55 protein-coding genes and 1 tRNA gene (2 of these 56 cut by a window edge) are annotated in these 57,671 nt (G+C 39.7%); 35 read left to right on the top strand and 21 right to left on the bottom strand.

The window, feature by feature from the left end; genetic code table 11:
* A protein-coding gene (locus AC1HJP_RS11490) for a M28 family peptidase (protein ID WP_480361944.1) crosses the window boundary here: on the bottom strand, nucleotides 1-428 show its 5' end (the start). 1,198 nt of this gene lie to the left of the window's left edge; 428 of the gene's 1,626 nt are visible here — the first part of the coding sequence; the start codon lies at nucleotides 426-428; the stop codon falls past the left edge of the window.
* 141 nt (nucleotides 429-569) lie between these two features.
* Between AC1HJP_RS11490 and AC1HJP_RS11495 the strand changes: the two genes are divergently transcribed.
* The gene (locus AC1HJP_RS11495; RefSeq protein WP_480361945.1) at nucleotides 570-1,373 is read left to right on the top strand and encodes a DUF3025 domain-containing protein; all 804 of its coding nucleotides are present in this window, start codon (nucleotides 570-572) and stop codon (nucleotides 1,371-1,373) included.
* Nucleotides 1,374-1,428: 55 nt separating this feature from the next.
* Here the strand turns inward: AC1HJP_RS11495 and AC1HJP_RS11500 are convergent, their stop codons facing one another.
* Both AC1HJP_RS11500 and tsaA read right to left on the bottom strand, forming a co-directional pair.
* Nucleotides 1,429-3,153, bottom strand: coding sequence for a proline--tRNA ligase (locus tag AC1HJP_RS11500; protein WP_480361946.1), 1,725 nt, complete (start codon nucleotides 3,151-3,153; stop codon nucleotides 1,429-1,431).
* A gap of 83 nt (nucleotides 3,154-3,236) precedes the next feature.
* Nucleotides 3,237-3,941 (bottom strand): tRNA (N6-threonylcarbamoyladenosine(37)-N6)-methyltransferase TrmO, encoded by a 705-nt coding sequence (gene tsaA / locus AC1HJP_RS11505; RefSeq protein ID WP_480361947.1) that lies wholly within the window; start codon nucleotides 3,939-3,941, stop codon nucleotides 3,237-3,239.
* Between the two features lie 148 nt (nucleotides 3,942-4,089).
* Here tsaA and AC1HJP_RS11510 point away from each other — a divergent pair, with 148 nt between their 5' ends.
* Both AC1HJP_RS11510 and AC1HJP_RS11515 read left to right on the top strand, forming a co-directional pair.
* Nucleotides 4,090-4,278, top strand: a complete 189-nt coding sequence (locus AC1HJP_RS11510) for a hypothetical protein (protein WP_480361948.1) — start codon at nucleotides 4,090-4,092, stop codon at nucleotides 4,276-4,278.
* Complete coding sequence (locus tag AC1HJP_RS11515) at nucleotides 4,262-4,561, top strand: hypothetical protein (protein ID WP_480361949.1); 300 nt, start codon at nucleotides 4,262-4,264, stop codon at nucleotides 4,559-4,561. Before AC1HJP_RS11510 ends, AC1HJP_RS11515 begins: the two co-directional genes overlap by 17 nt.
* A gap of 5 nt (nucleotides 4,562-4,566) precedes the next feature.
* On the opposite strand, the gene AC1HJP_RS11520 is transcribed toward AC1HJP_RS11515, so the two are convergent.
* Together AC1HJP_RS11520 and AC1HJP_RS11525 are read right to left on the bottom strand one after the other, a co-directional pair.
* Nucleotides 4,567-5,043 carry an acyl-CoA thioesterase gene (locus AC1HJP_RS11520; RefSeq protein ID WP_138482338.1) on the bottom strand — a complete coding sequence of 159 codons (477 nt, stop codon included), beginning with the start codon at nucleotides 5,041-5,043 and terminating at the stop codon, nucleotides 4,567-4,569.
* A 105-nt stretch (nucleotides 5,044-5,148) separates the two neighbouring features.
* Nucleotides 5,149-6,795, bottom strand: a complete 1,647-nt coding sequence (locus AC1HJP_RS11525) for an electron transfer flavoprotein-ubiquinone oxidoreductase (protein WP_480361950.1) — start codon at nucleotides 6,793-6,795, stop codon at nucleotides 5,149-5,151.
* Nucleotides 6,796-7,079: 284 nt separating this feature from the next.
* Here AC1HJP_RS11525 and AC1HJP_RS11530 point away from each other — a divergent pair, with 284 nt between their 5' ends.
* Both AC1HJP_RS11530 and AC1HJP_RS11535 read left to right on the top strand, forming a co-directional pair.
* Nucleotides 7,080-7,832 carry an electron transfer flavoprotein subunit beta/FixA family protein gene (locus tag AC1HJP_RS11530; protein WP_138482334.1) on the top strand — a complete coding sequence of 251 codons (753 nt, stop codon included), beginning with the start codon at nucleotides 7,080-7,082 and terminating at the stop codon, nucleotides 7,830-7,832.
* A complete protein-coding gene (locus AC1HJP_RS11535) occupies nucleotides 7,829-8,755 on the top strand; it encodes an electron transfer flavoprotein subunit alpha/FixB family protein (RefSeq protein ID WP_480361951.1) in 927 nt (308 codons plus the stop codon). The genes AC1HJP_RS11530 and AC1HJP_RS11535 overlap by 4 nt, the downstream gene beginning before the upstream one ends.
* A gap of 66 nt (nucleotides 8,756-8,821) precedes the next feature.
* Here the strand turns inward: AC1HJP_RS11535 and AC1HJP_RS11540 are convergent, their stop codons facing one another.
* Together AC1HJP_RS11540 and AC1HJP_RS11545 are read right to left on the bottom strand one after the other, a co-directional pair.
* Entirely contained in the window at nucleotides 8,822-11,566 is a 2,745-nt protein-coding gene (locus AC1HJP_RS11540; protein ID WP_480361952.1) for a methyl-accepting chemotaxis protein, read from the bottom strand.
* Nucleotides 11,567-11,694: 128 nt separating this feature from the next.
* Complete coding sequence (locus AC1HJP_RS11545) at nucleotides 11,695-14,208, bottom strand: TonB-dependent receptor (RefSeq protein WP_480361953.1); 2,514 nt, start codon at nucleotides 14,206-14,208, stop codon at nucleotides 11,695-11,697.
* Nucleotides 14,209-14,347: 139 nt separating this feature from the next.
* Here AC1HJP_RS11545 and AC1HJP_RS11550 point away from each other — a divergent pair, with 139 nt between their 5' ends.
* Nucleotides 14,348-14,872 carry a YaeQ family protein gene (locus tag AC1HJP_RS11550; protein ID WP_480361954.1) on the top strand — a complete coding sequence of 175 codons (525 nt, stop codon included), beginning with the start codon at nucleotides 14,348-14,350 and terminating at the stop codon, nucleotides 14,870-14,872.
* 2 nt (nucleotides 14,873-14,874) lie between these two features.
* On the opposite strand, the gene yfaE is transcribed toward AC1HJP_RS11550, so the two are convergent.
* From yfaE to ubiG, 5 genes are all read right to left on the bottom strand, one after another.
* Complete coding sequence (gene yfaE / locus AC1HJP_RS11555) at nucleotides 14,875-15,147, bottom strand: class I ribonucleotide reductase maintenance protein YfaE (protein WP_138482325.1); 273 nt, start codon at nucleotides 15,145-15,147, stop codon at nucleotides 14,875-14,877.
* Nucleotides 15,147-16,277 carry a class Ia ribonucleoside-diphosphate reductase subunit beta gene (gene nrdB / locus AC1HJP_RS11560; RefSeq protein ID WP_138482323.1) on the bottom strand — a complete coding sequence of 377 codons (1,131 nt, stop codon included), beginning with the start codon at nucleotides 16,275-16,277 and terminating at the stop codon, nucleotides 15,147-15,149. The genes yfaE and nrdB overlap by 1 nt, the downstream gene beginning before the upstream one ends.
* A gap of 60 nt (nucleotides 16,278-16,337) precedes the next feature.
* A complete protein-coding gene (nrdA, locus tag AC1HJP_RS11565; protein WP_480361955.1) occupies nucleotides 16,338-18,623 on the bottom strand; it encodes a class 1a ribonucleoside-diphosphate reductase subunit alpha in 2,286 nt (761 codons plus the stop codon).
* A 356-nt stretch (nucleotides 18,624-18,979) separates the two neighbouring features.
* Nucleotides 18,980-19,624 carry an HAD family hydrolase gene (locus AC1HJP_RS11570; RefSeq protein WP_480361956.1) on the bottom strand — a complete coding sequence of 215 codons (645 nt, stop codon included), beginning with the start codon at nucleotides 19,622-19,624 and terminating at the stop codon, nucleotides 18,980-18,982.
* Complete coding sequence (gene ubiG / locus AC1HJP_RS11575; RefSeq protein WP_480361957.1) at nucleotides 19,624-20,334, bottom strand: bifunctional 2-polyprenyl-6-hydroxyphenol methylase/3-demethylubiquinol 3-O-methyltransferase UbiG; 711 nt, start codon at nucleotides 20,332-20,334, stop codon at nucleotides 19,624-19,626. Before ubiG ends, AC1HJP_RS11570 begins: the two co-directional genes overlap by 1 nt.
* A 178-nt stretch (nucleotides 20,335-20,512) precedes the next feature.
* Between ubiG and gyrA the strand changes: the two genes are divergently transcribed.
* The 9 genes from gyrA (at nucleotide 20,513) to pyrF (ending at nucleotide 30,793) form a co-directional block, all read left to right on the top strand.
* On the top strand, nucleotides 20,513-23,197 hold the full coding sequence (gene gyrA / locus AC1HJP_RS11580) for a DNA gyrase subunit A (RefSeq protein ID WP_480361958.1): 2,685 nt from the start codon (nucleotides 20,513-20,515) through the stop codon (nucleotides 23,195-23,197).
* A gap of 105 nt (nucleotides 23,198-23,302) precedes the next feature.
* Nucleotides 23,303-24,382: a 3-phosphoserine/phosphohydroxythreonine transaminase gene (serC, locus tag AC1HJP_RS11585; protein ID WP_480361959.1), complete on the top strand. Its 1,080-nt coding sequence runs from the start codon at nucleotides 23,303-23,305 to the stop codon at nucleotides 24,380-24,382.
* Complete coding sequence (aroA, locus tag AC1HJP_RS11590; RefSeq protein ID WP_480361960.1) at nucleotides 24,382-25,662, top strand: 3-phosphoshikimate 1-carboxyvinyltransferase; 1,281 nt, start codon at nucleotides 24,382-24,384, stop codon at nucleotides 25,660-25,662. The genes serC and aroA overlap by 1 nt, the downstream gene beginning before the upstream one ends.
* 154 nt (nucleotides 25,663-25,816) lie before the next feature.
* Nucleotides 25,817-26,530, top strand: a complete 714-nt coding sequence (gene cmk / locus AC1HJP_RS11595; protein WP_480361961.1) for a (d)CMP kinase — start codon at nucleotides 25,817-25,819, stop codon at nucleotides 26,528-26,530.
* 92 nt (nucleotides 26,531-26,622) lie between these two features.
* Complete coding sequence (rpsA, locus tag AC1HJP_RS11600; protein ID WP_480361962.1) at nucleotides 26,623-28,290, top strand: 30S ribosomal protein S1; 1,668 nt, start codon at nucleotides 26,623-26,625, stop codon at nucleotides 28,288-28,290.
* 58 nt (nucleotides 28,291-28,348) lie between these two features.
* Nucleotides 28,349-28,639 (top strand): integration host factor subunit beta, encoded by a 291-nt coding sequence (ihfB, locus tag AC1HJP_RS11605; protein ID WP_404389479.1) that lies wholly within the window; start codon nucleotides 28,349-28,351, stop codon nucleotides 28,637-28,639.
* 14 nt (nucleotides 28,640-28,653) lie between these two features.
* Nucleotides 28,654-28,920, top strand: a complete 267-nt coding sequence (locus AC1HJP_RS11610; protein ID WP_138568557.1) for a lipopolysaccharide assembly protein LapA domain-containing protein — start codon at nucleotides 28,654-28,656, stop codon at nucleotides 28,918-28,920.
* Nucleotides 28,920-30,056, top strand: coding sequence for a lipopolysaccharide assembly protein LapB (locus AC1HJP_RS11615; RefSeq protein WP_480361963.1), 1,137 nt, complete (start codon nucleotides 28,920-28,922; stop codon nucleotides 30,054-30,056). The genes AC1HJP_RS11610 and AC1HJP_RS11615 overlap by 1 nt, the downstream gene beginning before the upstream one ends.
* 32 nt (nucleotides 30,057-30,088) lie before the next feature.
* A complete protein-coding gene (gene pyrF / locus AC1HJP_RS11620; RefSeq protein ID WP_480361964.1) occupies nucleotides 30,089-30,793 on the top strand; it encodes an orotidine-5'-phosphate decarboxylase in 705 nt (234 codons plus the stop codon).
* A gap of 66 nt (nucleotides 30,794-30,859) precedes the next feature.
* Here the strand turns inward: pyrF and AC1HJP_RS11625 are convergent, their stop codons facing one another.
* Both AC1HJP_RS11625 and AC1HJP_RS11630 read right to left on the bottom strand, forming a co-directional pair.
* Complete coding sequence (locus AC1HJP_RS11625; protein WP_480362008.1) at nucleotides 30,860-31,696, bottom strand: CvfB family protein; 837 nt, start codon at nucleotides 31,694-31,696, stop codon at nucleotides 30,860-30,862.
* Nucleotides 31,693-33,027: a DEAD/DEAH box helicase gene (locus AC1HJP_RS11630; protein WP_480361965.1), complete on the bottom strand. Its 1,335-nt coding sequence runs from the start codon at nucleotides 33,025-33,027 to the stop codon at nucleotides 31,693-31,695. Before AC1HJP_RS11630 ends, AC1HJP_RS11625 begins: the two co-directional genes overlap by 4 nt.
* A 198-nt stretch (nucleotides 33,028-33,225) precedes the next feature.
* Here AC1HJP_RS11630 and trhO point away from each other — a divergent pair, with 198 nt between their 5' ends.
* The 5 genes from trhO (at nucleotide 33,226) to bamJ (ending at nucleotide 35,979) form a co-directional block, all read left to right on the top strand.
* Complete coding sequence (gene trhO / locus AC1HJP_RS11635; RefSeq protein WP_480361966.1) at nucleotides 33,226-34,215, top strand: oxygen-dependent tRNA uridine(34) hydroxylase TrhO; 990 nt, start codon at nucleotides 33,226-33,228, stop codon at nucleotides 34,213-34,215.
* A 113-nt stretch (nucleotides 34,216-34,328) separates the two neighbouring features.
* Nucleotides 34,329-34,700, top strand: a complete 372-nt coding sequence (locus AC1HJP_RS11640) for a hypothetical protein (RefSeq protein WP_480361967.1) — start codon at nucleotides 34,329-34,331, stop codon at nucleotides 34,698-34,700.
* 84 nt (nucleotides 34,701-34,784) lie between these two features.
* Nucleotides 34,785-34,875 (top strand) — tRNA-Ser (locus tag AC1HJP_RS11645).
* A gap of 49 nt (nucleotides 34,876-34,924) precedes the next feature.
* Nucleotides 34,925-35,296 carry a hypothetical protein gene (locus AC1HJP_RS11650; RefSeq protein WP_480361968.1) on the top strand — a complete coding sequence of 124 codons (372 nt, stop codon included), beginning with the start codon at nucleotides 34,925-34,927 and terminating at the stop codon, nucleotides 35,294-35,296.
* Between the two features lie 65 nt (nucleotides 35,297-35,361).
* Nucleotides 35,362-35,979, top strand: coding sequence for a BamJ family beta-barrel-assembly machinery protein (gene bamJ, locus AC1HJP_RS11655; protein ID WP_138482268.1), 618 nt, complete (start codon nucleotides 35,362-35,364; stop codon nucleotides 35,977-35,979).
* A 158-nt stretch (nucleotides 35,980-36,137) separates the two neighbouring features.
* Here bamJ and asnS read toward each other — a convergent pair whose 3' ends face one another.
* Nucleotides 36,138-37,535 (bottom strand): asparagine--tRNA ligase, encoded by a 1,398-nt coding sequence (gene asnS, locus AC1HJP_RS11660; protein ID WP_475160392.1) that lies wholly within the window; start codon nucleotides 37,533-37,535, stop codon nucleotides 36,138-36,140.
* A gap of 230 nt (nucleotides 37,536-37,765) precedes the next feature.
* On the opposite strand from asnS, the gene AC1HJP_RS11665 reads away from it, so the two are divergent.
* Nucleotides 37,766-38,200: an ATP-binding protein gene (locus tag AC1HJP_RS11665; RefSeq protein ID WP_480361969.1), complete on the top strand. Its 435-nt coding sequence runs from the start codon at nucleotides 37,766-37,768 to the stop codon at nucleotides 38,198-38,200.
* A gap of 84 nt (nucleotides 38,201-38,284) precedes the next feature.
* On the opposite strand, the gene ald is transcribed toward AC1HJP_RS11665, so the two are convergent.
* On the bottom strand, nucleotides 38,285-39,406 hold the full coding sequence (gene ald / locus AC1HJP_RS11670) for an alanine dehydrogenase (RefSeq protein ID WP_058029738.1): 1,122 nt from the start codon (nucleotides 39,404-39,406) through the stop codon (nucleotides 38,285-38,287).
* Nucleotides 39,407-39,550: 144 nt separating this feature from the next.
* On the opposite strand from ald, the gene lrp reads away from it, so the two are divergent.
* From lrp to rmf, 7 genes are all read left to right on the top strand, one after another.
* Nucleotides 39,551-40,030 carry a leucine-responsive transcriptional regulator Lrp gene (lrp, locus tag AC1HJP_RS11675; RefSeq protein WP_480361970.1) on the top strand — a complete coding sequence of 160 codons (480 nt, stop codon included), beginning with the start codon at nucleotides 39,551-39,553 and terminating at the stop codon, nucleotides 40,028-40,030.
* A 158-nt stretch (nucleotides 40,031-40,188) separates the two neighbouring features.
* The gene (locus AC1HJP_RS11680; RefSeq protein ID WP_480361971.1) at nucleotides 40,189-42,798 is read left to right on the top strand and encodes a DNA translocase FtsK; all 2,610 of its coding nucleotides are present in this window, start codon (nucleotides 40,189-40,191) and stop codon (nucleotides 42,796-42,798) included.
* On the top strand, nucleotides 42,799-43,431 hold the full coding sequence (gene lolA / locus AC1HJP_RS11685; protein WP_480361972.1) for an outer membrane lipoprotein periplasmic chaperone LolA: 633 nt from the start codon (nucleotides 42,799-42,801) through the stop codon (nucleotides 43,429-43,431).
* A 5-nt stretch (nucleotides 43,432-43,436) separates the two neighbouring features.
* A complete protein-coding gene (locus tag AC1HJP_RS11690) occupies nucleotides 43,437-44,774 on the top strand; it encodes a replication-associated recombination protein A (protein WP_480361973.1) in 1,338 nt (445 codons plus the stop codon).
* Nucleotides 44,767-45,147 (top strand): fluoride efflux transporter CrcB, encoded by a 381-nt coding sequence (crcB, locus tag AC1HJP_RS11695; RefSeq protein ID WP_058029743.1) that lies wholly within the window; start codon nucleotides 44,767-44,769, stop codon nucleotides 45,145-45,147. Before AC1HJP_RS11690 ends, crcB begins: the two co-directional genes overlap by 8 nt.
* A gap of 7 nt (nucleotides 45,148-45,154) precedes the next feature.
* Nucleotides 45,155-46,456 (top strand): serine--tRNA ligase, encoded by a 1,302-nt coding sequence (gene serS / locus AC1HJP_RS11700; protein WP_058029744.1) that lies wholly within the window; start codon nucleotides 45,155-45,157, stop codon nucleotides 46,454-46,456.
* 499 nt (nucleotides 46,457-46,955) lie between these two features.
* Nucleotides 46,956-47,126: a ribosome modulation factor gene (rmf, locus tag AC1HJP_RS11705; RefSeq protein WP_130254303.1), complete on the top strand. Its 171-nt coding sequence runs from the start codon at nucleotides 46,956-46,958 to the stop codon at nucleotides 47,124-47,126.
* 74 nt (nucleotides 47,127-47,200) lie between these two features.
* Here the strand turns inward: rmf and fabA are convergent, their stop codons facing one another.
* Complete coding sequence (gene fabA, locus AC1HJP_RS11710; RefSeq protein ID WP_138559954.1) at nucleotides 47,201-47,716, bottom strand: 3-hydroxyacyl-[acyl-carrier-protein] dehydratase FabA; 516 nt, start codon at nucleotides 47,714-47,716, stop codon at nucleotides 47,201-47,203.
* A gap of 201 nt (nucleotides 47,717-47,917) precedes the next feature.
* On the opposite strand from fabA, the gene AC1HJP_RS11715 reads away from it, so the two are divergent.
* From AC1HJP_RS11715 to AC1HJP_RS11725, 3 genes are read left to right on the top strand one after another with little or no spacing between them, the layout of a single operon-like run.
* Complete coding sequence (locus AC1HJP_RS11715; protein ID WP_480361974.1) at nucleotides 47,918-48,775, top strand: 6-carboxytetrahydropterin synthase; 858 nt, start codon at nucleotides 47,918-47,920, stop codon at nucleotides 48,773-48,775.
* Nucleotides 48,768-49,586, top strand: coding sequence for a M23 family metallopeptidase (locus AC1HJP_RS11720; RefSeq protein WP_480361975.1), 819 nt, complete (start codon nucleotides 48,768-48,770; stop codon nucleotides 49,584-49,586). Before AC1HJP_RS11715 ends, AC1HJP_RS11720 begins: the two co-directional genes overlap by 8 nt.
* A gap of 8 nt (nucleotides 49,587-49,594) precedes the next feature.
* The gene (locus AC1HJP_RS11725) at nucleotides 49,595-50,026 is read left to right on the top strand and encodes an acyl-CoA thioesterase (RefSeq protein ID WP_480361976.1); all 432 of its coding nucleotides are present in this window, start codon (nucleotides 49,595-49,597) and stop codon (nucleotides 50,024-50,026) included.
* 28 nt (nucleotides 50,027-50,054) lie between these two features.
* Here AC1HJP_RS11725 and AC1HJP_RS11730 read toward each other — a convergent pair whose 3' ends face one another.
* The 3 genes from AC1HJP_RS11730 to bioA all read right to left on the bottom strand — a co-directional run bounded on the left by AC1HJP_RS11730 (nucleotide 50,055) and on the right by bioA (nucleotide 53,772).
* A complete protein-coding gene (locus AC1HJP_RS11730) occupies nucleotides 50,055-50,894 on the bottom strand; it encodes an HDOD domain-containing protein (protein WP_480361977.1) in 840 nt (279 codons plus the stop codon).
* A gap of 125 nt (nucleotides 50,895-51,019) precedes the next feature.
* Nucleotides 51,020-52,357 (bottom strand): KamA family radical SAM protein, encoded by a 1,338-nt coding sequence (locus AC1HJP_RS11735; protein WP_480361978.1) that lies wholly within the window; start codon nucleotides 52,355-52,357, stop codon nucleotides 51,020-51,022.
* A gap of 119 nt (nucleotides 52,358-52,476) precedes the next feature.
* The gene (gene bioA / locus AC1HJP_RS11740; protein WP_480361979.1) at nucleotides 52,477-53,772 is read right to left on the bottom strand and encodes an adenosylmethionine--8-amino-7-oxononanoate transaminase; all 1,296 of its coding nucleotides are present in this window, start codon (nucleotides 53,770-53,772) and stop codon (nucleotides 52,477-52,479) included.
* 122 nt (nucleotides 53,773-53,894) lie between these two features.
* On the opposite strand from bioA, the gene bioB reads away from it, so the two are divergent.
* From bioB to bioD, 4 genes are read left to right on the top strand one after another with little or no spacing between them, the layout of a single operon-like run.
* The gene (bioB, locus tag AC1HJP_RS11745) at nucleotides 53,895-54,929 is read left to right on the top strand and encodes a biotin synthase BioB (RefSeq protein ID WP_138568576.1); all 1,035 of its coding nucleotides are present in this window, start codon (nucleotides 53,895-53,897) and stop codon (nucleotides 54,927-54,929) included.
* A 3-nt stretch (nucleotides 54,930-54,932) separates the two neighbouring features.
* Nucleotides 54,933-56,081 (top strand): aminotransferase class I/II-fold pyridoxal phosphate-dependent enzyme, encoded by a 1,149-nt coding sequence (locus AC1HJP_RS11750; RefSeq protein ID WP_480361980.1) that lies wholly within the window; start codon nucleotides 54,933-54,935, stop codon nucleotides 56,079-56,081.
* Complete coding sequence (locus tag AC1HJP_RS11755) at nucleotides 56,078-56,839, top strand: methyltransferase domain-containing protein (RefSeq protein ID WP_480361981.1); 762 nt, start codon at nucleotides 56,078-56,080, stop codon at nucleotides 56,837-56,839. The genes AC1HJP_RS11750 and AC1HJP_RS11755 overlap by 4 nt, the downstream gene beginning before the upstream one ends.
* Nucleotides 56,839-57,522, top strand: coding sequence for a dethiobiotin synthase (gene bioD, locus AC1HJP_RS11760; RefSeq protein WP_480361982.1), 684 nt, complete (start codon nucleotides 56,839-56,841; stop codon nucleotides 57,520-57,522). Before AC1HJP_RS11755 ends, bioD begins: the two co-directional genes overlap by 1 nt.
* A gap of 107 nt (nucleotides 57,523-57,629) precedes the next feature.
* Here the strand turns inward: bioD and AC1HJP_RS11765 are convergent, their stop codons facing one another.
* Nucleotides 57,630-57,671, bottom strand: partial view of a sensor histidine kinase gene (locus AC1HJP_RS11765; protein ID WP_480361983.1) — the 3' portion only. The gene runs 1,461 nt beyond the window's last position; 42 of the gene's 1,503 nt are visible here — the last part of the coding sequence; its start codon lies beyond the right edge, outside the window; it ends in the stop codon at nucleotides 57,630-57,632.

Consider the following 57,671-nt stretch of genomic DNA (forward strand, 5'->3'; position numbering starts at 1 on the left):
GCGTTCACACCATAGCCAACAAACACCATTTCAGAATCAGTGATCGACTCAAGTTCGCTAATACGGCCTGTGCCCATGACCATTTCTTTTTTGTATTGGTAAGCTTTGCCACCAATTAGCAACTCCATGTCAGAGTCTGCTTCAATTGAAACAAGCGGCACTTCTTGGAAGAAGCTATCACCATTACCCGGTTCATAACCCAGTGCTTTAAAGTGTTTTGTTAGGTAGGCTAGGGTAAGCTCTTCACCTTTTGAAGAAGGGGCGCGACCTTCAAACTCATCAGAAGCGAGTGTTTTAATATGCTCTGCAAGTTGTGTTTGGTTTATGCTGTTGTAAGCGGTTTGAATATCGTTAGATGTGTTACTTGTTGATACGCAACCTGCAAGCACGGCAGCTGCAATTGCGCTAAGTGTTATTCTCAGTTTCATAATCACTTTTTTCTTTTAATTAAAATCACTTAAGTATACACATTTCTATACTGCTTGTTCGAGTTAAAGCGATTAACGGCCTTGGTTGGCGTGAAGACAAGTTTACGATAAAATCTCGAAAATTTTTAAGTCTGTAGTCCTATGAAAAGATTTGTTGCCTCAGAGACATTCTCTCAATCTTGTCTTAATAATGGTGCTTTTGAGCATCTAAATACTTTGTTTAACCTCTGCTCACATACAGACTGGCCAAGTTTTGACTGGTTAAACGGGTTAAAAGACTTAAAGAACCCACAAGGATTAAAGATTCGCTTTACGCCTAACTCTGAATTAGAAAATGAAACGCGCTACTACGAAGCAATTATCTTCGAAACAGGGCAAGTGCCAACACGAGAGCAAAACTGGCATGACTTATTCGGCGCTTTCATCTGGTGTTTATTTCCAAAAACCAAAGCACTGCTGAATGAATTGCACATTGAAGAAATAGAAACGCATGGCACTAAACAAAGAAGCAAAAAAAGAAATGCAATCACATTATTTGACGAGTGTGGCGTTATATTAGTGGTTAATAATGATGAAATAATTTCTCAGCTTAAATCACATCAGTGGTCAGATGCTTTTGTGGAACAAAGAGTGCAGTGGGGTAAAAATTATTTACCTTTCACATTTGGTCACGCTAACTATGAAATGATGACCAACCCATTTATTGGGCTTACCGGTAAGCTAGTTTGTATAAAAGTTGAAGAAAGTTTTTACCAATTAAGTTTAGAACAGCAATATCACTATTTAGACGCGCAGCTCTATCAAATGATCCAAGATGGGTTATTAGAAGACAATAAAAAGATGTCACCCTTACCATTATTAGGTGTGCCTTCATGGTATGAAGAAAACAAAGAGGCAAGTTTTTATAATAATTCCGACTATTTCCGTCCAAAACGAAAAAAATAGCGTTTGAAGACAATAAAAAAGCGGCTACATAGCCGCTTTTTTTGATGCTGTAAGATTAAGCCTTGATAGCTTTCGTGATTTCAGCAACTGCTGAATCAATATCAAGCATTAGCTTTTCACCGGTTATACGGTTCTTAAGCTCAACCTTATTCTCGTCAAGGTTACGTTCACCGATTACAAGTGTGTATGGAATACCAACCAGTTCCATATCATTAAACATGACACCTGGGCGCTCTTTACGGTCATCGAATAACACATCAACACCAGCAGCTTGGAACTCACTGTATAAACGCTCAGCAATATCAGGAATACGATGCGACTTGTGCATGTTCATTGGCACAATAGCAAGCTCGAATGGTGCAAGTGTTTTTGGCCACTTAATACCAAACTTATCATTGTGTTGCTCAATCGCTGCAGCAACGATACGAGATACACCAATACCATAACAACCCATTGTCATGATTTGGTTTTTACCGTTTTCTCCAAGCACGCCAGCATTCATTGCTTCAGAATATTTACTGCCAAGTTGGAAAATATGGCCTACTTCAACACCGCGTTTGATATGTAAAGTGCCGTTACCACATGGGCTTGGGTCGCCTTCAACCACGTTGCGAATATCTTCAACAGTGTAGTCTGTAACATCACGGTCGAAGTTGATTCCACTGTAGTGAACACCATCTTTATTTGCGCCAGCGACAAAGTCAGCCATCACAGCAGCACTGCGGTCAACAATAATTGGCATATTTAGACCAACAGGACCTAATGAGCCTGGACGAGCGCCAATGGCTGCGACAATGTCTTCCTCTTTTGCCATTTCTAGCGGAGAGTCTACAAGTGGCAGCTTTTCAGCTTTTAATTCATTTAATTCATGGTCGCCACGAACGATAAGTGCAACTAAACCACGCTCTTCATTTTCATCTGGTGCGCCATAAACAATGAGAGTTTTTACACCACGATGTGGTTTAACACCATGTTTTGCTTTTAGCTCTTCAATGGTTTTTGCTTCTGGCGTATCGAATGTGTTTAATTCTTTAGATGGCGCAGGACGAGTTTCGCTAGGCGCAACGGCCTCGGCTTTTTCAATATTTGCTGCGTAATCACTTGCATCACTGAATGCAATAGCATCTTCACCTGATTCTGCTAACACGTGGAATTCATGAGAAACACTACCACCAATTGAACCTGTGTCTGCAATTACTGGACGGTAATCTAGGCCTAAACGCTCAAAAATATTGCAGTATGCTTGATGCATACGTTGGTAGGTATTATCCAGACACTCTTCTGTCAAATGGAAAGAGTAAGCATCTTTCATGGTGAATTCACGTGCGCGCATTACACCAAAACGAGGACGTACTTCGTCGCGTACTTTAGTTTGGATTTGGTAGAAATTAATTGGTAACTGTTTGTAGCTATTAATTTCTTTACGTACTAAATCTGTGATCACTTCTTCGTGTGTAGGGCCAAGCGCAAACGGACGGTTATGTCTGTCGTTGATACGCAATAGCTCAGGGCCAAACTGTTCCCAACGGCCAGACTCTTCCCAAAGATCAGCAGGTTGAATAACCGGCATAAGTAACTCGATTGCACCGGCTTTGTTCATTTCTTCACGAACTACTTGTTCAACTTTACGTAAAACTTTTAAGCCTGATGGCAACCAAGTGTACAAACCTGATGCAAGTTTACGGATCATGCCTGCACGAAGCATAAGTTGGTGGCTGATAATTTCAGCATCAGAAGGCGTCTCTTTTAGAGTCGCAAGAATATATTGACTGGTACGCATGGTGGTTCCGTTCGTATAGTATTTTGTTTTTCTAGAAAATGGCCGTTAGTTTAGCAGTGCTAACGAGCCATACAAAGTGTTTATTAACGTTCAATACTGATTTCTGTGACAAGATTGTGTTCACCGTCGACTTGCCAGCGAATATTGTAATGATACAAGTTCATTCCGTATGTCTGTGTGCCAGCTTTTTGTTTTTTATAAGCAGGTCGAGGGTCTTGTTTTAGTACATTGGCAATAAACTCTGGTAGTGATTTATCAGCTTGCTTTGCCAAAAACTCAGCCGCTTGTTCTGAAAACTCAACAGTCATTAAAGTTTCGGGACGAGTATCGGCAAAACCTGCTGAAGCTTGGGGCATGGCATCTGAGTAGGGTAAATATGGCTTTATATCGATAATTGGTGTGCCATCAAGTAAATCTATACCAGATAAAAGTAGCGCAAGTTGACCGTTCTTATATTCTACTCCCTCTAATTTCACTGCACTCATGCCAATGCCATTGGGTCGGAAAGTGGCTCGTGTGGCAAATACGCCTTTTTTCTCATTCCCACCTAAACGCGGTGGGCGGACTAGCGCAGAATAGCCTTTATCAGCGGTTTCGTGAAAACGAAACAACAACCATAAATGTGTAAACTCTTCGATACCTCGAACAAACTCTTCGCGGCTAAATTCTTTACTAAAAATCAGTTTGGCTTTTGCCTCAGGCACTAAACGGGGCTGTCTAGGTATAGCAAACTTTTGTTTATAAGGAGATTGAATAAAACCGATAGGCTCAATTTGGTAGTTTTCCACAAGCAACTAAATATAAAAACATAGATGTTCGGATTGTAACTTTTCTTAAGCAAATAAACCATGTAATGAAGGTGTAATGGCGTGTAATTGGATTATTTTACAAACCGACATAATCTTATGTCTGAATTATCATTTAAGTTACAGAAAAATGACCGATAAAAAAAACGCATCTAGGTTTATTGCCAGTAATCATCAACCTCCTGAACATGAGCTAGAATTATTGATGAGTGCAAGAGCATCAGCCTTAAAAGATCATTTTGCTTCTAGAACAGTATTTAACCTTAAAGGCACGTGTAACAACTCAAAAGGGAGTGATGAGAGTGAACATGGGATTTGAGCACAATATTGATGTCGTATGTAGAAAGGTAATCTTAAAATATAGTTGTGAAGAGTTACACAGTTCGATTAAAGATTCGCTTATATCGAGAAAAACAAAACTAAATGAGCTTGTTTCTCAGATCCAAGATGGCTTAGTGAGCCCGAAAAACTTTGAACTCTTAATTGAAGAGCAGAAGTCATTATTAATTCACGATTTAAAAACGAATAAACATAATCAGCAGCAAATAAATGACATTGCAAATATGGCCATTTATGAACTTGCTAAGCATGCTCTTAATTAAATTTTTTATTCTTCTACTGTGCGATGAAGCAAGGATTCAGTTTCAATCGCTATTTCTTTCATTTTAATTGCATATTGCTCTAACTTTTTCTGCTCTTTGGTTTTTGCTACAAACTGTGGCACTGGCACTGGGTAACCTGCTTTATCCATGGCAATAAAACTAATAATACAGTGATTACTTTCAGATAGAATATTGTTTTGTGGATCGCCGCATTTTACTCGGATGAAAATTTGCATGCTTGTTTTACCGGTATGTGCGATTTGCGCTGTGACTTCTACAACTTGGCCGACAAGAATAGGGCGTTTAAACCTGACACCTGCAACCGAAACGGTGACACAATAACTGCCACTCCAGCCCGCAGCACACGCATAGCCGGCTTGATCTATCCACTTCATAACAATGCCGCCATGCACTTTACCGCCAAAATTAACATCAGTGGGTTCTGCTAAAAATCGAAAAACAAGCTCAGATTGCTGATTCATATATTCAAACCTTTTACGATGTGTAATGTTAAGTATAGTCAACAGGCTGTAAAACGAAAAAAGGGCCATAAGGCCCTTGTGCAATTTAGGTATTGGAATATTGCTTTACATATTCGGGTAGTTTGGACCACCGGTTCCTTCAGGCGTCACCCAAGTGATGTTTTGACTGGGATCTTTGATGTCGCAGGTCTTACAATGTATGCAGTTTTGGGCGTTAATAACAAACTGCTTCTCACCTTCATTTTCAGAAATCTCATATACACCAGCAGGGCAATAGCGTTGTGCAGGCTCATCAAATTTTGCAAGATTCACGCTAATAGGAATAGCATTATCTTTTAACTGCAAGTGACAAGGTTGCACTTCTTCATGGTTAGTATTTGATAAAAATACAGAAGATAATTTATCAAAACTGAGTTTACCATCAGGTTTTGGATAGCTAATGGTGTCACATTCACTCGCAGGTTTCATGCATGCATGATCGAAGGTCGTGTCTTTAAATGTGAATGGCAAAGAGCCATTAAAAAAGTTTTGGTCTAGCGTGTTATACGCGCCACCTAAAACACTGCCAAACTTATGAATGACAGGGCCGAAGTTACGCGATTGGTATAGCTCATCATATAACCAGCTTGATTTGAATAACTCGGCAAATGAACTTAAATCAGCAGTTGGGTTTTCTTGCGCTAGCGCTTCAACAATTGCATCGGCAGCTAACATGCCTGATTTCATTGCGGTGTGATTACCTTTGATTTTGGCAAAGTTCAATGTACCCGCATCACATCCAATCAATAATCCACCAGGGAAATGCATTTTAGGTAGTGAATGGAAACCGCCTTTTGCAATGGCTCTTGCGCCATAGGCGATACGTTCACCACCTTCCAGTGTTTCTTTGAACACAGGGTGGTGCTTCATACGCTGGAATTCATCAAATGGACTCAAATGTGGATTTGAGTAATTCAAGTCAACGATAAGACCCACAACGACCTGATTATTCTCAGCATGGTACATAAATGAACCACCAGTTGTATCACCTGTTAGTGGCCAACCAGTGCCGTGTACAACCGTACCTTCTTTGTGCTTACTTGGATCAATTTGCCAGATCTCTTTAAAGCCTAAGCCATAATGTTGTGGTGTTGCATCTCTATCAAGTTCAAACTCTTTGATTAACTGTTTACCTAAATGGCCGCGGCAACCTTCAGCAAACACAGTATATTTTGCTCTAAGCTCCATACCAGGCATGTAGCTATCTTTCGGCTGACCTTCTCTGTCTAAGCCCATATCACCTGTGACAATGCCTTTTACTTGATTGTCTTCAATAATGAGAGAGTGCGCACTGAAACCTGGGAAAACTTCAATACCTAAGCTTTCAGCTTGTTCAGCTAGCCAGCGACATACATTACCCATAGACACAATATAGTTGCCATCATTCTTAAAGGTCTTTGGGATCGCAAAATGTGGAATGCTGGTGGCGTTTTCTTCATTTTTGAATAGATATATTTCGTCTTCGGTGACTTGCGTATTTAAAGGTGCACCTAAACTTTTCCATTCAGGTAATAATTCATCTAGTGCTTTGGTTTCAAATACAGCACCAGATAAAATATGTGCGCCGACTTCAGAGCCTTTCTCAACAACGCAGATCATTAGTTCTTGTTCTTTTTGTTGTGCTTGTTGAGCCAGACGAATTGCACATGAAAGGCCTGCAGGTCCTGCGCCAACAATTACAACGTCAAACTCCATCGTTTCGCGTTCGACCATATTATCCTCACTTATCTTGACGGTAGCGTAAACGTTTAAATGTTTTATTGTGACCAAGTTATATGACGCAATCTTGACCTCGACCGCTATTAAATGACTCTGAACACATTAAAATGGCTGACGGATTGCCAAATAAACGTTTATTTAAATATTAAGTTTTTTATAAGTTAATCTAAGGTTATTTTAGGTTGACGTTTACGTCAACAGGAAGTAGGCTGATTGCATAAAATAAATGTATTGACGTTAGCGTCATCTTCAAGAATTAACCAGATCATGGAGTAACTATGAAAGTACTTGTGCCAATCAAACGCGTGATTGACTACAACGTCAAGGCAAGAGTAAAGCCTGATAACAGTGATGTTGATTTAACCAACGTAAAAATGGCAATGAACCCATTCTGTGAGATTGCGGTAGAAGAAGCAATTCGATTAAAAGAAGCGGGTATTGCGACAGAAGTGATTGCTGTCTCTATTGGTGACAAAGCTTGCCAAGAGCAGCTTCGTACCGCACTAGCACTAGGCGCTGACAAAGCAATTCAAATTGATACAGATGCAAAGCTTGAGTCAATTCACGTTGCTAAGCTGTTAAGTAAACTTGTAGAGCAAGAGCAACCTGAATTAGTTATTTTAGGTAAGCAGTCTATTGATTCTGACAATAACCAAACGGGCCAAATGCTTGCTGCATTAACAGGTCGTAGCCAAGGTACATTTGCTTCAAAAGTGGTTGTTGAAGGTGGTAAAGCATTAGTTACTCGTGAAGTTGATGGTGGTTTACAAACTGTGTCTCTATCACTCCCAGCAGTTGTTACAACAGACTTACGATTAAATGAACCGCGTTATGCTTCTCTACCTAACATTATGAAAGCAAAGCGTAAGCCATTAGACGTAATTGCAGCTGACAGCTTAGGTGTTGATTTAGCACCTCGAACTGAGCTTTTAAAAGTTGAAGAGCCGGCTAAACGTGAAGCAGGTATCATTGTTGAAGACGTAGCAGAGCTTGTAAATAAACTAAAAACTGAAGCTAAGGTGATCTCATGAGTGTATTAGTAATTGCAGAGCACGAGCAGGGCGCTCTAAAACCTGAAACAGCTAAAGTTATCAATGCAGCAACAAAGATTTCAGACAATATTACAGTGTTAGTTGCAGGCCATTCAGTAGCAGCTGTCGCTGAATCGGCTTCTAAAATCGCAGGTGTTACGTCAGTAATTGTTGCTGATAAGCCTGTATTTGAACATCAGCTAGCAGAAAGTACTGCGGACTTAGTTGTAGAGCTTGCTGCTGATTATTCACATATTCTTGCAAGTGCTTCAACCACAGGTAAAAACACTTTACCTCGTGTAGCTGCTTTACTTGATAAGTCGCAGATTTCTGAAATCATTGATGTTATTGATGCAGACACTTTCAAGCGACCAATTTATGCGGGTAACGCAATCGCAACGGTTAAGTCAGCAGAAGATAAAAAGATTATTACAGTGCGAGCAAGTGCATTTGATGCACAAGGTGAACAGTCTGCAGTTGCAGTTTCATCTGTTGAAAGTGGTGCTGATAATACTCTGTCAGAGTTTGTTTCTGTTGAGCAAACTGAGTCAGAACGTCCTGAATTAAATGCTGCACCTGTCGTGATTTCAGGTGGTCGTGGTATGCAAAATGGTGAGAACTTTGCGCTACTAAATGGTATCGCAGATAAACTAGGCGCTGCGATTGGTGCTTCACGTGCTGCGGTAGATGCGGGTTTCGTACCAAATGACATGCAAGTAGGTCAAACAGGTAAGATTGTTGCACCAGACTTATACATTGCAGTGGGCATCAGCGGTGCAATTCAGCATTTAGCGGGTATGAAAGACTCTAAGGTGATTGTTGCTATCAATAAAGATCCAGATGCACCAATTTTCCAAGTTGCTGACTATGGTTTAGTAGCCGACTTATTTGATGTGTTGCCTGAACTAGAAAACGCATTATAAAAACAACAATAGTTTCTGGTTGTAAAGCCGCGCTCCATTTTATGGTCGCGGCTTTTTTAGTTGATATTACACGGTAAATTGACTGACTAAAGCTTTCAAGTGTGAGGCTTGTTTATCCAAAGACGCGCCAGCATGACTGGTTTGCTCGACAAGAGAGTTGTTTTGTTGAACACTTTGGTCGATTTGTTTAATGGCAATATTGATTTGTGATACCCCATTTGACTGCTCACTACTAGATAATGCAATGTCATTCATAAGTTTCGACAGAGTCTGTATACTACTTACAATATCGCGCAAGGTATTACCTGATTGCTCAGCGAGCATTAATCCATTTTCGACTTTGTCGGCACTGTCTTTCAGTAATCCTGAGATTTCTTTAGCTGCATCTGAGCTTCGTTGTGCTAACTGTCGCACTTCAGCGGCAACCACGGCAAAGCCTCGACCTTTTTCGCCCGCTCTCGCGGCTTCAACGGCGGCATTGAGCGCAAGTAGATTAGTTTGAAATGCAATGCCATTGATTACTTCAATGATATTAGAAATTTCATTTGAACTGTCACTAATGGCCTTCATTGCGGTAACTGTATTATTAACTAATTCACCACCTTCAATGGCTTGTTGGTCGGCATTTTGTGCGTGTTCATTTGCGGTTTGTGCATGCTTGGTATTACTGGTGACTTTATCAGTCACTTCACCCATAGAGACGGTGGTTTCTTCAATAGAAGCCGCTTGTGATTCTGTGGATGAATTTAACTCTTGTGTAGATTGACTTATCTGAGCTGAGGCATTCGCAACGGTATTCGCTGTTTCGTTAATTTCGGTGACCATAGCAGCAAGATTTTCGATACTTTGGTTTACGGAGTCTTTTAGACTTGCAAAATCACCTGAGTAGTTACCATTGATTTTTTTAGTTAGATCGCCTTGCTCTAAGGCATTCATCACGGTGATACAAGACTGTAATGGGGTAGAGATAGCATCTAGTGTGTCGTTGATTGAAGAAACTATATCTCTATAAGCTCCTTGATGTAACTCGACATCAGCACGCTTCGATAGTTCACCTGAATTAGCGGCACTAGATAACATAGCAGTGTCATTCAAGAGCAGGTTAATAGCATGAATACTTGTTTCAAAGCTGGTCAGGATTTTCTCAAAATCCCCTTTGAATTGGCTTTTATCTAGTTCAGGTATCTGTCCAATGGCAATATTATCAAGATAGTTTGACGTGAGTTGGACAGGTTTAATGATTGCATCCAGTGTTTGGTTAATCCCTGTGATAATAGATTTAAATTCTCCATTATGTGCATTGCTATCAGCACGATTTGAAAGCTCACCAGCTAAAGCTGAATCTACTAAATACGTAGAGTCTGATATCAGTAAGTTAATCGCTTTTGCGCTTTGTTCCAAAGATTGCTTAATCTTTAAGAAGTCACCTTGGTAGCTCCCTTCAATTTTACTTGGTATTTCACCACGTGAAATGGCTGTGAGGTATTTTTCTGTTTGTTGAACGGGCGACACGATAGCATCAAGCAAGCGGTTGATGCCCTGGCTTAGTGTCAGCATGAAGCCGTTTAGGTTGTCTACGCCTAACCTGGCGTCCAATTGGCCTGCTACCGCAGCATTAATAATGTCGTCTACTTTATTTTCTGTGTTTCTCTGTTCGGTTAGATCATTGAGTTCAACGACCACACCAATTACATCACTAGCATTATTTAAAACAGGGCTAGCTGTAACATTGAGGTAAACATGCTCGACATTCATTTCGAATTGAACTTGTTGGCTTTTAGCTTGTTCAATTTGTGGTTCATACTTACTCGACAATATTTGAATAATATTAGAGCCGATCAGTGTTGAAGGGCTGCTGATTAAACTCTGATAGCGATTGAACAGTGTATTTGTTTCATTATTAGCGTAAATAATTTCATTATTTGCCTTGTAAAGTAATACTGGGGAAGAGGCGTTATCTAATGCTTGTTTTATTCGACCACTTTCTTCTGCTTGTAATTTTTGTTGGAGCATTTGTTGGGTCAATTGCTCATTAGCTTCACGAATGTTGGTTTGCATCTTATCGAGTGAAGAGAGTAGAGCGCCAATCTCATCTTTACTAGTTGAGGTGATGCTATTATCTAAATTACCATCAGAGATCTGAGTTGCTACCTGTGAAGCTAATTTTATAGGGCGAGTGATCCAACGCTGAATTAGCAGTGCCATGATCACGATTACAATAAAAGAAACAGCTAGAGTGATTACCGTGCTTTCAAAGATCGCAGTTTCTTTTTCATCACGCAGTCTTTTTACTGCATTGTCAACATACTTATCTATGGATTGATTGAGCTCTTTTAGCTGTGTAGCAGCTGCTCTATCTATACCTTTAACCGCTTTGTCACCTGCTTGAGTATTGTAATTCGCATTTTCAAAATCAGACAAACCAATTCGATATAATTCGCCAAGCTTATTATGCTCAGTTTTAAATTTATTAAGTTGTGACTGGATAGCTTCTGGCAAATAGGCTTTAGCCATAAGCTCAGAAGTTAGGTTTTGTACAACCTTTTCTTGTTCTGTAAATTGCTTTAAATATTTCTCGAATTGATCAGGGTTTTCACCGCGAATAAGAATATTTTTCCACTCTTGAACTTGAGTTTTGAAAGTATTTAAGATGAGGTTAACTTTTAATTGTGCGCTTAACTCTTCTTTAATAAGCACATCGTATTCTTGAGCGATATATTTAACAGAGTTGATTGCGAACATTGCACTGAGAAGTACTAAGGCTAATCCACTAAAAACTGTGGTTAGTAACTTCGCTTTTACAGTCTTCATCTTCGTTCCCTAAAATTATTTCAGTATTATGAAGACTAGTGAAAAAAAATATAAATTCAATTACTTGGTTGGATAAAAACAACAAAAGGCCGATAAATCGGCCTTTTGTTAGAGTGATTACTTAAATTTTAGAAGAAGGCTCTAAAACCAAGTTTAAAGTTTCTTCCTGGAAGCGGTGCTTGCTCTTTAATTACAGAAGTATGAACGAAACCTAATTCATCCGTTAAGTTATCGATATTAAAATAAGCCATTACATCATTACCGGCGACATCAAAATCATACTGCATACTGAAATCAACCAACGTATAACCGTCTGTTTTACTCTCATAGGCAGTGATTTTATTTTGACTTGCGTAATGGGTAACAGTTACATCTGCAACTAAGTTGTCGAGTGCGTATTCGTACTTAATGCCAATTTTATTGCTTGGAATACGAGGTAAATAACTTGAGTCTTTTAGTTTTGCCGTAATTGAGTCAGCAAATAGCTTAACCGTATTTTCTTCATTCAGCTTGTAGTGAGTATCTAGTTCAAAACCATATAGCTCAGCATCCTGGCTCTTGAATTGGTATACAGGCAACGCACCTTCATGCTCATGATCTGCTTCTTCAATACCGTGTTCAGAAGAATAAATTAGGCCTGTATTTTCTTGGTAATAATAGTTTTCTACATCGTTATAGAAGAAGTTTAGTGTGTAACCAAAATCACCAGTGAACTTTCTAAAGCTTAGATCAAAGTTTGTCGAAACTTCTTGTTGAATGTCTTCTGGTTCGAAGTGGGCTTCTCCATCTTCTAAATGATAACCAAGACCTAGCTCGTAAGTACTTGTTGCGATATGGGTACCGTTAGAAAGTAGTTCCGCGGTTAAAGGTGAGCGTTCAGAGTGTGACAAGTTAACAGCAATGTTCTGTCCTTCTGCATAATCATATACACCACCAATTGAGTAGCTCATATTAGTTTGGTTTAACTCGTATGCAAATAAACGTTTTTCATCATGCTCTTCGTGATCGTGATCGTGATCGTGATCGTGATCGTGATCGTGATCGTGATCGTGATCGTCATGCTCTTCGTGTGCTTCTTCAGAGATAACACTAGACAGTTGGTAATCTTCAATACGGGCACCTAATTCAAGAGTAAAGTCACCAAACTTTTTTTCTTCTAAGACATAAAGCGCATGACTTCTTGTTTCAGTAGCAGGCGTAAATGCCTCTGCACCTTGAGCTTCATAATCACTATCAGAGAAATGATAACCAATAATACCATGCCAGCCAGCAAGTTTATGCTCAACACTCGTTCTCAATTCAGACGTTTTATTTTTGAAAGTTGTGCCTACAGCACCGCCTTCAATCTCACTGTGTTGATAATCAGTGAAGCCCGCTTTTACGTTGATATTTTCAATGTAATGATTGTGCAGAGCGTAATTAAAAAGCGCTTGCCAACGGTCTTGTTTTACCCGTGCAAAAACACTTTCTTCATTATGACCTTCGTCTTCATGAGATTCATGTTCATCTTCTTCATGGCCTTCATGCTCGTGTTCTTCGTGCTCATGTTCTTCATGACCGTGATCATGACCAGCATGGCTATGAGCTGGAATACCATAATCAGTATCAATTCTGCCAAATGAGAATCCTAAAGTTAGGTGGTCATTTACATAGCTTGTACCAAAATTAACCTGTTGAGAGTCGATGAATGTATTTGGTACTGATTTTAAAAGTTCCTCGTGTTCCTCGTGCTCTTCATGTTCACCGTGCTCTTCATGTTCATCATGCTCTTCATGTTCACTATGTTCTTCATGAGAAGGGTACTCAGGTGCGTCATAATCTTTGCCATTTCTTACCACACCGTCAAAATGGAAATTTAATCCATCTTTACCTGTTTCGAATAAAGCAGCATAAGTATTCGTGTTAGACACAGTATCGAAGCTATACCCAACAGCACCTGTTGATGTCTCAATGATGTCTGTCGGGATACGGTTATCTACAACGTTTACAACACCACCTATTGCACCAGAGCCATAAAGTAGGGTTGCTGGGCCACGTAATACCTCTATTTGTTCTGCTGATAAACTTTCGTTACTAGTCGCATGGTCAGGACCAATACGAGAAGCGTCGCTACTATCTAAGCCATTTTGCGTGATTTTTACTCTTGGACCATCTAAGCCACGAATAATTGGGCTAGAAGATACTGGCCCGAAGTAGCTAGCATTAATACCTGGTTGACCTTTAAGTGTCTCGCCTAGAGTTGGCTTAGCTTGCTTTTTCAATTCATCGCCAGATAAAACTGAAACAGGTGATGCCATTTCTAAATTATTTTTATGAAGGGCAGAGGCATAGACAACGATGCTTTCAACTGAACTAGGCTCTAAAGACACTAGTACGTTACCTTGATCTGCTTTGATATCAATTCGCTGGTCAATGTAATTGTTTTTAGTGATGTGTAGTTGACTATCAGAATCAGTATTGATGCTAAATTTACCAAATCTGTCAGTAATAACAGATTGCTTTTTACCATGCAGGTGAACTTTAGCACCAGATATAGGTTGCTTGTTTGAGTCAATCACTTTACCCGTGATTTGCGCGGCATATGCATTACCTGTAGACAAAGCTGTCAGAATTGCAGTCGCAATTATAGAGTGTTTTTTCATCTTAGTACTTCATTAATGTTCTCAGTTATAGTTATGGTATAACAACACCATGCCTGCGATCAACGAATGTTATACTGTAGCTTTGTTGAATTATCGCATTTTTGACCTAAAGTTAGTTCATTAGGGATAGGAGTATCTGATGAGCAAACCTTTTGTCTTTAAAGCAAGGTTAAAAGTGGCGGATCTTTTTCACCATGCAAATCATATCGAAGTGTTTACAGCTGCTGTCGCAAAAAGAGAAAGTCTAGATCACTTTTTGCTAAGGATATTAGGGTTTTGCGCACTTTCTTACAACCAGCACACTTTTTTAAATCAAAAGTCTGATAAATCGTATCCGGATGTTTGGTGTGAAAACGATGAGCAAAAGATTGTCTTAGCCTTATATGTGTCAGAGTTAGACATAGGCGAAATTAACCGACTGTGTAAACTTTACGATAAACTTTTGATTTTAACTATCGAAGGTGAGCGCTGGTATGAAGAAATATCACCACAATTAATACAACATCACAATATTAGTATTTTCACCCTTAAAGCAAGCTTCTTAGAAGATCTAAAAACAAACTTAACCAATAGTATGCACTGGGATATTTTAATTGAAGAGAATTCGATGAGTGTGAGTGATAAGTCAGGTTACTACCAAACAGAAATAAAACAACTTTGTTAATACTAGAGTAATGTGATTGAAATATCAGTTAAAGGCTTAGAGCAACACATTAATACTTCACCATCTCTTACAAATGCTAACGGCTCTTGGTTGTAAATCACTTCACCTGAGTTAAGTTTGGCTCTACATGCACCACAAAACCCCTCTCTACATTGATAAGTGACTTCAATATTTGCTTTTTCGAGTGCATCTAGTATTGAAGGGCACTGAGCCGCAAATGTAAGCGGCTCAGAATGTTCTTCAATAGATATTTTTGAACTGGGTTTCGAATTCATTATAAATCGAAATCACCGAAGTCAGATGCATCAACTTGAGAGTCGATTTGGCCGACTAGGTAAGAGCTGATCTCAGCTTCTTGCGGAGCAACTTGTACGTTGTCTGATACTAACCAGGCATTAATCCAAGGGATTGGGTTGCTCTTAGTTTCAAAAATAGGCTTTAAACCAACAGCTGACATACGAGTGTTAGTGATGTATTCAACATATTGGCAAAGGATGTCTTTGTTTAGACCAATCATAGAGCCGTCTTTAAACAGATATTCAGCCCATTCTTTCTCTTGCTGTGCAGCTTCTTCGAACATGCGAATTGCTTCAGCTTCACATTGCGCAGCAACAATAGACATCTCAGGATCGTCTTTACCTTCTTGCATAATATTTAGAATATGCTGAGTACCAGAAAGGTGAAGGGCTTCGTCACGGGCGATAAGTTTGATGATCTTTGCGTTACCTTCCATTAGTTCACGCTCTGCAAAAGCAAATGAACAAGCGAAGCTGACATAGAAGCGTATAGCTTCTAAAATGTTTACAGACATGATGCAAAGATAAAGTAGTTTCTTAAGCTCAAATAAGTTAATTCGAACTTCTTCACCATTAATTACATGCTTACCTTCACCGTAAAGGTTATAAATCGATACCTTCTCGATTAGCTCGTCGTAATATTTAGTAACCGCATCAGCACGCTCATTGATTTTATCGTTGCTTACGATGTCGTCAAAGATAACTTCAGGTGACTGTGTTACGTTACGTATAATATGTGTATATGAACGGCTATGAATAGTTTCACTGAACGCCCAAGTTTCAATCCAAGTTTCAAGCTCAGGGATTGAAACAATAGGTAATAATGCAACATTTGGCGAACGGCCTTGAACACTATCTAGCAATGTTTGATATTTCAAGTTGCTTAAGAAAATGTGTTTTTCATGTTCAGGCAACGCCTGGAAATCTAAGCGGTCTTTAGACACATCAACTTCTTCTGGACGCCAGAAAAATGATAGCTGCTTTTCAATTAATTTTTCAAAAATAGGGTATTTCTGCTGGTCATAACGTGACACGTTTACAGTTTGACCAAAAAACATTGGTTCTTTTAACTGGTCGTTATGATTTCTGCTAAATGTGGAATAAGACATATTTTTTAATACTCGATAACGCAAAAAAGTGAGCAAGCACAATGCTTACTCACGTCTTAATTAAATTTTACACGCGCCGCCTTCGCAGCCATCATCTTCAATTTCTGGTTTTAATTCGTCTTGAGAGTCTGATGCACCATCACGTGTATTGTGATAATAAAGTGTCTTAACACCCAACTTATAAGCAGTAAGCAGGTCTTTAAGAAGCAACTTCATTGGTACTTTACCACCTTCAAAGCGAGTTGGATCATAATTCGTGTTAGCAGAGATAGTTTGGTCAATAAACTTCTGCATGATACCTACAAGACCAAGATAACCGTCATTCGAAGGAATGTCCCAAAGTAGCTCATATTGATCTTTTAACTTTTCATACTCAGGCACTACCTGCTTCAAGATACCATCTTTACTTGCTTTAACACTGATATGGCCACGAGGTGGCTCAATACCATTTGTTGCATTTGAGATCTGTGATGAAGTCTCTGATGGCATCAGTGCAGATACAGTTGAGTTACGCATACCATGTTCTTGAATGCTTGCGCGCAGTGCATCCCAATCAAGACGAAGCGCTTCGCTACAAATTTTATCTAAGTCACGCTTGTAAGTATCAATCGGCATAATACCTTTTGAATACGTTGTCTCATTGAACTTAGGACATGCACCACGCTCTTTGGCAAGTTCATTTGAAGCTTTCATTAGATAGTATTGAATCGCTTCAAATGTGAGGTGAGTTAGGTTATTCGCGCTGCCATCAGAGTACTTAACGCCATTTTTCGCAAGGTAATAAGCATAGTTAATTACACCAATACCTAGCGTACGACGACCCATAGTTGCAGTGTGTGCAGCAGGAACCGGATAGTCTTGGAAATCTAATAGATTATCAAGTGCACGAACAGCAAGCTCAGCTAATTCTTCAAGTTCATCTAGAGAGTCGATTGCGCCAAGGTTAAAAGCTGATAGCGTACATAGCGCGATTTCACCTTCTGGATCATTAATGTGTGAAAGCGGCTTTGTTGGCAGCGCAATTTCAAGACATAAATTAGACTGACGAATAGGCGCAACCTTTGAATCAAACGGGCTATGCGTATTACAGTGGTCAACGTTTTGTAAGTAAACACGGCCAGTACTCGCGCGCTCTTGTGCGAACATAGAGAATAGCTCAATCGCTTTAATGCGCTTTTTACGAATAGACTCATCTTGCTCGTACTGCGTATATAAACGCTCGAACTCTTCTTGATCTTCGAAGAATGCATCGTAAAGCCCCGGTACATCTGACGGGCTGAACAGTGTAATGTAGTCGTCTTTGATAAGGCGAGCGTACATTGTTTTGTTGAACTGCACACCGTAATCTAGGTGACGAACGCGGTTTTCTTCAACACCACGATTGTTTTTAAGTACCAGTAGGTTTTCTACTTCTAAATGCCAAAGTGGATAGAAGAGGGTAGCTGCACCACCGCGCACACCACCTTGTGAACAACTTTTAACAGCCGTTTGGAAGTGCTTATAAAAAGGAATACAACCTGTGTGGTAAGCTTCACCGTTACGAATTGGGCTACCTAGGGCACGAATACGACCAGCATTTATACCAATACCAGCACGTTGACTGACATATTTAACGATTGCCGATGAAGTCGCATTGATTGAGTCTAAGCTATCACCCGTTTCAATTAATACACAAGAGCTGAATTGACGCGTTGGTGTACGAACACCTGCCATAATAGGTGTCGGTAATGAAATCTTGAATAAAGAAACCGCATCATAGAAACGTTTGATGTAATCAAGACGAGTTTCTTTAGGGTAATCAGAGAATAAGCTTGCAGCAACAAGAATATATAAAAACTGAGCACTTTCGTAGATTTCGCCAGTTACACGGTTTTGTACAAGGTACTTACCTTCTAACTGTTTCACCGCTGCATAGCTAAAATTTAAGTCACGGCTATGATCTAAGTAGTTATCAAGCTCGTCAATTTCTTGCTCGGTGTAATCGATAAGAAGGTGTTGATCATAACGCTTTTGTTCAACCAGCTTCGTAATGTGGTCATATAAACGTGGTGGCTCAAATTGGCCATATGCTTTTTTTCGTAAATGGAAAATAGCTAGACGTGCAGCAAGATACTGGTAATCCGGAGAGTCTTTATCGATCAAATCGGCAGCAGCTTTAATGATAGTTTCATGAATATCTTCAGTACGGATCCCATCATAAAATTGAATGTGTGACTTTAATTCAACCTGAGAAACTGAAACATTATCTAAGCCTTCTGCAGCCCAAGTAATGACGCGGTGAATTTTATCGAGATCGAGCGGCTCTTTGCGGCCGTTTCTTTTACTGACAGATAACTGTTGGTTCATAGCTGTGCCTGTAATCCTTCGGATTGAATATTTAAAAAATAAATGGCGAAAAAAAGCTCAGGTTTTGACCACTATATATGGTGGTTCTTCTGATTGGGATCACAAGATAGTGGGGTTCAATTTAATTTGCAATAGCAAGGTAAATGCACAAATGTGGATAAGTTTGGGATAAATAAAAAGTGTTAGTAACTATTAACCTTTTGAGGTTTGATGCAAGTAACCTCAGCAGGAAATCAATAAAAATGATGCTATTTTTAAAGAAAATAAAAAAAATTTAGAGTGTTTTCTTAATGAGCAGCTTGTGGTGATGAAAGAGCCAAAACACTAGATATAGTGTTTTGGCGTAAATGTGAGCACTAGATATGGTCTAGTACTAAAAGTGGGTTAGTTAAATTTAGATCTGCTTGCCAACTGTACGCGTCTTCAAGACTTGGGATGTATCCCCACAAAGCACAAGCAGAAGTCATACCTGCCGCTTTTGCAGCTTGAATATCTCGTTGTGCATCACCGACATAAAGACAATCGGATGAACTAATGCCTAATTGTTCCGCTGCATATAATAATGGCTTTGGTGAAGGCTTAGCTTCATCTAACGTGTCTCCACAAACAATAACTTCAATTTCTTTGAGTGCTGAAATTTTCCCAACAAGTGGTAAAGTAAGGAATGTGGGCTTATTCGTCATGATTGCGACTTTAATATCATCATTATGCAAAGACTGAATTAATTCTGGTACACCATCAAAGCAATTCGTATGCACTGCAATATTGGCTGCATAATGGTCAAGAACATCTTGTCTTAAGCTAGCTAAATCAAATTCAACGAGCCGGCTACCAAAGCCAACATCTAAGAGCGCTTTTACGCCATCAGAAATTGCAGGGCTATATACTTCTCGAGAAACAGCAGCAAGCCCATTTATTTCAAGAACGTGGTTTAAAGCAGCCCCCAAGTCGTCAGTGGTGTCGAGTAGGGTGCCGTCTAAATCGAATATGACAGCCTTCATCAATCAAGTTTCTCGAAATGAAGTAAGTAATTCACACTGACATCATCAGTTAAGGTGAATGTTTTATTGATTGGGTTGTAATTGATCCCCGCACTAGCACGTACTTTAAGGCCTGCTTTTTCAGCCCAGCCAATTAAAACAGAAGGACGAATAAACTTATCGTGTTCATGTGTACCCTCAGGTACCATTTTTAGAATTTTTTCTGCACCGACGATAGCAAGCAAATACGCTTTAATCGTTTTGTTTAAAGTTGAAAAGAATACACTTGCGCCAGGCTTTGCCATTTGTGCAGCAGCTTGGATAATAGATTCAGGGTCTGGGACGTGCTCAAGCATTTCCATGCACGTTACTACATCAAATTGCTCAGCATTGTTTACTGCAAATTCCTCTGCGGGTACTTTTATATAGTCAACTGTCACACCCACTTCTAAAGCGTGCAGTTTTGCTACATTGAGCGGCTCTTGGCCTAAGTCTATACCCGTTGCTTTGGCACCCAGCTTCGCCATGCTTTCAGTTAAAATACCGCCACCACAGCCGATATCGACAACTTGCTTATCAAATAAATTATTAGACTTGTCATTAATAAAATCGAGACGTAACGGATTAATATCATGAAGGGGTTTGAATTCTCCTTCTGTATCCCACCATCTTTCTGCGATGCTCTCAAATTTCGCAATTTCTTGTGGATCTACATTTTGATGCTCGGTCATAAAAAACTTCCTCGTGAATCTGAGCGCATTTAAATTGGATTATTTCAAAATCACACGGATTTTGCGCCTGTAATAATTATAAATCTGTGTTAGCATGGGTGTTGATATTAATAATAACTTAATCTCTAGGGCACTTGATAGTGCTAATAGAGATAGACTCTGAAGGAAAGTGCAATCAATGACTGATCTCGCCAATGAAATCCTCCCGGTCAATATCGAAGACGAGTTAAAAAATTCATACCTAGATTACGCGATGAGTGTAATCGTGGGTCGTGCATTACCAGACGTACGTGACGGTCTAAAGCCCGTTCACCGTCGTGTATTATTTGCCATGAATGAGCTTCGTAACGACTGGAATAAGCCTTATAAGAAGTCGGCTCGTGTTGTCGGTGATGTTATCGGTAAATACCACCCGCATGGTGACAGTGCTGTATACGACACCATTGTTCGTATGGCTCAGCCTTTCTCTCTACGTTATATGCTGGTTGACGGTCAAGGTAACTTCGGTTCTGTTGACGGTGACTCTGCTGCTGCGATGCGTTATACCGAAGTACGTATGGCAAAAATGTCGCACGAACTACTTGCTGATCTTGAAAAAGAAACCGTTGACTATGTACCTAACTACGATGGTACAGAGCAAATCCCTGATGTATTACCAACTAAAGTACCTAACTTATTAGTGAATGGTTCTTCGGGGATCGCTGTAGGTATGGCGACCAACATTCCACCTCATAACTTAACAGAGGTGATCAATGGCTGTTTAGCGCTTATTCAAAACCCTGATTTAACGATTGAAGAGTTAATCGAATATATCCCAGGTCCAGATTTCCCAACTGCTGCGATTATTAACGGTAAGAAGGGCATCGAACAAGCCTATAAAACGGGTCGTGGTAAGGTATACATTCGTGCACGTGCTGAAATTGAAGTGGATGAAAAAACAGGTCGTGAAACGATCATCGTTCATGAAATTCCTTATCAAGTTAACAAAGCGCGTTTAATCGAAAAAATCGCTGAGCTCGTAAAAGATAAGAAAATCGAAGGCATTAGTGCGCTTCGTGACGAATCTGATAAAGACGGTATGCGTATCGTTATTGAGGTTAAGCGTGGTGAAGTGGGTGAAGTTCTATTAAATAACCTTTACGCACAAACACAAATGCAAACTGTATTCGGTATGAATATGGTTGCACTTGATAATAATCAACCTAAGTGTTTCAACCTAAAAGAAATGCTTGATGCGTTTATTATCCACCGTCGTGAAGTTGTTACTCGTCGTACGGTATTCGATTTACGTAAAGCCCGTGATAGAGCGCATACACTTGAAGGTTTAGCAATTGCACTTGCGAATATCGACCCAATTATTGAGTTAATTCGTAAGTCACCAACGCCTTCTGAAGCGAAACAAGCCCTTGTTGCGCGTCCTTGGGAGTTGGGTACAGTTAAAGCTATGCTTGAAAAGGCTGGTGAAGACAATGTTGCACGTCCAGATTGGTTAGCTGCTGAGCTAGGTATCCGTGATGGTCAGTACTATTTATCTGAACAACAAGCACAAGCTATTCTTGATTTACGTTTACACAAGCTAACAGGTCTTGAGCACGAGAAAATCCTTGGTGAATATCAAGAACTATTAGATCTAATTGCTGAGCTTCTATATATCCTTTCTTCACCTGAAAGATTAATGGAAGTAATCCGTGATGAACTTGTCGAAATCAAAGAGCAATATGGTGATGAGCGACGTACTGAAATCAGTGCTGCTGCCCACGATATTAGCCTTGAAGATCTGATCAATGAAGAAGATGTAGTTGTAACACTTTCTCACGAAGGCTATGTAAAGTATCAGCCATTATCTGATTACGAAGCGCAGCGCCGTGGTGGTAAAGGTAAAGCAGCAACTAAGATGAAAGATGAAGATTTCATTGAACGTCTGTTAGTTGCAAATACACACGATACCATTTTGTGTTTCTCAACAGCCGGTAGAATGTACTGGTTAAAAGTGTACCAATTACCACTGGCATCACGTCAGGCTCGTGGTAAGCCAATCGTTAACTTGTTACCGCTAGAAGCGGATGAACGTATCACAACCATTTTGCCGGTTCGTGAATATGAAGATGACAAGTATGTATTAATGGCAACTGCGAACGGTACAGTTAAGAAGACACCTTTAACAGCTTATAGCCGTCAGCGTGCAAGCGGTATTATTGCAATTAACCTTAATGAAGGTGATAGCCTAATCGGTGCAGACATCACAGATGGCAGTAACGACATCATGCTATTCACAGATCACGGTAAAGTAGTTCGATTCAACGAAAAACTTCGTGATTCAGAAACAGGTGAAGTTAAGATCGATCCTGAGACTGGTGAAGAAATGCTTGCTTTACGTCCTATGGGCCGTACAGCAACCGGTGTTCGCGGTATTAAGATGCCTGAAGGTGTTAAAGTTGTATCATTGATCGTGCCTAAGAATGACGGTGCAATCTTGACTGTTACAGAGAATGGCTATGGCAAACGTACACCTCTAGAAGACTACCCAGCGAAGAGCCGTGCAACACAAGGTGTTGTATCAATTAAGGTATCGGAGCGTAACGGTAACGTAGTCGGTGCGGTGCAAGTTGAAGATAACCATGAAATCATGATTATCTCAAACCGCGGCACGCTTGTTCGTACCCGTGTTAACGAAGTTTCTACTGTCGGCCGTAACACACAAGGTGTTATTTTGATAAGAACTATTGACGAAGAACAAGTAGTTGGTTTACAACGTATCGAGGAAATCGAAGTTGATGAATTACCTGAAGATGGTTCTGAAGCAGTAGTGCAAGATAACCCAGAAGGTACACAAGAGAGTAGCGAAGATACTCCGAGTGAATAAATCTTAAAAAGCGGCTTCGGCCGCTTTTTTTAACTCTAAAAAGCGTGAAGTTATTTATAACGATAACTCAATACGTTCACAAATATACAGTTTAGGAATGAGGAAATGACGGTATATAATTTTTGTGCTGGTCCGGCAATGTTGCCACCAGAAGTAATGAAAAAAGCACAACAAGAATTCTTAAATTGGCAGAACTTAGGTGTATCTGTCATGGAAGTGAGCCACAGAGCTCAGCCTTATCTAGAAATGGTAAAAGAGTGTGAAGCAAGCCTTCGTCGTTTAATGAATATTTCAGATGAATTTGAAGTTTTATTTATGCATGGCGGTGGTCGAGGCCAATTTGCAGCTGTGCCTTTAAATCTTCACCTAGATGATGCACCTGGTGTTTATGTTGAGAATGGTATTTGGTCAAGCGGTGCAACTAAAGAAGGTGCAAAATTCACTCAAGTAGAAGGTATTAACATTCGCACTGATGTAGATGGCCAATTCGATATTCAGCCAGTTGAACAGTGGAAATTACCTGAAAAAGCGTCGTTTATTCATTATTGTCCTAACGAAACAATTGATGGGATTGAGATATACGATGTGCCAAAGCACGATGCACCTATCGTGGCAGATATGTCTTCAATGATCTTGTCACGTGAAATTAATGTAGATGATTTTGATCTAATTTATGCGGGTGCTCAGAAAAATATAGGCCCTTCAGGCTTATGTATTGTTATCGTGCGTAAAACCTTACTAGAGCGAGAAGGTTTACCTCGCCCAGCTATCCTTGACTATGCGATTGAAGCAAAACAAGGCAGTATGTATAACACGCCGCCAACTTTTGCTTGGTATTTAGCAAATGAAGTATTTCAATACCTAGAGTCAATTGGTGGTGTTAAAGCAATGGAAGCGCATAATAAGAAAAAAGCAGCGATCCTATATGACTATATTGATAGTTCAGAATTCTATTCTAATAAAGTTGCTACACACTGTCGCTCACTGATGAATGTGCCATTTTGGCTTAAAGATGACACTTTAAACGATAAGTTCTTATCTGAAGCTGAAGCCGCAGGATTACTTGCACTTGAAGGTCATAGATTTGTTGGCGGTATGCGTGCAAGTATTTATAACGCAATGTCAGTAGAAGGTATTGAAGCTCTAGTCGCGTTTATGGATAAATTTGCACAGGAAAATAGTTAATGGAACAACTTACCTTAAAGCCAATTAAAAAGGTAAGTGGTTCAGTTACCTTACCTGGCTCAAAAAGTCTATCGAACCGAATCTTGCTGCTTGCAGCACTTGCTGATGGTGTGACGCAAGTCACTAACTTGCTTGATAGCGATGACATAAGACACATGCTAAAAGCGCTTGGACAGTTAGGCGTTAAGGTTGAACTTAACGAAGACAAGAGCATCGCAACTGTGCATGGTGTTTCAGGCAAATTTAAAACGCCTGATGAACCACTATTTTTAGGGAATGCTGGTACTGCATATCGTCCTTTGACAGCTGTCTTAGCTGCTATTGAAGGCAATTATGAGTTGATTGGTGAACCAAGAATGGAAGAGCGCCCGATAGGTCATTTAGTTGATGCATTAGATTCTATTGATGCAGATATTACTTACCTTAAAAATAAAGACTATCCCCCTTTAAAAATCCTAGGTAAAAAGCTAGTAGGCGGACATGTAGAAATTGATGGCAGTATTTCAAGTCAGTTTTTGACAGCGATTTTAATGGCGGCACCTTTATTCGATGGTGATTTAAATATCTCGATCATTGGTGAATTAGTTTCAAAGCCCTATATCGATATTACAATTGGTGTGATGGCAAAATTTGGTGTGCATGTAGAAAATGACAATTACCAGCATTTTGTTGTTAAAGCAGGTCAAGGCTATCAGTCACCAAAGAGCATTATGGTAGAAGGGGATGCCTCATCTGCGTCTTACTTTATTGCTGCTGCAGCCATTAATGGTGGTGAAATAGAAATTAATGGCGTCGGCAAGGCAAGTGTGCAGGGTGATATTGGTTTTGCAAAAGTAATGGAGCAAGTTGGCGCGAAGATCGATTGGTATGATGAAAAACTGGTCGTTCGCAAAGGCGAATTAAACGGCGTTGATATCAATGCCAATGCAATTCCTGATGCCGCTATGACATTAGCGACTGTGGCACTGTTTGCTAAAGGCAAAACGGCTATTAGAGACATATACAACTGGCGTGTAAAAGAAACAGACCGACTACATGCAATGGCAACTGAATTAAAAAAATTAGGTGCTGAAGTTGTTGAAGGCAATGACTTTATTGAAGTTACGCCACCAGAAACATTGAATTTAGTTGATATAGATACTTATGATGATCACAGAATTGCTATGTGTTTTTCAATGGTCGCTGTAGGCGGCCAAGAAGTGATCATTAATGACCCTAAATGTACGGCTAAAACCTTCCCAACTTATTTCGATGTACTAGCATCTTTGAGTACTCATTAATCTCCCAAGATCTTGAAAAAGCAGGGTTATAAGATTATAGCCCTGTACCTCAATTATATTATTTAACAAAAAGTTACAGCTAAAACAGGATCTATTCATAAAACATGATGTATAATGCCGCGGAATTTTTTGGTGAGCATTTCAGGAGGTTTAAATGCAGGCTGCAATGCCAGTTATCACCGTTGACGGTCCAAGTGGTTCGGGTAAAGGAACTGTTTGTCGTTTATTAGCTGAAAAATTGAATTGGGAAGTGCTAGATAGTGGTGCGATTTACCGCGTTTTAGCGCTTGCTGCAATTCATCACCACATAGAATTAGACAATGAAGAGGCATTAGTGCCTCTTGCTGCTAATCTTGATGTGCAATTTCCAATCGACCGTGAAACTAAATCATGTAAAGTGATCTTAGAAGGCGAAGACGTAAGCTTAACGATTCGTAATGAAGAAGTGGGCGCAGCGGCTTCAAAGGTTGCTGCATTACCGCGAGTTCGTGAAGCTTTGTTGCGCCGCCAGCGTGCATTTAGAACCGAAGCAGGTTTAATTGCAGATGGTCGAGATATGGGCACAGTTGTATTTCCAAATGCGGAAGTTAAGATTTACCTTACAGCAAGCGCAGAAGAGCGTGCTCAACGTCGTTTCGACGAGTTGAATGGTCGTGGGTTAAATGTTACACTAAGTGGTCTTCTTGCTGATATTCAGGCGAGAGATGACAGAGATATGAATCGCAAAGTAGCGCCACTGGTGCCTGCTGAAGATGCCATTGTAATTGATACGACAACATTAAACGCTGAACAAGTGTTTAATGAAGTTCAAAACATCCTTGAACAAGCCGTTGTAAATGGTAAGTTAAAACAATCTCTTATAGCATAGATTTTTAATGTACTGACAGGAAGTCGGTGCTCGTTAAACTACCCCATGCGGCATGGTTGCCAATTGGATTATTAAATATTTAGAGACGTATAATGTCAGAAAATTTTGCGCAGTTATTTGAAGAAAGCCTAAAGGGTTTTGAAGCAGAACAAGGTTCAATCGTTAAAGGTACTGTTATCTCAATCGAGAACAACATCGTTCTTGTTGACGCTGGCCTTAAATCTGAAAGTGCAATCCCTGCTGAGCAATTCAAAAATGCTGCTGGTGAACTAGAAGTTGCTGTTGGTGATGAAGTAGACGTAGCACTAGATGCTATCGAAGATGGTTTCGGTGAAACTATCCTTTCTCGTGAGAAAGCTAAGCGTCACGAAGCTTGGATCCGTCTTGAAAAAGCATGTGAAGAGCAAGAGACTGTTACTGGTATCATCAATGGTAAAGTTAAAGGCGGTTTCACTGTTGAAGTTGATTCAATCCGTGCATTCCTACCTGGTTCACTTGTTGATGTTCGTCCAGTACGTGACACAACTCACCTTGAAGGTAAAGAGTTAGAGTTCAAAGTAATCAAGCTTGACCAGAAGCGTAACAACGTTGTTGTTTCTCGTCGTGCAGTTATCGAGTCTGAAAACTCACAAGAGCGTGATGAACTACTTGCTAACCTTGTTGAAGGTCAAGAAGTTAAAGGTATCGTTAAGAACCTTACTGACTACGGTGCATTCGTAGACTTAGGTGGTGTTGATGGTCTTCTACACATCACTGACATGGCTTGGAAGCGCGTTAAGCACCCAAGTGAAATCGTTAACGTTGGTGACGAAATCGCAGTTAAAGTACTTAAGTTCGACAAAGAGAAAACTCGTGTTTCTCTAGGTCTTAAGCAACTTGGCGAAGATCCATGGGCAGCTATCGCTGGTCGTTACCCTGAAGGTGCTAAGCTTTCAGGTCGTGTAACTAACCTAACTGACTACGGTTGTTTCGTTGAAATCGAAGAAGGTGTTGAAGGTCTAGTTCACGTTTCAGAAATGGATTGGACTAACAAAAACATCCACCCTTCAAAAGTTGTTTCACTAGGTGACACAGTTGAAGTTATGGTTCTTGAAATCGACGAAGAGCGTCGTCGTATTTCTCTAGGTCTTAAGCAGTGTATTGCTAACCCATGGCAAGAATTTGCTCGTCTACAGAACAAAGGCGACCAAGTTACTGGTAAGATCAAGTCAATCACTGACTTCGGTATCTTCATCGGTCTTGAAGGTGGTATCGACGGTCTTGTACACCTATCTGACATCTCTTGGAACACTCCAGGTGAAGAAGCGGTACGTGAGTACAAGAAAGGCGACGAAATCACTGCAATCGTACTTCAAGTTGACCCAGAGCGTGAGCGTATCTCACTAGGCGTTAAGCAAATTGAAGCAGATCCTTTCAATAACTACCTAGACGCAAACAAAAAAGGTGCTATTGTTAAAGGTAAAGTGACTGAAGTTGACGCGAAAGGTGCAACTGTTGAGCTTATCGAAGGTGTTGAAGGTTACATCCGTGTAGCTGACATCGCTCAAGAGCGTGTTGAAGATGCAACAACTGTTGTTTCTACAGGCGACGAAATTGAAGCTAAATTCGTAGGTGTTGATCGTAAGAACCGTACTATCAGCCTATCAGTTAAAGCTATGTTCGAAGCTGAAGAGAAAGAAGTTCTTGAGAAGCTTAAGAAAGAAGAGCCAGCATTCGAAAATGCAATGGCTGCAGCTTTCAAAAACGCTCAGAAAGACTAATTTCGAGTACAGATAGAAAGGGCACTTTTGCCCTTTCTTTTTATTTTGAGGAAAAATTATGACAAAGTCAGAATTGATAGAACAGTTAGCTGAACAACATATTCATATTCCTGTGAAGGACGTTGAAAATGCCGTTAAAGAGATTCTTGAACAAATGGCAGGGTCATTAGCAGATTCAGATCGCATTGAGATCCGTGGATTTGGTAGTTTTTCGCTACATTACCGTGCCCCTCGTACAGGTCGTAATCCAAAAACTGGTGAAACAGTTGAATTAGATGGTAAACACGTCCCACACTTTAAGCCTGGTAAAGAGCTTAGAGATAGAGTAAACGCAAGTATTGCAGGTTAAGGGTAGGGTAGCAGTTGGTAAAGATCGCCAAAAAAGGATTGTTGTTAGTTCTAATAGTTTTAGCTTTTGTAATAGGTTCTCAAAATCCTTCAGAAGTACAAGTAAACTATATTTTAGCGAGTAGCACTTTACCTCTTGCCACTATTCTCGCAATCACATTTATTATTGGGTTGTTGATTGGTTGTTTAATCGGCACTGCTTCGGTTTCTAAACTAAAGTGGCAGAATTACCGTTTAAATAGAAAAGATAAAGTAAACGCTGATCAGATAAATACTCAATAATGATAGAACTGCTGTTTTTACTTCTTCCTGTTGCTGCTGCTTACGGTTATGTAATGGGAAAGAATAGTGCTAAGAATCAGGCTCATGAACACAGCAGAAAAATAACTTCCGAATATAGTAAAGGGCTAAAATTCTTACTAGACCGTGAAGAAGATCAGGGCCTTGAGCACCTTATTCAACTTCTTGAAGTCTCTGCTGACTCTGTAGAGCATTACCTTACTTTAGCCAGTTTATTTCGCAAACGAGGCGAAATAGATAGAGCAATCAAAATTCATGAACTCCTTCTTAATCAGCCAAATTTAGATGAACGCATCATGTCTGATTGCAGACTAGAGCTTGCGCAAGATTACATTATGGCAGGCTTACTAGACAGTGCTGAAGAGCATTTAATCATTTTGGTTAAGTCAAATAACACACAAGCGCTAGAGCCAATTATCAATTTATACTCACAAATGAGCGAATGGCAAAAAGGTGTGAATATGTTTGAAGCTCATAGTGATTTATTTAGTAAAAGAAGTCATTGTGCCGCAATCGCCAACTTCTATTGCGAAACTGCATTATCTAATCAAACGCCCAAATTAATGGAAAAGACGTTTGCACTAAACCATAAAACAATTCGTCCTATGTATGAACTAGGTTTAGACGCTTACAATAATGAGGATTATGTAAAGAGTATATATTACTGGCGAAAACTAATCTGCAGCTTTGCAGACACGGCACCAATCTATATGGAAAAACTTGAGCACAGTTATAATGCACTCAACTTGCAGTCTCAGTTTTATGAGTTGATCAGTGAGCTATTACCTAAAGGCGGTATGCTGATAAAAATAAAACATTGCCAATCTTTATTAGAATTAAACAAAGGCAATGAAGCGATAGAATTTCTAACTGATAGTTTAAAACGTGAGCCATCAATTAGAGGTTTTAGTTATTTATTAAAACTGCTGAGTAGTAAAAACCACAAACTACAAGATGTATTACATGAAATAGACCATTTGGTTACGTCATACATCAATACCAAACCAGAGTATCAGTGTCGACACTGTGGTTTTACAAGCCATAAATTATATTGGCTTTGTCCTTCTTGTAAGCACTGGGAGACCATACGCCCAAATAAAGGCGTAGATGGTTTTTAAGGCTTATTTAACTTTATTCGATTAGGATTATTATGTCTCAACACGATTCTAAAAAGGTCTTAATTGCGCTTGATTATGACAATGAACAAGCAGCATTAGACTTTGTTAAGCAACTTTCTCCTCAAACGTGTCGCCTTAAAGTCGGTAAAGAAATGTTCACCTATTTCGGTCCTCAGTTTGTTAAACAGTTAGTTGACTTAGGTTTTGATGTCTTTTTAGACCTAAAATTCCATGATATTCCTAATACAGTTGCTAAAGCTGTAACAGCCGCTGCTGAGCTAGGTGTGTGGATGGTTAACGTACATGCAAGTGGTGGTCTAGAAATGATGCAAAAGGCAAAAGAAGCCTTAGCTAAATATGAAAATGGTCCATTACTGATTGCTGTAACTGTTTTAACAAGCATGGATCAGGCACAGTTATCACGCTTAGGTGTTGATAAAACGCCACAAGAGCAAGTTTTATACCTTGCAAAGCTTGCACAAGAAGCTGGCCTTGATGGTGTGGTATGTTCAGCCCAAGAAGCTGAAAGCTTAAAAACTGAATTAGGTGCTGACTTCAAATTAGTGACACCAGGTATTCGCCCTGTTGGTGCAGATGTAGGCGACCAAAAGCGTATTATGACACCAAAGAAAGCGGTTGAAGCGGGAAGTGATTATTTAGTAATTGGACGACCAATTACAAAAGCCAAAGATCCTGTGAAAGCGTTAGAAGCAATTAATTTAGAAATTAATGCTTAACCTGAAAGTTAAACGTATTAAAAAAACAAAGGCAGCGTAAGCTGCCTTTTTCTAAAGTAGTTTTGTTTACTTTTCTTTCAAAGAAATAGACTTAGCTTCGATATCAATCAGGCCTTGCTTAAACAAACCGCCGATGGCTTTTTTAAAGTTTGCTTTACTTGAACCAAAACGTTTCTTAATTTCTTCAGGATCAGATTTATCGCCAAGAGGAATAAAGCCCTCTGAGTTTTTAAGTTCTGACAAAATCTGCTCACCTAGGTCTTTAAATTTTTCAACGCCTTGCTTTTCAAGTACGACATCTATTTTGCCATCTTCTCGAACTTGTTTGATAAAACCTTTCAATTTCTGACCGATAAACAGCCTTTTGAAAACGGTATTAAAAAACACTACACCTGTGTGGCTGTCATTAATGATAACTTTGAAGCCAATATCCGTTTTAGAAGCGACGATTAAATCAACTTCTTCGTTTGGTTTATATGACGGTGTTTCTTTGTCTAAAAATTTCTTTAAGTTGCTAGAAGCACAAATACGTTTACTTGCATTATCTAAATATAACTTTACAAGATAGCTATAGCCTTCACGCATTTTTGGTTTTTGCTCATTGTATGGAGACAAAATATCTTTATCGATACCAATATCTAAGAAAGCACCAACCTTATTTATTTCTTTAACACGTAATAAAGCGAAATCGCCCACTTGGGCAATCACATCTTTAGTCGTAGCAGTTGGGTGACCTAAATTATCTTGGTAGATGAAAACCTGAACGCTATCACCTTCTTCTAAATATTCTGGTACTTCAGATTTCTTCAGAAATACTTCGCCTAGTTGACCGCCGTCTAAATAAGCCCCTTCAGCGCAAAGCTCAGTGATTTGTAAATGTTGTTTTGTGCCTAACATAATTATTCCTCAGTTGGCTTTGGCTTACGTCTTAATGGTGCTGCACCATCTACGTCAAATGGCGCAGGGATAGGCTTTTTATTTTTCTTAATCGGTTTTTTATATGGTTTTTTGTTAACCTTGTTAACCTTTTTAACCGTATCTTTTGATTTAGGGTTAACTTTTTTGGCCGGCTTTGGTGGTCTAAGACCTTTAAATTTACCTTCTAACCCTTCAATGACTTTAAAGTCAGGGATTTCGTGTAAATATGACTTAATGGCCAGATAACTCTTCCAATCTTTAGGACCAACAAATGATACTGCAACACCTTTAAAGCCAGCACGTCCAGTACGACCAATTCGGTGAACATATTCTTCAGCTTGTTTAGGAAGATCGAAGTTAATAACGTGCGTGACGCTTAACAAGTCAAGACCACGCGAAGCAACGTCTGTGGTCACTAATATTTTGAATAAACCGCGACTAAAAGAATCCATAATATCTAAACGTTTAGCTTGCGTTAAATCACCTGCAAGACCTACTGCTGAGATATCCATTTCTTTAAGTATTTCACTAATGCGCTGCGTGTCGTTTCTAGTAGCTGTAAAGATGATGCATTGACCAACAGAATCATCTGTCACTAAATGTTTGAGAAGTGCTTCTTTGTGGTCAAGGTGATCAGCAAAATATAGCGCTTGCTCAATATCGTCGTGCTTCTGTTGCGCATCACTCAAAATGATGCGTTTTGGTGTTTTTAATAGCTGACGAGAAGTGACTTCAACTTGTGCATGGTCTAAAGTCGCCGAAAATAGCAATGTTTGTCTTAGGCGATGATCTGCAGATTGATTGATTAAATTTAATTGTTCTTCGAAACCTAAATCTAACATGCGATCAGCTTCATCGAAAATTAACAGTTCTAAACCGTTTAATTGCACGGTGTTTTGAGAAAGGTGATCAGCCAAGCGACCTGGGGTAGCCACAACAATGTGTGGGTTTTTACGAAGTGCTTTCACTTGGTCGTTAAAGTTCTCACCACCGAGAATTTTTACTAAAGAAATATTGGTGCTTGCAATTAACAGTCGGCATTGATTAAAAACTTGTGTCGCGAGTTCACGTGTAGGTGCAATGATAAGCGCTCTTGGATCGCGCTTACTTAATGCTTTTTGCTTCATTATTCTGTGCACTGCAGGCAGTAAGAAAGCCAATGTCTTACCAGAGCCAGTTTTAGATTGTGCAAATACATCGTGACCTGCGATTGCAGTCGGAACGGCCTGAGCCTGAATTTCAGTAGGTGAAACTATCCCTTGGTGCGAAAGTTGTTGAGCCAAGCGGCTATCAATACCTAATTCGGTAAATTGCAAAGTTACTACTCCAAATAAAGTTTAAGCAGCAATTATATCAAACAGAGTTCTGCAACACAGGGATATTTTAGCTTTATTAGTGCATTTTTTTGTTAAATCCGTACAATACCGCCTCCGGCGCCGGATTTACGATCCGGTAGTTAGCTATTAGTCGTGCTTAAGAACTAATAGCCTTATTCAAAGCTAATTAGGAATATTATGTCTGCTCAATATGTTGTATGTGCACTTTATAAATTCGTTTCACTACCAAACTTCAAAGAAATTCGTCAGCCTCTTTTAGAGGTTATGGAAGCAAATGAAGTACGTGGTACTTTACTACTTGCTGCTGAAGGCATTAACGGTACTGTTGCAGCAAAACGTGAAGGTATTGATACATTACTTACTTGGTTAGATGCACAACCAGGTTTGGATAATATTGTTTCTAAAGAGTCTTATGACGAAACGTGTCCGTTCTATAGAACAAAGGTAAAACTTAAAAAAGAAATCGTGACCATGGGTGTCGAAGGCATTGATCCTCTAAAAGTGGTTGGTTCTTACGTTAAGCCAAAAGATTGGAACGCGCTTATCTCGGACCCAGATGTTGTGGTTGTTGATACACGTAATGATTACGAGATTGAAATCGGCACGTTTAAACATGCAATCGATCCGAATACTAAGACTTTCCGTGAATTCCCTGAGTGGGCAGAGAAAAACTTAGACCCTACAAAAAATAAGAAAGTTGCCATGTTCTGTACTGGCGGTATTCGTTGTGAAAAGTCGACTGCTTATATGAAAGAGCAGGGCTTTGATGAAGTTTACCACTTAGAAGGCGGCATTCTTAAGTATCTTGAAGATGTACCAAAAGAAGAATCTTTATGGCAAGGTGAGTGCTTCGTTTTTGATAACCGTGTAGCTGTTGATCATGACTTACAAAAAGGTCAATACGACCAGTGTCATGCTTGTCGTATGCCAATTACTGAAGAAGAAAAGCAAAAGCCTGAATATGAAGAGGGTGTTTCTTGTCACCACTGTATCGACAATGTGACTGAAGAACAGCGTGCTCGTTTCGCTGAACGTCAAAAGCAGATGAAATTAGCCCAAGAGCGCGGCGAAGGCCATATCGGGCATGAAGCTCAGGAAGCTTTACTTCAGCGCAAACAAGTAAAACAACAGCAAAAAGAAGCGCAACGAAAAGCTTTAAAATCATAATTAAGAAAGCGCTCAATTGAGCGCTTTTTTGTTTCCCGTGACGGTTGTTTTATAGTCAGTATATTTGTTAGTCTTATAAAGATATTAATAATAATAAAATCATGTGACACTTTATGGGTAATCTATTTTTAAAAGAAAAAGAGAATTGGTGGGTTTGGCTATTGTGGTCGTTGATTGGAGCTAGTCTTTCTTTCTATTCATCTTATGTCACTGAGCAGGTTCACTATCTATTTTTTCCCGCTTCATTTTTGCTTTTAGCGCTTACCTGGTGGATGAACTATAGCAAACGCTATGAATTTTCTAGAGCTTTTAAAGTGTTGCTTTTTGTCGGAAGCATTTCATTTACACCACTTTTATATACACAAAATTACACCTTAGATGAGATCACAAAGTTATTTGTTGATTCAGCATTTGTACTCTTAAGTCTAACATGCGTGAGTTTAATGGGGGCTTTTATAGCAAAACGACCAAAACAGTATTATTAGTAATCAAACAATCCAATATTGGTTCTTTTTTTAAAATAATACTTTACAAGAATTATAAAACTCTCTATCATTCGCGCCAACAACGGAGAGATGGCTGAGTGGTTGAAAGCACCGGTCTTGAAAACCGGCATACGTTAATAGCGTATCTAGGGTTCAAATCCCTATCTCTCCGCCACCTCATTCCCAAAACCGCCTTTAGGCGGTTTTTTTCGTTTGGAGGAAGTATGAAACTTGATTTGGTAAAGCGTTTTTCACTTTGGATCATTTTTAGTTTTTTCTATGTCAGTGGCTTGGAAATGGCATTGCAATTATCGATTGATGCGCAACAAGACCCTAACCTTCTTAACACCGTTCTCTACACATTTCTGTTTAATCTATTAGTTGGTCACTTAATTGTGAAGTACGAAAAAGTATGGCCAATATTCTGTGCAACCATAGTTGGTACTTTTGGAATTATTGGCTTTGGATATTTTTTCACAGAGCAACTCATCGACTACAGTAAAGAGTTAAAACTTTCATTAGTTTTAAGCTTACCTTTTGCAACATTTGTCGTGATAGAGCTAAAAAAATTAATGGACAAGCAGCAAGCAGAGTAACCTTTATCTCAATCTGCAGTGTGTTACACTGCAACATTCTTTAAATTAAAAAAGCGAAAATTTACATGTCTGATTTATTTAATACAGGTGCAGAAAAAGCAAGCTACGGTATCGGTCTTCAAATGGGCGAGCAGCTTAAAGCTAACCCTTTCGACGGTCTTAACCTTCACTCAGTGTTTGAAGGTATGAAAGATGCGTATGCTGGTGAAGCACTTCGTGTTGAAATCCCTGAGATCCAAGCTGCATTTGAAGCAATCAATGCAGAAATTCAAAAGCGTCGCGAAGAAGAAGCTAAAGTTTTAGCTGCTGAAGGTACGGCTTTCCTAGAAGATAACGCTAAGCGTGCAGAAGTAACTGTTACTGAGTCAGGCTTACAGTATGAAGTTCTAGCAACAGGTGAAGGTGACAAGCCAGCTGCAGACTCAACTGTACGCGTTCATTACCACGGTACATTAATCAACGGTACAGTTTTCGACAGCTCTGTTGAACGTGGTCAACCTGCTGAGTTCCCAGTAAACGGTGTTATCAAAGGTTGGACTGAAGCACTTCAACTAATGGCGCCTGGTGCTAAATTCCGTCTATATATCCCGCATGACCTAGCATACGGTGAGCGTGGTGCTGGTGCATCAATCGCACCATTCTCAACACTTGTATTCGATGTTGAGCTATTAGAAGTTCTTTAATTAAGAATTTACCACTTTTTCAATTTCACTCAGTGAATTGAATCAGCTAAAAAATCCTCGTTTTGAACGGGGATTTTTTTTGCATAAGTTTTTGGTTCATATATTTGTAACACACAAAAAAAGCGCCAATTTGGCGCTTTTTTATAAGCTAATGCTTATTAGTAGTTTGCATTACCTTTAGTACGAGGGAAAGCAATAACATCACGTACATTGCCCATACCTGTTACATAAGCAACCAAGCGCTCAAAGCCTAAACCAAAGCCTGAGTGAGGCACTGTGCCATACTTACGTAGATCGCGGTACCAGCTATAGTCTTCTTTGTGTAGACCCATCTCTTCTAAACGCGCATCTAGTACATCTAAACGCTCTTCACGTTGAGAGCCACCGATGATCTCACCAATGCCTGGTGCTACTACGTCCATAGCTGCTACTGTTTTGCCATCTTCATTCTGGCGCATGTAGAATGCTTTAATGTCACGAGGGTAGTTTTTAATTACTACTGGTGCTTTAAAGTGCTCTTCTGCAAGATAACGTTCATGTTCAGATTGTAAATCTACACCCCATTCAACTGGGAACTCAAATTTCTTACCACAGTTTTCAAGGATTGTAATTGCATCAGTATAATCAACTTGTGCGAAATCTTTTTCAACAAACTCTTCTAAACGAGAGATCGCTGTTTTCTCGATACGTTGTGCGAAAAATTCCATATCGTCACGACGTTCATCAAGTACTGCTTTAAATACATACTTAAGCATATCTTCAGCAAGGCTAGCGATGTCTTCTAAGTCAGCAAATGCAACTTCTGGCTCTACCATCCAGAACTCAGCAAGGTGACGAGACGTATTTGAGTTCTCGGCACGGAAAGTTGGGCCAAATGTGTAGATCTTTGACATCGCACTTGCATATGTTTCGCCATTTAACTGACCAGAAACAGTTAAGAAGGCTTCTTTACCGAAGAAATCTTCAGTGTAGTCGATGTCACCTTTATCTGTAAGCGGTAGGTTCTGCATATCTAATGTTGATACCCGGAACATTTCACCCGCACCTTCACAGTCACTCGCTGTGATGATTGGTGTACTGATCCACATGTAACCACGTTCGTGGAAGAAGCGGTGAATGGCTTGTGATAAACAATTGCGAACACGTGTCACTGCACCAATTACGTTTGTACGAGGACGTAAGTGCGCGTGTTCACGTAAGAATTCGATACTATGGCGCTTCGCAGCCATAGGGTAAGTATCAGGGTTTTCAACTAAGCCGATAACTTCAACCGTATCAGCTTGAATTTCGAAAGCTTGACCTTGACCCTGAGATTCAACCAGCTTACCCGTTACGCTAACTGAGCAACCTGTAGTTAAATTGGTAACTTCATCATAATTATTGAGCGAATTCGGAACAACTGCTTGAATAGGGTTAAAACAAGAACCGTCGTGTACGGCTAAGAAAGAAATACCTGCTTTAGAATCGCGGCGTGTACGGATCCAACCTTTTACTGTTACTTGGCTGTCTACCGCAACGGTGCCTTTAAGTAGCTCCGTTATCGCTATGTGGCTCATCTTCACTCCAATGATTTAGTTACTCTAATAATTATTTAAACTGTCGTACCCTTTGGTACGAGGGCATTATCTTACCTGTGATGAGCAAATAAAAAAACCATTTATGACAACTCTTTTCAGCTCACTAGCACTAAATAACTCTCTATGTATAAGTATCATGACTAATTTGCTTAAATATGGCATCATTGGCGTATATTCAGTGATAAAAATAAGTAATTAGTTGAGAGGCAATGAAGCAAGTTTTTATTCTAAGAGGGCTCCCAGGTTCAGGCAAAAGCCATTATGCACAAAACTTAGTCGATGAACTCGTCACAGGTGATGAAACACAATACGCGATTTGTGCGACAGACGATTATTTTTATAACGAACAAGGTGAGTATCATTTCGATAAATTCAAGCTATCAGAATTTCATAATTTGAATCTTGCTCGTTATATCAATGCGCTTTCTGAGGGCATCCCACTTGTGATCGTTGATAACACAAATATTAAAAAATGGGAGTTTGTCGCTTATGCACAAGCAGCCCATGCACTTGGCTATCAAGTCAAAGAAGTAGTAGTAGGTGAAATCAAAGATAAATCATTACAACATTTATATGCTAAACGTAATACACATAACGTCGCTTTAAGAACCATCAGTAAAATGGCCTATATGTTTGAATGGTAATGCTTGGTTAAGTATTTAGATTTAACTTCTGCAATTAAATAAAAAAACCCGCTTTAAGCGGGTTTTTTTCATTCTACTTATAGATTAAGCATTTTCTAGTGCAGTACGTGCATCTACGAATTCCATGTTGAAGCCTTCAGCAACTTCTTTACATGTAATTTGACCGTTGATTACGTTTAAGCCATTCATGAAGTGATCGTCTTCAAGAAGTGCAGCTTTATAGCCCTTGTTAGCAAGCTTAATAATGTATGGTAGCGTTGCATTGTTAAGTGCAAACGTTGAAGTACGCGGAACAGCACCAGGCATGTTAGCAACACAATAGTGAACAACGTCATCAACGATGTATGTTGGTTCAGCGTGTGTAGTTGCTTTAGAAGTTTCAATACAACCACCTTGGTCGATTGCAACGTCAACGATTGCAGAACCAGGCTTCATGTTCTTGATGTGCTCAGCAGTAACTAGTTTTGGTGCTGCTGCACCAGGGATAAGAACACCACCGATTACAAGATCAGCTTCTAGTACGTGCTTCTCTAGAGCGTCAGCAGTTGAGTATACTGCTTTAACACGATTACCGAATTGCGCGTCTACACGACGAAGAACGTCAACGTTACGGTCTAGAACAACAACATCAGCGCCCATGCCTACAGCCATTTGTGCTGCATTATTACCAACCATACCAGCACCGATAACAACTACTTTAGCAGGCTCAACACCAGGTACACCACCTAGAAGCATACCGCGACCTGCATTTGATTTTTCAAGTGCCTGAGCGCCAGCTTGAATTGACATACGGCCAGCAACTTCTGACATAGGCGCAAGAAGTGGTAAGCCACCACGAGCGTCAGTTACAGTTTCGTATGCGATACAGATAGACTTGCTCTTAACAAGGTCTTCAGTTTGTGGAAGATCTGGTGCAAGGTGAAGGTAAGTGAATAGGATTTGACCTTCACGTAACATAGCGCGCTCAACAGCTTGAGGCTCTTTTACTTTTACAATCATGTCTGCTTTTGCAAAAACATCAGCAGCTGTTGGTAAGATTTCTGCACCAACTGCAATGTAATCTTCGTCAGTAAAACCAATGCCAATACCAGCATTTGTTTCAACAACAACTTGGTGGCCGTGGTTAATTAATTCACGAACACTTGCTGGAACCATACCAACACGGTATTCATGGTTTTTTATTTCTTTAGGTACACCGATAAGCATAATAATCGCCTCATATATAAGAACGGGATAAAATTTTCGACTATTATATTGGTCATTAGCTAGTATGTCCTACCTTTTTTAGTGTATCTTCTAGATATAAATTCTAAAAAGCATCGTATGGCAGATTAAAACTCTGGAAAGCACATGTACCAACAGTTAGATCGAATAGATAGAAACATTTTAGTAGAACTTCAGAAAGATGGCAGACTTTCAAATGTAGAGTTAGCAAGGAGAATTGGACTTAGTGCAACGCCTTGTTTAGAACGTGTAAAAAAGCTAGAGCGAGAAGGCTATATAAAAGGGTATAAAGCAGTTGTTGACCCAGCAAAGTTAGGGCAGGGGCTTTTAGTTTATGTAGAAGTAACAGTAAATAAGAATAGCCCAGATGTATTCGATAAATTCAATCAGGCAGTGAGAAAGCATGATGAAATAATAGAATGTCACTTAGTGTCTGGTAATTTTGACTTTTTACTAAAAACACGAGTAACAGATATGTCTGAGTATCGAGGTGTTTTGGGCGACATACTGCTGCAATTACCAAATATAAGTGAAAGTCGCACTTATGTTGTTATGGAAGAGGTAAAAGGGGAGCTCGGAGAAGTAATAAAACCCTGTGAAGCTTAGTTATTTCTTGGTATTGTTATAGTTATTACAAAAGCGTGCTTAAGCGCTTATTCAGATAAAAAAGATTTTAATATCCAAAAGTTTAGATTTACCAAAAAAGCATCACTTGCACTCAATAAAAAATCTAAACCAAGGCAAACTAGGGGTAAACGCACTTTATGCGTCTTAATGGAATTCAGAGGCTACTTGAAACTGGCCTGATCGTCAGCACATTCACGGCATTATTCACTTTATGTGCCTTGATAAGCTTTGACCCATCAGATCCTGCTTGGTCTCAAACAGGTGAATATCTTGAAGTAAAAAATATCACAGGCACAGCAGGTGCGTGGGTTGCTGATATTTTGCTAGTCAGTTTTGGTTGGATGGCTTTTTTAGTTCCTGCAGCTATTCAATTAGCAGGCTATTTGTTGTTTAAGAAGCCACATAAGCTTTTTCACCTTGACTATGTCACTCTCGCTTTGAGGCTTATTGGGCTAGTTTTGTTTGTGTCTTCAGCAAGTGCCATTAGTAGCATCAACTTTGATGATATCTACCACGTGTCTTCAGGTGGATTTATTGGCGACGTCGTTCGTGATGCGATGCTCCCGGCTTTCAAATTCACGGGCACTTCAATCATTTTATTATGTTTTTTCTTTGCAGGTTTAACCTTAATGACGGGGGTTTCATGGGTTGAGTTTGTTGACTATATCGGTGAAAAGGTTATTAAAGCTTGTCGTTTATTATTTAATAAGTTCCAAGACTTCCAATCAAACAAGCAAGTACAGCCTGTTGTTAGACAAGAAACTGAAGTTCAGTTAGATGAAATGACAACTCTTGAAGATATGTCAGATAAAACCGAAGTCACCCATGCTGAATCTGAAACTACTTCTCAACAATCGCTAGAGCAAAAACCAATTGCGAAGTTAAAAGACAGGCTATTTACAAAGAGAACTGAATCAGAATCAAATCGTGACACTGCAAGCACAGCAATGGCAAGTGAACCTAGCCTCGATAGCTCAAATTTGGATAAGTCTCGAGCAGATGTATTTGATGAATTAGATGACATTTTAGAGCAAGAAATCAACTTTTCAGCGATTGATGATGACGACTTTGATGCGTCTAGCGCGTTACAAGGGTTAGACGATGCACCTGTTCTAGCTCAAGAGCCAGAAACCCGAGTTCAGTCTCCAGCAAGACCACTAAAACCAAAAGCAGAACCTGAAAAACCAGTTTTCGTGCCAGAGCCAACAGCGAAAGAAAAGTTTGAAGAATTGCTGAATGCTGAGCCGCCAAAAGATCCACTTCCTTCACTCGATTTATTAGACAGACCTGATAAACAGAAAAATCCAATATCAAAAGAAGAATTGGATGCTGTTTCTCGTCTTGTCGAAGTGAAGCTACTTGATTTTAATATTCAAGCGAGTGTAGTGGGGGTGTACCCAGGTCCCGTTGTCACGCGATTTGAGCTCGATTTAGCACCGGGTATTAAAGTTGCGAAAATCACCGGTCTAGCAAAAGATTTAGCGCGTTCATTATCAGCTGTCAGTGTTCGAGTTGTAGAAGTGATCCCAGGTAAAACCTATGTTGGTCTTGAACTACCAAACAAACACAGAGAAATTGTACGCCTTTCAGAAGTAATTAACGCCCCTAAATTTGAACAAAACCCATCACCATTGACCATGGTTTTAGGTAAAGACATTGCTGGTCAGCCTGTGGTTGCAGATTTAGGTAAAATGCCGCATTTATTAGTTGCGGGTACAACGGGTTCAGGTAAATCTGTTGGTGTAAATGTTATGATTTTGAGCTTGCTTTACAAGTCTCCGCCAGAAGATGTGCGTATGATCATGATAGACCCGAAAATGCTTGAACTGTCTGTCTATGAAGGTATTCCGCACTTATTATGTGAGGTTGTCACAGACATGAAAGAAGCGTCAAATGCACTGCGATGGTGTGTTGGCGAGATGGAACGCCGTTACAAACTCATGTCAGCACTTGGTGTTCGTAACTTAAAAGGTTACAACCAAAAAGTGCTTGCGGCCAAAGAAGCGGGTCAACCAATTTTAGATCCCCTTTTCAAAGACACAGATGGTATGGCGAATGAGCCTGAAGAGCTAGATAAACTGCCAAGTATCGTTGTTGTGATTGACGAGTTTGCCGACATGATGATGATTGTAGGCAAAAAAGTTGAAGAGTTGATTGCGCGAATAGCACAAAAAGCACGTGCTGCAGGTATTCACTTAGTGCTTGCAACACAAAGACCGTCTGTTGATGTTATTACAGGTCTTATCAAAGCGAATATTCCAACTCGTATGGCTTTCCAAGTATCAAGTAAAATTGACTCTCGTACCATTTTAGATCAGCAAGGTGCAGAAAACTTACTTGGCATGGGTGACATGCTGTATTTACCACCGGGAACCAGCGTACCAATTCGTGTTCACGGCGCGTTTGTTGATGACCATGAAGTGCATGCTGTTGTAAGCGACTGGAAAGCCCGCGGTAAGCCGAATTACATTGAAGAAATCTTGTGTGGTGATGCCACTGAAGATATTTTATTACCGGGTGAAACACCAGAAGGTGGCGACGACGAGTCTGATCCACTTTATGACGAAGCCGTTAGCTTTGTTATTGAATCAGGCAAGGTGTCTGTTTCGAGTGTGCAACGTAAGCTTCGTGTCGGTTATAACCGAGCTGCTCGTTTAGTTGAACAAATGGAAGCGTCAGGTGTCGTAAGTTCACCAGGGCACAATGGTGCTCGAGAAGTATTAGTCCCTAAAGGGGGAGTAAATTAAATGATGAAAAAAACACTATTATCAAGTTTAATCGGTTTGTCTTCGCTGTTTTTGTCACAAACCGCATTTGCAGATGCTGCAATTGAACTTAAAGCTAAACTCTCTGAAATGACGACGTTTAAAGCGAGTTTTAATCAAAAAGTAACGGATGAGCAAGGTGAAGTATTACAAACTGGCTCGGGTAACTTAGCGTTAGCACAGCCTTTAAAAATTCATTGGCAACAACAAGAGCCTGACTCAACTATGTTGGTTTCTGATGGTCATCGTGCTTATTATTACGATGAATTTGCAGAGCAAGTGACCATTATGGCCAGTCTTAATCTGATCGAAACAACGCCTTTTGTTTTATTAACTACAAATGCAAAAACACAATGGGAAAAGTATCAGGTTTCTAAGACTAAAGATAACTACAAAATCATCCCTAAATCGACAACAGACTCGCAAGTAGAGTCGTTAGAATTACAATTTAATACTGACAAACAACTTTCAAAAATATTGGTGGTGGATTTATCCGGTCAATTAACTGAGTTTAAATTTTCAGATATCAAATTGAACGGTACTTTAAATAGTGACCTGTTTAATTTTACCATTCCTGAACATGTTGTAATTGACGACCAAACACAAAGTGAATAGTTTTTGTGAGTAATTTAGGATTTGATTTTGGCAACGATGTAAAGCCATTGGCCGCAAGAATGCGGCCAACACAGTTAGAAGACTACATCGGCCAATCACATATATTAGCCGCTGATAAACCCTTATATAAAGCCATACTGTCTGGCAGAGCACATAGCCTAATCGTTTGGGGGCCGCCAGGCGTTGGCAAAACTACCATTGCTGAAATAATTGCTAACCATGCCAATGCGCGCATTCAGCACTTATCTGCTGTGACTTCAGGTGTAAAAGAAATCCGTGAAGCAGTGCTAGAAGCTAAACAAAACCTTAGTATGGGACAAAGAACTTTATTGTTCGTTGATGAAGTTCATCGATTTAACAAGTCTCAACAAGATGCTTTTTTACCTCACATTGAAGATGGCACTTTTATTTTCATTGGTGCCACTACTGAAAACCCAAGTTTCGCCCTGAATAACGCGATTCTATCGCGGGCACGTGTTTACACTTTAAAGGCTTTAACCGATGAAGAACTTGTTCAGGTATTAAAACGCGCAATTAGCAAAGATGAGGCACTTTCAAAGCTGCAAATCACGGTGTCTGATGCGCAACTTATGCAAATCTCGCAGGTAAGTAGTGGTGATGCTAGAAAAGCCTTGAATTTACTTGAGCAAGCTGTTGAGCTATCTGATCAACATGGCCAAGTGGTTATTACATCTGATGTACTTAATCAGCTATTACCTTCTCATTTTGCAAAATATGATAAAGGCGGAGACTTATTCTATGACCTGATCTCAGCGTTTCATAAATCAGTTAGGGGGAGCGATCCAGATGCTGCGCTTTATTGGTATTGTAGAATTCTTGCTGGTGGTGGCGACCCACTCTATGTTGCAAGACGCCTTTTAGCCATCGCCACCGAAGATATTGGGAATGCTGATCCAAGAGCAATGCAAGTAGCATTAAATGCGTGGGATATTTTCCAACGTGTAGGGCCAAGTGAAGGCGAGAGAGCCATTGCACAGGCGACTCTCTATTTAGCCAGTGCAGCAAAAAGTAACGCAGTTTATATAGCATTTAATCAAGCTAAACAAGATGCAGCAACCGACCCAGATTATCAAGTACCCGTTCATTTACGCAACGCACCGACAAAGCTCATGAAAGAGCTAGGTTATGGTGACGAATATCGATATGCCCATAATGAAGAAGGGGCATTTTCCGCAGGTGAAAATTACTTTCCTGAAGAAATCAAAGACAGACAATATTATGTGCCCTCTGAGCGCGGCTTAGAAAAGCAGATCAAAGATAAGCTTGAATATTTAAAGTCATTAAATCAAATGAGTGTGAACAAAAGATATTCAAATGATTAAAATGTACCTCTCAATTGCACTTGGAGGCGCACTTGGTGCGTGTTTAAGGTTTTTTATTAGTGATACAATGCTTAAACTGCTGGGTAGGGGATTCCCATTTGGCACTTTGACCGTTAATATAATCGGTTCATTATTATTGGGAGTTGTATTTGGCTTACTTGAAAAACAAGTACTCGCGGTAAGCCCTTATAAGTCACTTATTGTGATTGGTTTCTTAGGTGCATTAACAACTTTCTCTACATTCTCGATGGACTCTTTGTTGCTACTTCAACAAGGGCAAATTGTGAAGATGATTCTCAATATCACCTTAAATGTGGTGTTATGTATTTTTATGGCTTGGTTAGGCCTTAACTTAGTCATGCAAAAAGGTTAAAAGCAAAATGTTAGATTCAAAATATTTACGTCAGGATATTGCTGAAGCAGCAGCTCGACTAGCTAAACGTGGCTTTGAGCTTGATGTTGATGCGATTAATGCTTTAGAAGAGCAACGCAAAGCGCTTCAAACAAAAACACAAGAATTACAAAGCGAAAGAAATAGCCGCTCCAAAGCAATTGGTCAAGCAAAAGCAAAAGGCGAAGATATTCAGCCACTACTAGACGCTGTTGCTAACTTAGGCGACCAACTTACAGCGGCTAAGAACGAACAAGATGAAATTTTGGCTAAGCTAAATAATATCGCTTTAACTTTACCTAACTTACCGGCAGAAGATGTGCCTGCTGGTAGCGATGAAAGTGAAAATGTTGAAATCATCAAGTGGGGCGAACCTAAGCAATACGATTTCGAAGTTAAAGATCACGTAGATTTAGGCGAAGCGCTAGACAAAGGCCTAGACTTTGAAACGGGTGTTAAACTAACTGGCTCTCGCTTCACTGTAATGCGTGGTGGTGTTGCGCGTATGCACCGTGCACTTGTTCAATTCATGCTTGATACACATGCAGATAAGCATGGTTACACAGAAATGTACGTACCTTACCTGGTAAACAAAGACAGCTTATTAGGTACAGGTCAATTACCGAAATTCGCAGGTGACTTATTCCATACTAAAGGTTTAATCAACGACGACGGTGAGGAGCAAGAAGGTTTCAGCTTAATTCCAACAGCTGAAGTACCGCTTACAAACTGTGCGCGTGATGAAATCTTCGATGAAAAAGAACTACCAATCAAAATGACTGCACACACACCGTGTTTCAGAAGTGAAGCGGGTAGTTACGGCCGTGATACGCGTGGTTTAATTCGTCAACACCAGTTTGATAAAGTAGAACTTGTGCAACTTGTAAAACCAGAAGACTCAATGGCTGCGCTTGAAGAGCTTACTGGTCACGCTGAATATATTTTACAAGCATTAGAGCTACCTTACAGAAAAGTCGTTTTATGTACTGGTGATATGGGCTTTGGTGCAACAAAAACATACGATCTAGAAGTATGGTTACCAGCGCAAGACACGTACCGTGAAATTTCATCTTGCTCAAATATGTGGGATTTCCAAGCACGACGTATGCAAGCACGTTTCCGTCGTCAAGGTGAGAAGAAGCCTGAACTACTTCATACATTAAATGGTTCTGGTTTAGCTGTTGGTCGTACGTTAGTAGCTATTTTAGAAAACTACCAACAAGCAGATGGTTCAATCGTGGTACCAGAAGTATTACGTCAATACATGGGCGGTTTAGAAGTTATTAATTAAGACTTCTTTCAATAACTGTTTATACGATCAAGGTCGCTTTATGGCGGCCTTTTTTGTGCCTGTAAGATCCTAATAAATAGGCACTTTATTTAGGCAAATAATTACAGTGAAATGGCAATGTGAATTTTCATGGATCTTGCATATTTAATTTATAGATTTAAATTAAATAAATTTTAATCTTAATTTTTATTTGTTATTTATTTAAATTATTCTTTTTTGGCTTGAGTTAATTTTAATTGTGTAAATTATATTGCAGCTATATGAAGAATATGTTTTATTAGGTTTCAAGGGTTGGCCAATCCTGCTTTTATGAAGCGTTAAAGTCATTTCTTTAACAGTCTTCGTGTTCTCGTATTTACAAAATTAGACTTTATAAAACATGCATCATTTTAATTTGAGCGTAAAGGCTAATAACATTTGAATTTTACGTTTTTATTAACTATTCATTAAATGTTGCAATGTTTTGCAGTGTTAATAAACAAAAGGTGAGGATTTACCTATGAAGAGACAAAAGCGTGATCGATTAGAAAGAGCACATTCCCAAGGATATAAAGCAGGTTTAGCAGGACGCTCAAAAGAACTTTGTCCATATCAACAATTAGAATCTAGATCAGAATGGTTAGGCGGGTGGCGAGAAGCCGTTGACGACCGCAACATGTTTAAAACTTAATTTATAGAGAATTTAATACAACAAAGCCCTCAATTGAGGGCTTTGTTGTTACAGTAACTTTTTAAAAAGTCTAATTAGAAAGCGCTGGTATCTTGGAAAAGACCTACTTTAAGATCTTTTGCTTCATAGATAACGCGACCATCTACTTCAACTGTACCGTCAGCCATACCCATGAATAATTTACGTTTAATTACTCGCTTCATATCTACACGGTAAGTCACTTTTTTAGCCGTTGGTAAGATTTGACCTGTGAATTTAACTTCGCCTACACCTAGTGCACGACCAAGACCAGGGCCTCCTGACCAACCTAAGAAAAAGCCAACGATCTGCCACATTGCGTCTAGACCAAGACAGCCAGGCATTACAGGGTCGCCTTTAAAGTGGCAATCGAAGAACCAAAGGCTAGGGTCAATGTCTAACTCTGCAATAATTTGACCTTTGCCAAATTCACCACCGTTATCGTTGATCTCAATGATGCGATCCATCATTAGCATGTTGTCACTTGGTAAACGGCAGTTGCCTTCACCAAACATTTCACCACGACCACATAGGATCAATTCTTCTTTTGTGTAGCTGTTCTTTGGTTCCATAGTATTAATACTTTTTCTTCAAAATAAAAATTCAGGCTACTTTAGCTTACAGATGTACGCCAAACAACTCTGAACAGTTGATTATTGTTAATATTTTAAACATTTAAGCATTTTTATATGACAACTTGCATTAACTTGGGCGATTTTTAGAATACATTTCTTTATAATGATTCTTGTTAACTTAGTTCATTTTGGATCGACATGATTTTATTCGTAGACGCTTTAACTGTTATTGATTTTTCTTACTTTTGTAATAAAAGAGGGCCGGTAGGTGAAAGTTGGATTGCTGACTTAACACTTCATGGAGACTTGAATGATGAGTCTATGGTTTTAGATTTTGCACTGGTAAAAAAACAGATTAAACGCATTATCGATGACACAATCGACCATAAGCTTGCAATACCTGCAGGTTTAAATGGTTCGTACAGTATTGAAAACGAACAAGTGAAGTTAGATGCTCAATTCGCTGACAAACAGCACATTGCGATGTATGCACCAGAACAAGCTATTTGCTTAATTGATGCTGTAACAGTGAATGAACAATCAGTGATAGCGTTTTTGAAGCAGCAAATTATGCCTAAGATGCCTGCAAACGTAAAAGACATCGATATTGAACTTCGTCCAGAACAAACTTCTAGCTTTTATTACCACTACAGCCATGGCTTGAAGAAGCATGATGGCAATTGTCAGCGAATCGTTCACGGCCACCGCTCGTTAATTGGTATTAGCCTCGATAACATTCCTATGCCTCGTCTGCAAAAAGAATGGTCACGTAAATGGGAAGACATTTACCTAGGCTCTGAAGAAGACTTGATTGATAACTCAGAACTTAAACATATTAAAGCTTTAGACTCTGATTATGCCTTTGCATACACGTCTACACAGGGCTATTTCGAATTAGCAATCAGTAAAGCGCGTTGTGATCTTTTACCTTGTGATACAACAGTAGAGTGTATTGCTGATTACTTAGCAACAGAAATTAAAAAAACGCACCCTGACAATGCCGTAAAAGTAAAAGCATTTGAGGGTGTAGGCAAAGGAGCCATTGCATATGCTTAAAGCCGCATTGTTCGCTTTAGTTGGTTTGACTGCAAGTGTTAGTTCAATGGCACTGGAACTTAAAGGCAGTCTAACGCAAGGCGGTATGATCATTGGTAAGCTAGACAAGCCTAACTCGGTTTATTTTAATGGCAAAGCATTAAAAATAACCAAAGAAGGAGAGTTTGTGTTCGGCTTTGGTCGAGATGCAGGTACAAAGCATGCGTTAACTTGGGTTGACCAAGCAGGTAAACAGCATACTCAAGATATTGTGATCACTAAGCGCGAATATAAAATTGATCGCATTACGGGTGTTGAAAAGAAATACGTTTCACCACCAGAGTCTGTACTTGCTCGTATCAAAGATGATGCAAAACGTGTGCGAGCTGCGCGAGCTGGTGAATCTAACTTTACTTATTTTAAAGACACCGTTTTACGTCCAGCCAAAGGCCGCATTTCAGGTGTTTATGGCAGTCAGCGCTTTTTTAATGGCAAACCAAGAAACCCACATTTTGGTTTAGACATTGCCAATAAAACGGGCACGCCAGTTTGGGCACCACTTACGGGTAAAGTGGTCATGGCAGACCCTGATCTATACTATAGTGGTGGTACTGTGATCATAGACCATGGTCATGGCATTACTTCAACCTATATTCACCTTAATAAAATACACGTTAAGGTGGGTGATAAGGTTGAAGTGGGTGACCATTTTGCAGATATAGGTGCGACAGGCCGTGTGACAGGTCCACATTTAGATTGGCGTTTCAACTGGTTCAATGAACGTCTTGACCCAGCATTATTAATGACAGATAAATTAGCAAATACGAAGTAGTAACTTAAATGAATGATATTGAAAAACAAGCCTTGATTGAGCAACGCATTAAAGAGTCTGTTACGTCTGTAACTAAGACTGTTTTTCCTGGACGCACCAATCATCACAATACTTTATTTGGTGGTGATGCACTGGCTTGGATGGATGAAGTTGCATTTATCGCCGCAACACGTTTTTGTCGAAAGCCTTTAGTTACTATTTCTTCAGATAGAGTAGATTTTAAAGAAGCAATTCCAGCGGGCACTTTCGCTGAATTAGTAGCGACTGTATCGCATGTTGGTAATACCAGCTTAAAAGTAGATGTTAATATCTTCTTAGAACGCATGCACAAAGATGATAAACATTTAGCTATTTCAGGCAGCTTTACCTTTGTTGCTGTTGATGATAATCACAGACCAACGCCAGTTGTATGTGAACATATGCTTAAAGGCTTTAAATAGCACTTATGTAATGAGGGCGCTTTTGCCCTCATATTTCATCTGTAATTTCTTCGATAATACTAAATAGCTGCTCTTCTTCCATATCAAGATGATCTATAACGTCATCCATGATGTTTTGCCATTCACCATTTATTTCACTTGGTTGCTCTTTCAAAAAAGCACAGTGCCTTGAGAGTTTGAGAATACACAGTAAGTCTAAGCCGAGTTTATCCAATTCTTCTGATTGGAATAAGCCATCGGTGTCATGTTGGTAGTAAATAATGTTAATCATGACTTTGGGTAAGCGCCATTGCTGCGCTAGTAAAGCACCAATGGTCGCGTGATTTGTCTGGTATTTTTCAAATTGCAATTTAGCAGCATCATCCCAGTTGTTTTCACCAGCATAAGCCATTACAGCTTCAAAATCGTCAAAATGTTGATTCAGTATTGCTACACCCACGCCGTGAAAGAGTGCAAGCATATAAGCATGATTAGACAAAGCAGGCTTATCTAGTTTCATTGCAACTATACTGGCAATATGCGCAATATCGGTTTGAACATCCCAAAATTTAGCCATAGTTGGATCTGTACCAACAGCCGCTTTAACTGCGACGGCTTTAACCAAGGGAATTAACCGTTTTAAGCCTAAGATCATAATGGCTTGATCGATTGATTCTATTTCTTTTGCACGCCGAAAAGCACTTGAATTGACAACTTGAAGTATTGCAGCACAGATCCCAACATCGTCCTGTAGAATTTCAGATACACGAGAAATGTTTGGCTCAGGCTTTCTCGTTTCTTCAGAAAACTTTATCAGCGCCTCTGGTCTTGGTGGAATTGAAACACTTCTAAGAATTACCTTTTCTTCATTGGTTAATGATATTGGCATACCATAACTCCAATCTAATTAACTATTTAAATCATAGTTTATGGTTCAGAAAAGTGGTATTGAATTGGCGGGAAGGAGTGGAAAAAGAATTGCGTAGCTAACTACGCAATTCATATTTAATTTATTTACATTGCTTCGTATTCTTCTTGCCAGAAGAACTTTTCTTCGCCGAAAGCAGGAACAAGTCCATCAAGCCAAGTTGCTTCTTCATCGTATTTTGCAAAGAATGGACGCTGAACCCAATCAGGGTTACGCGCTTGAATAAAGCGAAGTACAAATACTTTTTCACCGGCAATTTCAGTTACACCTGATACTTCAACTTTACCAGGACCGGCACTCATCGAAGGGCCACGTACTGTTCTACTTACACCTGAAACTTGTTTGTAAGCATCACGGAAAATTTCCCAAGTTTTGTACAATGGTAATTCGAAGTAGCGTTTAGCACCAGTATCACGCTCAATGAACATATAGTAAGGGATCATGCCCATTTGAGTTTGTTCTTTCCACATTTCAGCCCACATATCTGAATCAACATTTAAGTTGTTTAGCAGTGGAGCCTGTGTACGGATCTGCGCGCCAGTTTTACGAATAAGTTTTATTGCTTCACGGCTAATATCTGTACGTAATTCTTGCTTATGGTTAACGTGCGCCATAATTGAAACATGTTTGCCAGCATCTACAAGCTCTTTTAATAACGCTAATAGGTCTTGCGCATCTGGATCAGTAACGTAACGGAATGGCCAGAATGTTAAAGACTTAGTACCAATACGAATAGTCTTGATGTGATCAAAACGCGGTTCTTTTAGTGCTTCTAGGTACTTACGTAACTTCACAGTACGCATTACCATAGGGTCGCCACCAGTCATTAATAGGTCTGTAACTTCTTTGTGTTCAGCAAGGTAGTTATGCAGTAACTCTTCATCGTTATTGTTAAAACGTGTTGCTTTACCTACGAATTGCGCCCAACGGAAACAGAAAGTACAGTAAGAGTGGCAATATTGACCTTGAGCAGGGAAGAACAACACAGTTTCTTTGTATTTGTGTTGAATACCTTCAACTTGCTCGCCTTCAAAAGTTGGCACATTTTTATCCATTTGCCCGGCAGGGTGCGGGTTCAACTTTTGACGAAGTTGTGTTGCTAATTCAAAAACTTCTTCTGGTGTATGTTCGCGCTTTAATAAAGCGGCCATTTCATCGTATGACTCGTCATCAAGCATGCCACGTTGTGGGAAAGTTAATTGGAATACCGGATCATTAGGTACTTTATCCCAATCAATTAGTTCTTCAATCACGTAATTATTTACACGGAAAGGAAAAACATTGGCGACAACGCGCATCTCAAAGCGTAAATGCTCAGGAAGTTGATGAAGTTGTTCAATCTTATCTATCTGACGATGTTGATAAACATTGAATTTAGGTGGTACATAAGCTTCTGCTGGCTGCAATTGGACGGTTTGCTGCATATGTTAGTTTACTCTACTTCTAATTACATAAAGCGCAGTAGTCTAACAAATTAATAGTTATGTTTCAGCGTTATTTGTATCAGTTCGAACAAATAACGCTAAGTTTATGATTATAAGCTTTAGTATTCTTCTGTGGTGATAGCTTGGTAAATTGCAGTGCATAAAGCCATTATGTCGTTATCTGAGCTGATATAAGGTGGCATTATATAAATCAGCTTGCCAAATGGTCTGATCCAAACCTTATGTTCTCTAATAAAATACTTTTGAATTTTTGCAACATCAACGGAGCGATTGACTTGAACCACACCAATACCACCGAGCACTCTGACATCTTCTACAGCATCTAATTTTGTACATTGAGATAAGTGAGTATTCATCGTCTGTTCGATATTTTTGATCTGTGAAAGCCAATCGTTTTCATGTAACAGCTCTAAACTTGCATTAGCCGCAGAGCAGGCAAGCGGATTCCCCATAAATGTTGGTCCGTGCATTAACACGCCGGCTTCGCCTTGACTGATCCCGACAGCGACTTCTTCTGTCGCTAACGTCGCAGATAACGTCATTGCACCACCAGTCAACCCTTTACCAATACACATAATATCCGGGTTGATATTTGCGTGTTCACAGGCAAACATTTTTCCTGTTCTACCAAAGCCAGTAGCGATTTCATCTAAAATGAGGAGTACATGATATTTATCACACAGTGCTCTGAGCTTTTTGAGATAAGACGGATGATAAAAGTTCATACCACCAGCATTTTGTACAATAGGTTCGATAATAAAAGCGGCGACTTCATTGCTATGTTGTTCAAACGCGTGTTCTAACGCTGCAAGTTCAGCTTCATTTTCGTTGTCGTAAAAGCCAGCTTTTGGTGCTTCGACAAAGATATGCTCCGGTAAGAAACCTTGATACATACTGTGCATTGAATTAACTGGGTCGCAAACACTCATCGCTGCAAAGGTATCGCCGTGATAGCCTTTTTTGGCGGTCATGAGCTTTGTTTTATTGGTTTCACCTTTACTTATCCAATATTGCAATGCCATTTTGATTGCAACTTCAACACTTACAGAACCGCTGTCGGCTAAAAAAACTTTTTGTAAAGGCTCAGGGCTTATTGAGACCAGCTTTTTACATAGGTCAACAGCAGGTGCGTGTGTGATACCACCGAACATAACGTGGCACATAGTTTGTGCTTGTTGTTGTATTGCAGAGACTATTTTAGGGTGATTATAGCCATGAATGGCACTCCACCAAGAAGCCATACCATCTATGAGTTCAGTACCGTCATCAAGATAAAGTTTGTTCTTATCTGTATGTGTTACACCGTAAACAGGTAAGGGATCACCTATAGACGTATAGGGGTGCCAAATATGCTGTTTATCGAATTTGATATCTATAGAGTGATTATTGATCACTTGTAAACCTTTAGCTTTGCTGTGACGTTGACAATACTACGACACTCAGTAGACTAAGCCAATCACCGTCAAATCAAACGCCTAATTAATAGACAGGCTAAGAATAAAAAGAGTATCAGATTATGGCTACAGTTCGTCACGATTGGACTTACGAAGAAGTAAAAGCACTATTTAACATGCCGTTTAACGACTTGCTATTTAAAGCAGCAAGTATTCACCGTGAGAACTTTAATCCAAACGAAGTCCAGATCTCGACCTTACTTTCAATTAAAACGGGTGCTTGTCCTGAAGACTGTAAATATTGCCCACAGTCAGCGCATTATAAAACAGACTTAGATCGTGAACGTTTAATGGAAGTAGAAAAGGTTGTTGAACAAGCGAGGTTAGCGCGTGAAAAAGGCGCAACTCGTTTTTGTATGGGCGCAGCATGGTCTGATCCAAAAGACAGAGACATGCCTTACATTGCTAAAATGGTGCGTGAAGTAAAAGAGCTTGGTTTAGAAACCTGTATGACACTTGGCATGCTGGATAATGAAAAGGCACATGAGCTTAGAAATGCAGGCCTAGATTACTACAATCATAATCTAGATACGTCGCCTGAATATTATGAGCAAATTATCACTACACGTACTTATCAAGACAGACTTGATACGTTAGACAATGTGCGTGATGCAGGTATGAAAGTGTGTTCTGGTGGTATTGTTGGCATGGGTGAGCAAGCGGGTGACCGTTATGGTTTATTAATGCAACTTGCAAACTTACCAAAACAACCTGAAAGTGTACCAATTAACATGCTTGTAAAAGTAAAAGGCACACCACTTGAAGACGTTGAAGATCTAGACCATTTTGAATTTATTCGCACCATTGCCACTGCACGAATTATGATGCCGCACAGTTATGTGCGTTTATCAGCGGGTCGAACTGCAATGAATGAGCAAATGCAATCTATGTGTTTCTTCGCAGGCGCAAACTCAATTTTCTACGGTGACAAGTTACTGACTACTGAAAACCCAGAAGCCGATGCAGATATGAACTTACTTAAAAAGCTAGGTATGAATCCAGAGAAGCGTCAAGACTACTCTGATGAGGCATACGAAGCGTCTTTAAGTTCAAAAATTGCTGATAAGGCAACGTCAGAGCTATTTTACGAAGCATAGTGGATGTCGTTTGAATTTATACAAGCAGCGCTGCAGCAAAGACGAGCAGAGTCTTTGTTGCGTGCTCGTAATCTAATTGCCGATTCAAGTAACGCTCGCTTTTTGACAAGCAAAGAGGGCAAGCAATATTTAAACTTTGCCAGCAATGATTATCTTGGTTTAGGGTCTAAATTAGAGCTGCAAGGTGGGCTAACAGGTAGCCGCTCATCGGCACTTGTTACAGGGTACCAGCAGTGCCATAAAGATTTTGAAACCTTACTGTGCAAACACCTTGGTTACGAGTCCGCTTTACTGTTTAGTACGGGTTTTAGTGCAAACAGCAGTGTAATCAAGTCTCTTTTTTCACAAAGCTCAGGCTCAAAAGCCGCGCTTGATTCTGCCATTTTCCAAGACAAACTTAACCATGCCAGCTTAATTGATGGGGCTTTGCAATCTGATGCCAAGCATATCCGTTTCAACCATAATGACATGGGGCATCTACGTCAGCGTTTAGAAAAAAGTAAAGCCACAAATAAGTTGATCATTAGTGAAGGTGTGTTTTCAATGGATGGAGACAGTGCGCCACTTCAGCAGCTTTTAGAATTAAAACAGCAACACAATGCTTGGCTTATGTTAGATGATGCACATAGCTTTGGTGTATTGGGCGAACATGGGCTAGGAAGTGTAGGCTTAGGTTGTAAGCCTGAAATTCTGGTGATCACATTTGGTAAGGCAATGGCGTGTCAGGGCGCGGCTGTTTTAGCAAGTAAATCAGTCATCGACTTTTTACTTCAGTTTAATCGTGATTATATTTACTCAACGTCTATGTCACCGCTCATGGTTCAAGCTGCAGAGCAGCAGTTTTTACGCGTACTTGACGCGAGTGAGCAGAGACAGCACTTGTTTAATAATATTGCGTTATTCAAGCAGCTTTGTGTCGATGCAAACATTCCCGTAATGCCGTCAGACACAGCGATACAACCGGTTGTGTTAGGCAGCGCTGAAAATGCATTAAATGCGCAAGCTAAGCTTAAAGAGCAGGGGGTTTGGCTAACAGCTATTCGTCCACCAACAGTGCCACATAATACGGCTAGACTTAGGATCACAATCACCGCATCACATAGACATGATGATATTGAAAAGCTTGTAAGAGCCTTACAGGTGTCAATATGATTGCAACACCCGATAAACTGTCAACGGCGAAGCAGTTTTCAAAAGCCGCAGGGCAGTACAAGCAACATGCACATGTACAAAAGTTGGCTGCGGATTTGTTATTCTCAAGATTAAATAAGCACAGTCAAGTCATGCTTGACCTTGGCGCAGGCCCTTTGCTGCATCAGCATAAACTAAAACATCACAGTGACTGTTTAGTTGCGATGGATCTGAGTTTAGGCATGTTGTCTGAGACGCACCCTGAGAATAATGTGAATCGTGTTTGTGCAGATATGGATAAACTGCCTTTTACAGAAAACGTATTTGATGTTGTATTTTCAAATTTTGCAATTCAGTGGAGCGCTGAACCTGAAGCTTTATTTAAATCACTTTATTCAGTGTGTAAACCTGGCTCTCAAGTTCTATTATCGACAGTTTTAGATGGTTCCTTGTCTGAAATAGCACAGGCATGGAAAGCAGTGGATGACAACCAACACATTAATGATTTTTTGAATCTAACTCAGTTAGTAAATATTGCTAATAGCGTGGGATTCAAAGTGGTGTTCTCAAATCAGCACTGTCTTCAAGATCACTACGATAAACCAATCAATGCCATAAAGTCGGTGAAAAATATTGGCGCAAATCATTTAACAGACTGTCAAAAAGAGCAAGGCTTATTGGGGAAAGCGGCTTATAAAAATCTATTGTCAGCTTTTCCATTACAAGACGGTAAAGCCGTTATTAGCTACCAAGTCGGTATTTTGGAGTTAACGAAATAATGAATTCTTTTTTTATTACAGGTACCGATACTGAAGTCGGTAAAACTCATGTTACTTGTTTACTACTCAAGTTTTTAACCCAACATAAGCGTTCAGCAATTGGTTTTAAGCCTATTGCTGCGGGAGCAGAAGAAGCATTTGGTCAACTGGTCAATGAAGACGCTTTAAACATCATGGAGTCTTCAAACGTACATGCTAAATATGACCAGATAAATCCAATTTGTTTTGAGCCGCCAATCGCACCCCATATTGCAGCGCAACGTGCAAACAAAGTAATTACACAAATAGAACTTAATCATCATTATAAAGAGATTTTATCCGTCGGTGCTGAATTTACTCTTGTAGAAGGCGCTGGTGGATGGTCTTTACCAATTAATGACACTGAGTATTTGTCTGACTGGGTAAAAGCGCGAGAAATTCCTGTCATTTTGGTCGTCGGTATGAAGTTAGGCTGTTTGAATCACACGCTGCTTACAATTCAAGCGCTCAAAGCCCAAGGGGTGAAATGTGTTGGTTGGATTGCAAATGAGATTGATCCCAACATGTCTGAGTTTGATGCAAACCTTGATAGCTTGAAATCACGTATTGACGCGCCTCTATTAGCTGTTGCACCATTTGCAAAAAGCAAAGCAAAATTGAAAATTTATAAGGCACTAACCGATCTTTTAGCAATTAACTTGTAAGTACTCGCATTTAAAAAGTATTTAATTCAAATGTAAGAAGTGATATTTCAATAAATATCACTTTTAATTTTAGGTTTGTACTTATTAACGAATAATCTAAATTTAGCTTAGAAAAATTCGAAGAATGAGATCACAAATTCGGTGCCCTT

It is taken from the genome of Pseudoalteromonas sp. NFXS53 (assembly GCF_056629255.1).

Bases quoted from the DNA above. Each gene is read 5' to 3' on its own strand.
- AC1HJP_RS11495 (WP_480361945.1), top strand. From the start codon at position 570: ATGAAAAGATTTGTTGCCTCAGAGACATTCTCTCAATCTTGTCTTAAT.
- AC1HJP_RS11500 (WP_480361946.1), bottom strand. From the start codon at position 3,153: ATGCGTACCAGTCAATATATTCTTGCGACTCTAAAAGAGACGCCTTCT.
- AC1HJP_RS11510 (WP_480361948.1), top strand. From the start codon at position 4,090: ATGACCGATAAAAAAAACGCATCTAGGTTTATTGCCAGTAATCATCAA.
- AC1HJP_RS11520 (WP_138482338.1), bottom strand. From the start codon at position 5,043: ATGAATCAGCAATCTGAGCTTGTTTTTCGATTTTTAGCAGAACCCACT.
- AC1HJP_RS11525 (WP_480361950.1), bottom strand. From the start codon at position 6,795: ATGGTCGAACGCGAAACGATGGAGTTTGACGTTGTAATTGTTGGCGCA.
- AC1HJP_RS11530 (WP_138482334.1), top strand. From the start codon at position 7,080: ATGAAAGTACTTGTGCCAATCAAACGCGTGATTGACTACAACGTCAAG.
- AC1HJP_RS11535 (WP_480361951.1), top strand. From the start codon at position 7,829: ATGAGTGTATTAGTAATTGCAGAGCACGAGCAGGGCGCTCTAAAACCT.
- AC1HJP_RS11540 (WP_480361952.1), bottom strand. From the start codon at position 11,566: ATGAAGACTGTAAAAGCGAAGTTACTAACCACAGTTTTTAGTGGATTA.
- AC1HJP_RS11545 (WP_480361953.1), bottom strand. From the start codon at position 14,208: ATGAAAAAACACTCTATAATTGCGACTGCAATTCTGACAGCTTTGTCT.
- AC1HJP_RS11550 (WP_480361954.1), top strand. From the start codon at position 14,348: ATGAGCAAACCTTTTGTCTTTAAAGCAAGGTTAAAAGTGGCGGATCTT.
- yfaE (WP_138482325.1), bottom strand. From the start codon at position 15,147: ATGAATTCGAAACCCAGTTCAAAAATATCTATTGAAGAACATTCTGAG.
- nrdB (WP_138482323.1), bottom strand. From the start codon at position 16,277: ATGTCTTATTCCACATTTAGCAGAAATCATAACGACCAGTTAAAAGAA.
- nrdA (WP_480361955.1), bottom strand. From the start codon at position 18,623: ATGAACCAACAGTTATCTGTCAGTAAAAGAAACGGCCGCAAAGAGCCG.
- AC1HJP_RS11570 (WP_480361956.1), bottom strand. From the start codon at position 19,624: ATGAAGGCTGTCATATTCGATTTAGACGGCACCCTACTCGACACCACT.
- ubiG (WP_480361957.1), bottom strand. From the start codon at position 20,334: ATGACCGAGCATCAAAATGTAGATCCACAAGAAATTGCGAAATTTGAG.
- gyrA (WP_480361958.1), top strand. From the start codon at position 20,513: ATGACTGATCTCGCCAATGAAATCCTCCCGGTCAATATCGAAGACGAG.
- serC (WP_480361959.1), top strand. From the start codon at position 23,303: ATGACGGTATATAATTTTTGTGCTGGTCCGGCAATGTTGCCACCAGAA.
- aroA (WP_480361960.1), top strand. From the start codon at position 24,382: ATGGAACAACTTACCTTAAAGCCAATTAAAAAGGTAAGTGGTTCAGTT.
- cmk (WP_480361961.1), top strand. From the start codon at position 25,817: ATGCAGGCTGCAATGCCAGTTATCACCGTTGACGGTCCAAGTGGTTCG.
- rpsA (WP_480361962.1), top strand. From the start codon at position 26,623: ATGTCAGAAAATTTTGCGCAGTTATTTGAAGAAAGCCTAAAGGGTTTT.
- ihfB (WP_404389479.1), top strand. From the start codon at position 28,349: ATGACAAAGTCAGAATTGATAGAACAGTTAGCTGAACAACATATTCAT.
- AC1HJP_RS11615 (WP_480361963.1), top strand. From the start codon at position 28,920: ATGATAGAACTGCTGTTTTTACTTCTTCCTGTTGCTGCTGCTTACGGT.
- pyrF (WP_480361964.1), top strand. From the start codon at position 30,089: ATGTCTCAACACGATTCTAAAAAGGTCTTAATTGCGCTTGATTATGAC.
- trhO (WP_480361966.1), top strand. From the start codon at position 33,226: ATGTCTGCTCAATATGTTGTATGTGCACTTTATAAATTCGTTTCACTA.
- AC1HJP_RS11640 (WP_480361967.1), top strand. From the start codon at position 34,329: ATGGGTAATCTATTTTTAAAAGAAAAAGAGAATTGGTGGGTTTGGCTA.
- AC1HJP_RS11650 (WP_480361968.1), top strand. From the start codon at position 34,925: ATGAAACTTGATTTGGTAAAGCGTTTTTCACTTTGGATCATTTTTAGT.
- bamJ (WP_138482268.1), top strand. From the start codon at position 35,362: ATGTCTGATTTATTTAATACAGGTGCAGAAAAAGCAAGCTACGGTATC.
- asnS (WP_475160392.1), bottom strand. From the start codon at position 37,535: ATGAGCCACATAGCGATAACGGAGCTACTTAAAGGCACCGTTGCGGTA.
- AC1HJP_RS11665 (WP_480361969.1), top strand. From the start codon at position 37,766: ATGAAGCAAGTTTTTATTCTAAGAGGGCTCCCAGGTTCAGGCAAAAGC.
- ald (WP_058029738.1), bottom strand. From the start codon at position 39,406: ATGCTTATCGGTGTACCTAAAGAAATAAAAAACCATGAATACCGTGTT.
- lrp (WP_480361970.1), top strand. From the start codon at position 39,551: ATGTACCAACAGTTAGATCGAATAGATAGAAACATTTTAGTAGAACTT.
- AC1HJP_RS11680 (WP_480361971.1), top strand. From the start codon at position 40,189: ATGCGTCTTAATGGAATTCAGAGGCTACTTGAAACTGGCCTGATCGTC.
- lolA (WP_480361972.1), top strand. From the start codon at position 42,799: ATGATGAAAAAAACACTATTATCAAGTTTAATCGGTTTGTCTTCGCTG.
- crcB (WP_058029743.1), top strand. From the start codon at position 44,767: ATGATTAAAATGTACCTCTCAATTGCACTTGGAGGCGCACTTGGTGCG.
- serS (WP_058029744.1), top strand. From the start codon at position 45,155: ATGTTAGATTCAAAATATTTACGTCAGGATATTGCTGAAGCAGCAGCT.
- rmf (WP_130254303.1), top strand. From the start codon at position 46,956: ATGAAGAGACAAAAGCGTGATCGATTAGAAAGAGCACATTCCCAAGGA.
- fabA (WP_138559954.1), bottom strand. From the start codon at position 47,716: ATGGAACCAAAGAACAGCTACACAAAAGAAGAATTGATCCTATGTGGT.
- AC1HJP_RS11715 (WP_480361974.1), top strand. From the start codon at position 47,918: ATGATTTTATTCGTAGACGCTTTAACTGTTATTGATTTTTCTTACTTT.
- AC1HJP_RS11720 (WP_480361975.1), top strand. From the start codon at position 48,768: ATGCTTAAAGCCGCATTGTTCGCTTTAGTTGGTTTGACTGCAAGTGTT.
- AC1HJP_RS11725 (WP_480361976.1), top strand. From the start codon at position 49,595: ATGAATGATATTGAAAAACAAGCCTTGATTGAGCAACGCATTAAAGAG.
- AC1HJP_RS11730 (WP_480361977.1), bottom strand. From the start codon at position 50,894: ATGCCAATATCATTAACCAATGAAGAAAAGGTAATTCTTAGAAGTGTT.
- AC1HJP_RS11735 (WP_480361978.1), bottom strand. From the start codon at position 52,357: ATGCAGCAAACCGTCCAATTGCAGCCAGCAGAAGCTTATGTACCACCT.
- bioB (WP_138568576.1), top strand. From the start codon at position 53,895: ATGGCTACAGTTCGTCACGATTGGACTTACGAAGAAGTAAAAGCACTA.
- AC1HJP_RS11750 (WP_480361980.1), top strand. From the start codon at position 54,933: ATGTCGTTTGAATTTATACAAGCAGCGCTGCAGCAAAGACGAGCAGAG.
- AC1HJP_RS11755 (WP_480361981.1), top strand. From the start codon at position 56,078: ATGATTGCAACACCCGATAAACTGTCAACGGCGAAGCAGTTTTCAAAA.
- bioD (WP_480361982.1), top strand. From the start codon at position 56,839: ATGAATTCTTTTTTTATTACAGGTACCGATACTGAAGTCGGTAAAACT.